We start from the raw sequence: 57,373 nt of genomic DNA on the forward strand, positions 1-57,373 counted from the left end.
CAAAGACTCCTCAACCCACTCCAGGTCCCAGGGAAGATCAACCACAACCCCACCCTACCCCACCCACCCTCATCGGGAAGCGCAGTGCCTCATAAGTGCCACCTCTGACTGGTCTGCGTGCTTGATCCCACGTCCTGCATCCCCATCTCGACTTGCCCTCCTCGAATAAGGGTACAAAGATCTTCGTTAAAGTAGGTGCCCCATCCCTACCGGGATGGGGCGGCCGCGAGCGAGATGACCGGGAGGAGCAGTGATGAGCCAGTTCGACGACGACTCCACGCGCTCCCGCGTCCTGGACCTCATCGTCGAGAAGGGGCCGGTCTCGGCCGCGCAGCTGGCCAAGGTCCTGGGCCTGACCCCGGCCGCCGTCCGGCGCCACCTCACGGTTCTCGAGGAGCGTGACGAGATCCAGGTCCACACGCCCTCGGGCTCCGGCAAGCGGGGCAGGGGCCGCCCGGCCCGCCACTACGTTGCCACCGCCGCGGCCCGCTCGACCTACGCCGACGGCTACGCCGAGCTCGCCGGGCGCGCCCTGGCCTACCTGTCCCAGGTGGCCGGGGAGCGCGCCGTCGACTCCTTCGCCGCCTCGCGCGGCCGCGACCTGGAGCGCCGCTACATGCCGGTGGTCGAGGCCGCGGGCAAGGACCCCTCGGACCGCGCCCGGGCCCTGGCCGACGCCCTGACGATGGACGGCTACGCGGCGACCGTGCGCGATGTCGGAGACGGCACCTACGCGGTCCAGCTGTGCCAGGGCCACTGCCCGGTGCGCGACGTCGCCGGCCAGTTCAACGAGCTGTGTGAGGCCGAGACCCAGGCCTTCTCGCGGCTGCTCGGCGTGCCGGTGCAGCGTCTGGCCACCCTGGCCGGAGGCGAGCATGTGTGCACCACCCACGTCCCCATCGCCATGCCCGCCCTGCGCAAGCGCGCCGCGCGGGCCGTGGCCCACACGCGGGGCCGCAGGCCCCAGCCACCGGAAGGAACCCGATGACTTCACCAGCCACCGACACGGTGCGCAGCGACGACGAGATCATCGACTCGATCCCGACGACCTACGGCTTCGGCTGGCACGACTCCGACGAGGCCGGCGCCCAAGCCAAGCGCGGACTCGATGAGCAGGTCGTGCGGGAGATCTCCGCGATCAAGGGCGAGCCGGAGTGGATGCTGGCCAAGCGCCTCAAGGCCTACGACATCTTCGAGCGCAAGCCCATGCCCACCTGGGGCGTGGATCTGTCGAGCCTTGACATGGACGCCGTCAAGTACTACGTGCGCTCCACCGACCGCCCGGCCACCTCCTGGGACGACCTGCCCGAGGACATCAGGAACACCTACGACCGCATCGGCATCCCCGTGGCCGAGCGCGAGCGGCTCGTGGCCGGTGTGGCCGCCCAGTACGAGTCCGAGGTCGTCTACCACCAGATCCGCGGCGACCTGGAGGAGCAGGGCGTCATCTTCGTGGACACCGACACCGCGGTGCGCGAGTACCCCGAGCTCGTCCAGGAGTACTTCGGCACGGTTGTGCCCGCCGGGGACAACAAGTTCGCCGCGCTCAACACCGCCGTGTGGTCGGGGGGCTCCTTCATCTACGTGCCCAAGGGGGTCCACGTCGAGATCCCGCTTCAGGCCTACTTCCGGATCAACACCGAGAACATGGGCCAGTTCGAGCGCACCCTCATCATCGCCGACGAGGACTCCTACGTCCATTACGTCGAGGGCTGCACCGCCCCGATCTACTCGACCGACTCGCTGCACTCGGCGATCGTGGAGATCATCGTCAAGAAGAACGCCCGGGTGCGCTACACCACGATCCAGAACTGGTCGAACAACGTCTACAACCTCGTCACCCAGCGCGCCACCTGCGCCGAGGGCGCGACGATGGAGTGGATCGACGGCAACATCGGCTCCAAGCGCAACATGAAGTACCCGGCGGTCTACCTCATGGGACCCCACGCCCGCGGCGAGGCCCTGTCCATCGCCTTTGCGGGGGAGGGCCAGCACCAGGACACCGGGGCGAAGATGGTCCACATGGCCCCGCGCACCTCGAGCCACATCGTCTCGAAGTCCATCGCCCGCGACGGCGGACGCTCGGCCTACCGCGGACTGGTCCAGGTCATGCGCAACGCCCGCCACTCCAAGTCCAACGTCCTGTGCGACGCGCTGCTGGTCGACGAGACCTCCCGCTCGGACACCTACCCCTACGTCGACGTGCGCACCGACGACGTCGAGATGGGCCACGAGGCCACCGTCTCGAAGGTGAGCGCCGACCAGCTGTTCTACCTCATGCAGCGCGGCCTGAGCGAGACCGAGGCAATGGCCACGATCGTGCGGGGCTTCGTCGAGCCCATCGCCCGCGAGCTGCCCATGGAGTACGCCTTGGAGCTCAACCGCCTCATCGAGCTGCAGATGGAGAACTCGGTGGGCTGACCGGCACAGCCCCGCCCCTCGACCCGACGACGCCGGCACCCCCGGCACAGGAGCACCACATGCCTGACCTGTCCACCGACCACTCGCGCGCGAGGCTGGAGTCCGACCACTCCCACGGCCCCGCGCCGCGGTACGTCTCCTCGCGCGCCGAGCGCCCCACCTCCTTCGACCCCGTCGACATCCCCGTGCCGCGGGGCCGGGAGGAGGAGTGGCGCTTCACCCCGGTGCGGCGCTTCGCCCCCCTGTTCGACCTCGACGCCGTGTCCGCGGGCACGGGAGCCGGCGTCGTCACCGCCTCGGTCGACGCCCCGGCGGGCGTCGCGGTCGAGACGGTCGACCGCGAGGACGCCCGCGTGGGGGCCGTCGGCGCACCGGTGGACCGCACCGGAGTCGTGGCCTGGGCGGCGGCACGGCAGGCCACCGTCCTCACCCTGCCCGCCGGCGCCCACCCCGAGCGCGCCGTGCGGGTGCAGGTCCACGGGGCCGACCCCGACGGGGCCCACCCGTCGGCCCAGCACCTGGTCATCCTGGCCGCCGAGCGCGCGGCGGGCACGGTCGTCATCGACCACACCGGCGCCGCCGCGCTGACCCAGACCGTGGAGATCCAGGTGGCCCCCGGCGCCGAGCTGACCGTCGTGTCGATCCAGGGCTGGGACGATGGGGCCATCCACGCCTCCAACCACCGGGCGGCCGTGTCGGCCGGCGGGGCCCTCAAGCACGTCGTCGTGTCCCTGGGCGGTGACGTGCGCATCTGCCCCGACCTCGGATTCACCGGGGAGGGCGGGCGCATCGACGCCTACGGGGTCTACTTCACCGACGCCGGCCAGCACCAGGAGCACCGGCCCTACGTGGCGCACACCGAGCCGCGCTGCTACTCGCGGGTGACCTACAAGGGCGCCCTCCAGGGGGAGCGGGCCCACGCGGTGTGGGTGGGCGACTGCCTCATCGACTCCGGCGCCCGCGGCACCGACACCTACGAGCTCAACCGGAACCTCGTGCTCACCGAGGGCGCCAAGGCCGACTCGGTGCCCAACCTGGAGATCAAGAACGGTGAGATCGAGGGCGCCGGGCACGCCAGCGCCACCGGGCGGTTCGACGACGAGCAGCTGTTCTACCTGCGCTCACGGGGCATCACCGAGACCGAGGCCCGCCGCCTGGTAGTCCTCGGCTTCTTCAACGAGATCGTCGCCGAGATCGACGTCCCCGAGGTCGAGCAGCGCCTCATGTCCGCCATCGAGGCCGAGCTCGAGGTCACCGGGCTCCTCCAGCCCGGCGCGACCCCCGACCCGGAGTCGAGCGCTGCCGACCCGCGCGACGGGTCCTGACCGACCCGGCTCGAACCCACTACTGGAACCACCACTGACAGACCTTCGCCGAAAGAGCATCGATGAGCACGCTGAGCATCACCAACCTCCACGTCCAGGTGGCCACCAACGAGGGCCCCAAGCCGATCCTCAAGGGCGTCGACCTCACGGTCGGCTCCGGGCAGGTCCACGCCATCATGGGGCCCAACGGCTCGGGCAAGTCCACCCTGGCCTACGCCATCGCCGGGCACCCGGACTACGAGATCACCGACGGCCAGGTCCTGCTCGACGGCGTCGACCTGCTCGAGCTGAGCGTCGACGAGCGCGCCCGGGCCGGCCTGTTCCTTGCGATGCAGTACCCGGTGGAGGTCCCCGGGGTCAGCGTCGCCAGCTTCCTGCGCACCGCCAAGACCGCGCTGGACGGCCAGGCCCCCAAGGTCCGCCAGTGGGTCGGCCAGGTCGACGAGGCGATGGCGCGCCTGCGCATGGACCCCTCCTTCGCCCAGAGGGACGTCAACACCGGCTTCTCAGGTGGTGAGAAGAAGCGCTTCGAGATCCTCCAGATGGAGCTCCTCCGGCCCCGCTTCGCGGTGCTCGACGAGACCGACTCCGGGCTGGACGTCGACGCCCTGCGCATCGTCTCCGAGGGCGTCAACCGCCTCCACGAGGAGTCCGACGCCGGCTTCGTCGTCATCACCCACTACACGCGCATCCTGCGTTACATCACCCCGGACTTCGTCCACGTCCTTGTCGACGGCCGCGTGGCCGAGGAGGGCGGCCCCGACCTCGCCGAGCGCCTGGAGAACGAGGGCTACGACCGGTTCCTGGGCTGAGGCGCGACGCCGGCCGGCACCCACCACCCGCACCCGCCCAGGGAGGCACACCGATGACCGCACCGCTGCACGCCCACCCGCTGTCGGCCGCCGAGGTCGACGCGTTGCGGGGCGCCTTCCCCTACCTGGAGCGGCCCGCCCGCAACGGAGAGCCGCTGGCCTACCTCGACTGGGCGGCGACCTCCCAGAAGCCCGAGGCGGTCATCGCCCGGGAGGCCGAGTTCTACCACCGCTCCAACGGGGCGGCGGGACGCTCGACCTACCAGCTCGCCGACGAGGCCACCGCCGCCTGGCAGGACGCCCGCACGGCGGTGGCCGGCTTCGTCGGGGCCGGCCCTGACCAGCTCGTCTTCACCAAGAACGCCACCGAGGCGCTCAACCTCCTGGCGCTGTCGATCGGGCACGCCAGCCTCGGCCGCCCGGCCGACCGGGGCACGGGGGAGCCGGGGGACAGTCGCCGGCTGCACCTGGCCCCCGGCGACGAGATCGTCGTCTCCCGCGCCGAGCACCACGCCAACCTCGTGCCCTGGCAGGAGCTGTGCGCCCGCACCGGGGCACGTCTGCGCTGGCTCGACCTGACCCCCGAGGGGCGCATCGACCCGGCCACCGCCGGCGTCATCACCGAGCGCAGCCGCGTGGTCGCCCTGACCCACGCCTCCAACGTGACCGGGGCGATCACCCCGCTTGACCAGATCCTGCCGGCGGCCAGGGCTGTCGGGGCACTCGTCGTGCTCGACACCTGCCAGTCCGCCGCGCACCTTCCCCTGGACTTCGCTGCCCTGCACGCCGCCGGCGTCGACGCCATCGTCCTGTCGAGCCACAAGATGCTCGGGCCTACCGGCGTCGGGGCGCTCGTGGCCCACGAGGAGCTGCTGGCCCCCATGCCCCCGGTGCTGACCGGCGGCTCCATGATCGAGGTCGTCACCATGGAGTCCTCGACCTACATGGCGGGCCCCTCCCGCTTCGAGGCGGGCAGCCAGCCCCTGGCCCAGGCGGCCGGCTGGCAGGTCGCCGTCGAGCTCCTGGCGGGCATCGGGCTCGACCGCCTCCACGCCACCGAGCGCGCCCTGGCCGCCCACCTCCTCACCGGGATGGAGCAGGTCAGTGGCCTGAGGGTCCTGGGCCCCCTCGACCTCGAGGACCGGCTGGGCGTGGTGTCCTTCGCCCTGGAGGGCGTTCACCCCCATGACGTGGGCCAGTTCCTCGACTCCGTCGGCGTGGCGGTGCGCACCGGCCACCACTGCGCCCAACCGGTCCACGCCCACTTCGGGACCGCGTCGTCGTCTCGCGTATCCTTCGGTCCGACCACGACCCTGGAGGAGGTCGACCGCTTCCTGACCGCCGTGGCCGACGTCCGCGCCTACTTCGGGAGATGAGCATGAACGAGCTCGACCGGCTCTACCAGCAGGTGATCCTCGACCATTCCCGCGAGCGGCACGGCGCCGGTGCCCTCGAGGCCCCCGACGGCCTGTCGCACCAGGTCAACCCCACCTGTGGTGACGAGGTGACCCTGGGGGTGCGGGTCGTCGACGACCACCTCGAGGCCGTGGGCTGGGAGGGCCAGGGCTGCTCGATCTCCCAGGCCTCGATCTCGGTCATGCACGACCTCGTCGACGGGGCCGACCTGGCCAGGGTGGCCCGCCTGGAGGAGGACTTCCACCTCCTCATGCACTCCCGCGGCAAGGGCGTGGCCGACGAGGTCCTCGACGAGCTCGAGGACGCGGCCGCCTTCGAGGGCGTCTCGAAGTACCCCAACCGCGTCAAGTGCGCGCTGCTGGGCTGGATGGCGCTCAAGGACGCACTGGCCCAGTCCGGGCGGGCCCTGCCCGCCGTCGACCGGGACTGACCCGGCGCCCGCTGACACCCGCCCACCGCTGTCGCACGACAGTCGCACCACCGCACCACCGTCCCACTGCCCCGACAGCAGCCCCGCTGCTCGCCCACCAAGGAGGAGCCATGAGCACCAACCCCGAGGACCTCGACAACCCGATGGCGGCCCGGCACGCCGTGGCCGCGCCCGGCGAGGTCGACGCCGCCGAGGTCGAGGAGGCGCTGCGCGACGTCATCGACCCCGAGCTGGGGATCAACGTCGTCGACCTCGGCCTGCTCTACGGGGTCTCCATCGAGCCAGACAGCACGGTCGTGCTCGACATGACGCTGACAACCGCTGCATGCCCCTTGACCGACGTCATCGAGGAGCAGGCCCAGCAGGCCCTGGCCCACCTGACCGACTCGGTGCGCATCCAGTGGGTGTGGCTGCCGCCGTGGGGGCCGGACAAGATCACCCCCCAGGGGCGCGAGCAGCTGCGGGCGCTGGGCTTCAACGTCTGAGCCGCGCCGGCCGTCTGGGCAGACCTGCCCGGCGCCGGGGTTGCCCCGCATTCGTGCCCCTTACTACAGTTGCCCTATGCAGTCCGGGGGAATCTGGTCGGTGACCTGGAGGGTCGAGGGCGCCGCCCCGGCGCAGCTCGACGACCCGTCGGCGATCGCCTCCTTCCTCGACGCAACCGCATGCCTGTCCGGGCTCACCGCGGTCGCCTCCGTCGAGCACCGTTTCGAGCCCCAGGGGGTCAGCGCGGTGCTCGTCCTGTCAGAGTCTCACGTGGCCATTCACTCCTGGCCGGAGACCGGTACCGCCTACATCACCCTGACTAGCTGCCGTGAGATCGGTGCCGGGACCATCGAGGCCGTCGGGGATCTGGCGCGCAGCACTTTGGGCGCCAGTGCCGTCAGCCATGCGGCGGTCGAGCTGTGAGCGCCACTCGCGCCCGGCTCCAGGTCGGTGAGGTCCTGGGCGGCGGTGAACGGCTCCTGCGCGTCGAAGGCTGCCTGCTGTTCAAGCAGTGGGACCACGAGGACCAGAAGTACTACTTCTGGGAGGAGTGGCAGCTGTCGGGCATGAGCAGCTACGACACGTGGGTCGAGGTCGATCACGACGGCGGCGCTGTCTTCCTGTACGAGCCCATGCCCTTCGTCGAAGTCCTCGATCCCCTCTCCATGGTCGCCGGGCAGCACTTACGGCTGACCAACGGGCTGACGGTCTACGAGGCGCGGGTCACCGAGACCGGCGCCGGCACCCTCGACCAGGTCCTGGGACGCACCACCTGCCCGCTGGCGGTGGGTGAGGACATGGCCTACGTCGAGCTTGAGCTGACTGACCCCTCCGGTGGCAGGACGGCCGTCACTGTGGACAGCCACGGCATGCGCGACCTCGTGTCCTACCGCAAGCGGCCCCTGGACGCCGCCGCCCAGAAGGCCATGTTCGGCAGGGTCATCTCGGCCGGCGGCGTGCCGCGTGCCCTCGTGCTGGGAGCGCTGGTCATCGCCCCGCTCGTGGCGACCGCCGTCCTGCTCCAGGGCTGCGAGCACAAGCAGCGCTGCGACGAGGACGAGGCGGACTGCACCGGGACGACTCGTCCGGTGCACGGCGGTGGCGGTGGCGGAATCGGCAAGTAGCCGGCCGACAAGGAGAAGGATCAATGATGACAATGATGGTTGCGGCGCAGGAGACGGCGAGCGCCTCGGGGCTGGACTGGCAGACGCTGCTGGCCACCGTGGTCTATGCGCTCCTGGGGTTTGCGCTGCTCATGCTCTTCGCCTGGGTGGTCAACGCGGTGTTCCGGCTCGACCTGCGCCGTGAGCTCATCGAGGACCAGAACACCGGCCTTGGCCTGGCCATCGCCGGGGCGGCCGTGGCCATCGCCATCATCATCGCGGCCACCATCGTCGGCTGACAGCGCGCGCCGGGAGCGCTGAGGCCGCCTCCCGCCCTGCGTCACGACGCCGAAAGGGGGAGGCGATGACCGGCCGGAGCAAGCAGCGCCAGACCGTCGTCCTGTTCGCCGCGGCGATGCTCGTCGCCGTCGGCGGGCTCATCTACGAGCTCATCCTGGGCACCGCTGCCTCCTACCTCATCGGCGACTCGGTCCTCAGCTTCAGCCTGGCCACGGGGCTGACCCTGTTCGGCATGGGGTTGGGCTCGCTGCTGGTGGTCCGTATCCGTCACGACCCCGCGGTCGTCTTCGCCGTCAACGAGATCCTGCTCGGGCTCGTGGGCGGCAACTCGGTCCTCCTCCTCTACGCGGCCTTCGGCCTGACCGATCTGCACTGGTGGGTCTTCGGGATCATCAGCCTGGTCATCGGCGTGCTCATCGGCTTGGAGATCCCGCTGCTGGTGCGGACCTTCCACCAGTTCGGACGGCGTTCATCGGTCGAGCTGATCAGCAAGGTCCTGGCCCTGGACTACTTCGGCGCCCTGGTGGCCTCACTCGTCTTCCCCCTGGTCCTGCTACCCCAGCTCGGACTCATGCGCGGGGCCTACCTGGTGGGAGCCCTCAACGTCCTGGTCGCCATGATCGTGCTCCTCCAGGTGCGCACGCCCCGCAGGATCCTCTACGGAGGCTTCGCCGTGGCGTTGCTGCTGCTGGGCCTGTTCGCCGGGGCGAGCCACCTCGAGCGCAGCATCGAGACCCAGACCTACGGCGATCCGGTGGTCTACTACGAGCAGACCCAGTACCAGAAGATCGTCCTGACCAACTATGGCGATGACCTGCGGCTCTATCTCAACGGGCAGCTGCAGTTCTCCAGCCTGGACGAGGCCCGCTACCACGAGACCCTGGCGGCGGCGGCGATGACCTCGGTGACTGATTGCGGGCAGGTCCTCATCCTCGGGGGCGGCGACGGCCTGCTCGCCCGGGAGGTCCTGCGCTACCCGGGGGTCGAAAGCGTCACCATCGTCGACATCGACCCGCGGATGACCGAGCTCGCCCGCACCAACCCGCTGCTGACCGAGCACAACAAGGGCTCGCTGTCCGACCCGCGGGTCGAGGTGGTCAACGAGGACGCCTTCAGCTACACCGCCGAGCCCGACCAGCAGGGCTACGATGTGGTCCTGGCCGACCTGGTCGACCCCTCGAACGAGCGGCTGGCCAAGCTCTACTCGGTGGAGTTCTACCGGCAGGTCGACGCCCTGTTGGCCGAGGACGGCGTCATGGTCACCCAGGCCACCTCCTCCTTCTTCTCCCCGAACGCCTTCTCGATGGTGGCCTCGACCGTGGCCGCGGGGCACCCGGACCGCCAGGTCTACCCCTTCAGCGTCAACGTCCCCTCCTTCGGGGAGTGGGGCTTCGTGCTGAGCACCGCCCGACCCCAGTCGGTGCTGTCCGGCGACCTGCCCCCAGGGCTGGTCTACCAGAGCGCCGAGCTCATGCGTTTCATCGTCCTGGAGCACCCGGCGGCGACCACGGCGACCGAGCCCTCGACCCTGCTCCACCCCAGGATCGTGGCCACCTACAACGAGGACATGTCCCAGTGGAGGTACTACTGAGGATGGCTCAGGCAGGTCTGTGCCCCCGTGCGTCCCCAGGCGCGGGCCGCCGCCTCCTCGCCGTCGGCCAGGGGTCCCTGGGCCGAGCCACGAGGAAGCTCTTGCAGACGGCATCGGGGCGATGACCGGCGCGTTAGAGTCTTGGCGACGTCCTTGGCAGCGGAGCCGCTCAACCAGCCCCGTCCGGTGACAGTGTCGGCAGCCGCCACAGGCAGCCCCGCCGGGATGATGGTGGCCTCCAACCACTCGCGAATACCGGTGGAGGGTGTGGAGGGCGCCCCGGGAGAGACGGCCTGGGCCCGGCTCGCGGCGGTGGGCAGGCCCCGGCTGTGCGTGGGGGCGGCGAGCACCAGCAGCCCGAGAGCCGCCGGCAGCATGCCGGGGGCGTCGTCGGTGGAGGTGACGTGCACCGACACCCCGGCGTCGGCCAGTCCGGCGGCGAGCGCGTGCGCGACGGCGCGAGTGCATCCGAAAAAAGACTCGACGACGACAAGCGCCCCGGTCGGTGTCCTGGGGTCTGAGGCCCCGGACTGCGGTGGGTCGGGGCGGGGGTTGTCTGTGCTCATGGCGCTGATGGCGCTCATGGCCTCAAGGAAAGAGGCCCGAGACGGGGCCCTGCGCGTGGGCGACCGCGACATCACCGTCCCGTCCGAGCCCGACCCCGCGAGCATCCCGTGGGGTAGCGTCGGCGCCGACATCGTCATCGAGTCGACCGGCCGGTTCACCGACGCCGCTTCCGCCTCGGCACACCTGGCCGGGGGAGCGCCGCCGCCGAGTCGATCATCCCGACCTCCTCCGGGGCGGCGCGTGTCAACGGCGGGCCCCTGGGCAAGACTGAGCGCTGCCTGGCTGCCGTCGTCGCCGCCGCGGTGCCCGCCCACCTGGACGTCATCGCCTGGGTCCTCATCGGCGGCTCCCTGCTCACCGCCGCCGTGCGGTTCCGGCGCACCGCCGTCGCCCTGAGCGGGGCGGGCGCCGACCCAGCCGCGGCCTCCTGTGGGGCGAGCATGCAGCTGCTGGAGAACCTGCTGACCGTGCCCGTCGAGGCCAGGGCGCCTGCGGGCGTCGACTGGCTGCTGGAAGGGGACCGCTCCTGGAGCCTGGCCGTCCCGTGGACAGGTTGGGTCCTGACGGGGAGCGCCGTCTTCCTGGCCGTCGCCGTCGTTGGTCGTCCTCCTGGTCGCGGGCATCGGTGTGGCCGCCTCGGGCAAGACCGAGCTGCGGCGCCGTTGGACCACGTGGGCGATCATCATCCCGGTGGTCGGCATCCCGATCTGGGCCGCGCATGGCGGCCTCCACCGGCGTCGTGGCCCTCGCCCGCAAGCCGCTGGCACCGCTGGTGCGTCGGGACTACGAGGCCCACCTCCTGGCCACCGGGGTCGTCTACGGCGTGCTGCTGCGGCGGGTGGTGCGCCACTGGGAGGACTGACGGGCCCGCCGGCGGCGCCTCACAGCTCGGAGTCGGCCACCGCGAAGGTGTCGCAGGCCTGGACCGAGCCGGTGTTCATCCCCTCGGTGAACCAGCGCACCCGCTGCTCGGAGGAGCCGTGGGTCCAGGTGTCGGAGTCCACCGAGGCGCCCGAGCGCTCCTGGATGTGGTCGTCGCCCACGGCCTCGGCGGCGTCGATGGCGGTGGCGATCTCGGCCTGGGTCGGGGTGACGAGGAAGGGCGTCCCGGTCTCCGGGTCGGGTGTGGTCGAGGCGTAGTGCACCCACAGGCCGGCGTAGCAGTCGGCCTGGAGCTCCAGGCGCACCGAGTCGGAGGTGGCGCCCGCCCCCGAGCGGTCGGCGGCGGCCATCGTGCCCAGCTGGTTCTGGATGTGGTGGCCGAACTCGTGGGCGACGATGTACTCCTCGGCCAGCGGGGTGTCGGTGGCGCCCAGGGAGGACTCCATGTCGGAGAAGAAACGCATATCGAGGTAGACCGTTGAGTCACCCGGGCAGTAGAAGGGGCCCACCGAGGACGACGCGGTGCCGCAGGCGGTCGACACCGAGGTGCCGTCCCACAGGTGGAAGTCCGGGGCGACGTAGGAGGTCCCCGCCTGGGCGGGCAGCTGGGCGCCCCACACCGCGTCGAGAGACTCGGCGGTGGCCGCCATCCGGCACTGGGTGTAAGTATTGGCCGCGTCCCCGTTGACCTCCTCGCCGGTGCCGCACACCGACATGTCGATGCTCGAGGTCCCGGCGGAGGAGGCCTGGTCCTGCCCGGAGACCAGTCCGGTCAGGTCCACGCCGGTGATCTGGCTGAGCATGACGACGGCCAGGACCACGAGGACCGAGCCCCCGCCGAGCACGGCCCCCCGGCGCCCGCCCCCGGTCGAGACGCGGTTGGGGTTGAACTTGATGTCGCGGTTGAAGCTCATGGTGACCTCACGGTGGGGGACGGCTGCGTCGTCGGGGCGGGGCGGCGGCGCCCGCAAAGCGACGGCGCGACCAGGCTAGCGGGTGGGCCGGGCCCCGCGCTGCGCCGCCGGTGTACCGACGGCGTGCTCGTCGGGCCGGGAGGGCCGGTCCTATCCCGCGTGGCGCGAGTACCCTAAGTGTGTGCTCTACGACCTGCTGTACAGAACCGTCCTGACCCGCATCGACCCGGAAGTCATCCACGACGTGTGCCTGGACGCGATCGACGTCACCAGCAGGGTGCCCTTCCTGCGCGACGTCGTGCGCCAGGCCTGGGGCAGGCGCCCGGTCTTCCCGGTGCCCAGCGCCAACCAGGGGGGACCCCTGGCCCGGCCGGTGCCCGGCATCCTGGGCCTGGCCGCGGGGATGGACAAGGAGGGGCAGGCCGTTGAGGGCCTGGACATGCTGGGCTTCGGTTTCATCGAGGTGGGCACGGTCACCGCCCGGCCCCAGCCCGGCAACGACAGGCCCCGCCTGTGGCGCTACCCGCAGATGCGTGCGGTGCGCAACCGGATGGGCTTCAACAACTCCGGTGCCGACGAGGCGGCCAGGAGGCTGCGGGAGCTGCGCTCGACCAGGCGGGGGCGGTCGATCGTCGTGGGCGCCAACATCGGCAAGACCAAGGCGACACCGCTGGAGCACGCCGTCGAGGACTACCGGTACTCGGCGGCCGCGCTGGCCCGGTGGGTGGACTACCTCGTCGTCAACGTCTCGAGCCCCAACACCCCCGGGCTGCGCGAGCTGCAGCACGTCGAGTCGCTGCGCCCCATCCTCCAGGCCGTCCGCGAGGCCGCGGACGGCGCCGCGGGCCGTCACGTGCCCCTCCTGGTCAAGATCGCCCCGGACCTGGCCGACGCGGACATCGATGCCGTGGCGGACCTCGTCACCGGCATGGGACTGGACGGTGTCGTGGCCACGAACACGACCATCGACCACGACCTGGGTGAGGGCGGGCTGTCGGGCTCCCCGTTGCTGCCGCGCTCCCTGGAGGTCGTGCGCCGCCTGCGCTCCCGCCTCGGGGAGGGGCCCACCATCATCGGGGTGGGCGGCATCTCCTCGATCATGGACGCCGAGCTCATGCTCGACGCGGGGGCCGACCTGCTTGAGGCCTATACCGCATTCATCTACAACGGCCCCGCGTGGCCCGGGCGCATCAACCGCGCCCTGGCCACGACCCGTCGCGCCCGCGCGTGAGCGCCGGACGGGCCGCGCGCGAGGACGGGGAGGAGCGCTCCGGTTCGGCGGCAGGCAGCGGGCGTGGTGCCCGGTGGTCGGTGCCGGTCCTGGCCGTCGGCATCGTGCTCGTCGCCCTCATCCTGCGTCCCGGCGCCACGAGCACCGGACCGGTCCTGGAGGAGATCCGTTCCGGCCTGGGCCTGGGATCGACCGGGGCGGCCCTTCTCGCGTCACTGCCCGGGGCGTGCTTCGCCGTGGCAGGTGCGGTGGCAGCGCGCCTGGGCCACCGGATGGGGGCCGCCGGCGGGCTCGTCATCGGCGGCGTGCTGGCGGGTGCGGGTATGACGGCGCGGGCCGTGACCGGTTCAGGCTCCTGGTTCCTGGCGCTCAGCGCCCTGGCGCTGGTGGGCGCGGGCCTGGGCAACGTCCTGCTGCCCATGGCCATCAAGGAACGCTTCCCGACCAACCCGGGGGCGTGGACGGCGGTGTACGTCACCGTCCTGTCGGTCGGGGCGGTCCTGCCCCAGCTGCTCGCTCCGACCGTGATCGAGGCGGGCGGCTCGTGGAGGACGACACTGGCGGTGTGGGGCCCGGTGGGAATTCTGGCGGCCGTGCCGTGGCTGGTCCTGGCCCTGGTGCGCCGGCGGGCCGCGTTGCTGGCAGGCCCACGGGCGCGCCGGCGGCCTGCTGAGGACCGGGACCGCACGCCGTCGCCGCCGGAGGGCGGGGCGGCCCGGACCATCGGCCTGCGGGAGATCGCGAGAAGCCCTCGGGCGCGGGCGATGGCCCTGTTCTTCGGTTTGCAGTCGATGCAGGCCTACGTCATTTTCGGCTGGTTCGCCCAGATCCTGCGCGACGCCGGCTTGGGCCTGGCCACCGCCTCCCACCTGCTGGCGGCCTTCAGTGCCTGGGGCCTGCTGGGCGGACTCATCATCCCGGCGCTCGTCGCCCGCTCACGGCACCTGCGCGCCTGGGTGGTGTTGTTCGCCGGGCTGCTGGTGCTCGGTTTCGGCGGGCTGCTCCTGGCGCCCCGGACGGTCAGCTGGCTGTGGCCCTGCGCGCTGGGGATCTCCGGCTTCTGCTTCCAGGTGGCGCTGGTCCTGGTCACCGCGCGTACCCGCGACTACCGGGTGACGGCGGCGCTGTCGGGCTTCACCCAGGCGATCGGCTACACCCTGGCCAGTGCCGGGCCCTTCGTCGTCGGCTGGGTCCACGCGCTCAGCGGCGGGTGGACCGTGCCCCTCGTCCTGCTCATCGCCTCGGCCGTGCCCATGGGGTGGGCCGGTTGGCACGCCTGCGCGCCGGGCATGGTCGACGACGAGCTGCCCGCCCGCTGACTTCACTGGCCGGGGAGCCGGTGGGCCTCATGAGGCGGGGCCCGGCGCGCAGGCTCCGGTCAGGCGGGGCGCTTGTCGGGGGAGCGGGTCAGGGCGGGGTCGCGCTGGACGACGTCGCCCAGTGCCGTGTCGACGGCGGACATGACCTCGTCGTCGAGGACGACCCCCGAGGCCTTGACGTTCTCGACCAGCTGCTCGGGCCGGGAGGCCCCGATGATCGCCGCGGAGACGAAGTCGTGCTGGAGGACCCAGGCCAGGGCGAGCTGCGCCATGGTCAGCCCGGCCCCCTCCGCCATCGGCCGGAGACGCTGGACGGCGGTGAGCACGTCCTGGCGCATCCAGGCCTCGATCATCTGCTTGCCGCCCTTGGCGTCGGTGGCCCGCGAGCCGGCGGGCGGCTCCTGCCCGGGCAGGTACTTGCCGGTCAGCACCCCCTCGGCCATCGGGGACCACACGATCTGACCGAGTCCCAGCGCCGTGGAGGTCGGCACGACCTTGTCCTCGATGACCCGGTACAGCGCCGAGTACTGCGGCTGGTTGGACACGAGGCGGAAGCCCATCTGGGAGGCCAGCGACTGGCCGGCGTCGATCTGCTCGGCGGTCCACTCCGATACGCCGATGTACAGCGCCTTGCCGGAGCGCACGACGTCGGCGAAGGCCTGCATCGTCTCCTCCAGCGGAGTGGCGTAGTCGTAGCGGTGTGCCTGGTAGAGGTCGACGTAGTCCATGCCCAGGCGTCGCAGGGAGCCGTTGATGCCCTCCATGATGTGTTTGCGCGACAGCCCCACGTCGTTGGGCCCCTGGGGGCCGACAGGCCAGTAGACCTTGGTGAAGACCTCGAGGGACTCACGGCGCTGGCCCCGCAGTGCCGCGCCGAGCACCTCCTCGGCCACCGTGTTGGCGTAGACGTCGGCGGTGTCGAAGCTCGTGATGCCCAGGTCGAGGGCGGTGTGCACGCAGGCGACAGCCGTGTCGGCCTCGACCTGTGAGCCGTGGGTGAGCCAGTTGCCGTAGGTGATCTCGGTGACCTTGAGCCCCGAGCTGCCCAGATGACGGTATGCGACCATGGCCCCCAGCCTAGATGAACCGACGAGCGGGCGGGTCACGGGCCGAGCCCACCAGTGCGGTGCCGGCGGCACCGGAGTCACCCCCTCCGCGAGATCGGGACATATGACACCTCGAGATCGGTACATATGACACGGCCGGGCGCCGGCCCGCCGGTCAGGTCCCTGGTTCTGGTGTGGACAGCGGCTGTCTGTGAGGACCACCATTGGCGGTCCTCACGCGATCCCGGTGGGGAAGAAACCGCGTGATTCTGCTGCTTGTCGTCGTCGGACGAGCGGTGGGGCCGGGTGCCTGGTCCGGCAGCGCCTGGGCACGGCCACCGGCCTGGGGGGCGTGCTCGTCGTGGCCGGTGAGTGCCGGCTGGCCGACGGCGATGAAGACCGCCTGCTCGTGCTCGACCTCGAGGGCTGTGCGAGCAAGTCAAGGCCACCCAGCCCCACACTGCCCCCGGAGCCCCGACCCGCCACACAGCACCCACCCCACAACGGCCCTGCACCCCGCCGTGTCATATCTCCCGATCTCGAGGTGTCATATGTCCCGATCTCGAGGTGTCATATGTCCCGATCTCGGTGAGGGGGAGGATTCTGGAGTCGTGACGTCGGCCCCGGGCCCGACTCACCTAGCAGACCCGCTTGGAATCAGTGATTCAGCGCCACGCCCGTTGACCTCGTACGCTCCGAGACCCGCCTCTCAGGAGGGGTACTGGCGGCGGCGGACCTGCGGGCTGGGACGACGCAGGCGGCGCAGGTTGAAGCAGCGGCTGAAGACATACCAGAACAGCACGCCCTGGCCCTTGACCTCCTCGACCCCGAACTTCGCGTACAGCCTGCGGCGCACGAGCCACCAGCACACGACCGCGTCGATGATGGCCAGGAAGAAGACGGCGTAGAGCCCCAGCAGGAGCATGAGACTGAGCTCGGAGGAGGAGCCGCTGGCCGAGGAGAAACCGAAGACGATGATCATGAGCACGATGCTCAGCGGCAGGAACAGCTCGCCCAGGGAGTAGCGCGCGTCGACGTAGTCGCGGACATAGCGCTTGACCGGGCCCTTGTCCCTGGGGGGCAGGTAGCGCTCGTTGCCGGTGCGCATCGCCTCGTCCTGGAGCCGCCAGGCCTCGTCCCGTCGGGCGCGGGCCTCGGCCTTGGCCGCCTTGCGGTCGGTGGGCACCACCGGATGCAGGCGCCGCGCCTCGGCCTCCTTGCGCTTGGGGGTGGCGCGGCCCTTGCCGCCGACCTTGACGGGGGACTCGGGTTCCGGTGCCTCCTGGGCGGCGGCGTCGCGCTTCTTGAACAGCTTCACGGGTGACAGGGTAGCGGCTCGGAAGGGCTACCCTCTGTCCATGATCACCGTCGACGCCGTGCGCAACGCCGTCCAGGACTCCGTCGAGGACATCGTCTCGGACCTGGAGGCACTGGTCGCCCTCCCCTCCGTGTCCGCCGCCAGCCACGACCAGGAGCATGTGCGCGCCAGCGCCGAGCACGTGGCCGGGCTCCTGCGCGCCCAGGGCTTGACCACCCAGATCCTCAGCGTCACCGGGACGGACGGAACGGCAGGGCGCCCCGCCGTCGTCGGGCACGCCGACGGGCCCGAGGGCGCCCCACGCGTCCTGCTCTACGCCCACCACGACGTCCAGCCCGTGGGCGACCCGGCCGCCTGGCTCCAGGACGACCCCTTCACCGCCGAGCCCCGCGGTGAGCGCCTGTTCGGCCGGGGAACGGCCGACGACGGTGCCGGGATCGTCGCCCATGTCCACGCCCTGCGGCTGCTGCGAGGGCTCACCGGCGGCCTGCCGTGCTCCGTAACCGTGTTCATCGAGGGGGAGGAGGAGGTCGGGTCGCCGACCTTCGCCGAGTTCCTCACGGCGCACCACGAGCTACTGGCGGCCGACGTCATCATCGTGGCGGACTCCTCGAACTGGCAGGTCGGCGTGCCCGCGCTGACGACCTCACTGCGCGGCCTGGTCCAGGTCGACGTGCGTCTCGACGTGCTCGACCACGCCCTGCACTCGGGCCAGTACGGCGGCCCGGTCCTCGACGCCGTGACCTCCATGTGCCGCCTCGTGGCCTGCCTGCACGACGAGCTGGGCGACGTGGCCGTCCCGGGCCTGCTCTCCCGGCCCGAGGCGGCCCCCAGCTTCCCGGACTACTCCGCATCGCAGTTCCGTGCCGACGCCGGAGTCCTCGACGGCGTCGGTCTCATCGGCACCGGTGACCTCACCGCCCGGCTGTGGACCAAGCCGGCGCTGACCGTCATCGGTATGGACGTCACGCCGCTGGAGGTGGCGGGCAATGTGCTCGCCCCGAGCTGCACGGCCCGCCTGTCGATGCGCATCGCGCCCGGTCAGGACCCGGCCCGGGCGCTCGAGGCGCTGACGGCCCACCTGGAGTCGCACGCCCCCTTCGGCGCGCGGGTGAGCGTGGGGGCCACCGAGACCGGGCCCGCCTTCGACGGCTCGACCGACACCTCGGCCGGTCGGGCGGCCTCCTGGGCGCTGGCCACGGCCTTCGGCACCGAGGCGGTCGAGATCGGTCAGGGCGGGTCGATCCCCTTCATCGCCACCCTGCAGGAGGCCTATCCGCAGGCGCAGGTCCTGGTCACCGGGGTCGAGGACCCCGACTCCCGCGCCCACTCCGAGAACGAGTCGATGCACCTGGGCGACCTCGAGCGCGTCGTGCTCGCCGAGGCCCTGCTCCTGGCCCGCCTGGGCGGAGCGGTCGAGGCCGGCTGAGCCAGCGTCGTGAGGATCCTGCTCGCCCCGGGGGACATGCGCCCCCAGCCCCACGGCGTCCCCCTGGCTGAGGCGGGCCTGGAGGCCGGCGCGGCGGCCGTGGCCCTGGGGCACGGCTGGGCCCGGGCCCGACCCGGGGACGACCTGCGCCTGCTGCCGCTGCCCGACGGCGGGGCGGGCAGCGCCGCCCAGATCCCCGCGGCGATGGTCGACCACGGCATCGAGCTGGAAGGCGCAGGACCCACCGGCCAGCAGCGCCCGGCGCTGCTGGTGCACCTGGGGCCCGCTAGCGCCGCGCCGGGCACCTGGGTCCTCGACGCCGCCGCGATCGGCCCCGTGCCCTCCGACCCCGGCCAGGCGCGCCGGGAGGCCGAGGAGGGAAGCACGGCGGGCTACGGCCAGGTCCTGCGGGCCGCCCTCGAGGTGGTCAGTCCCGGCGAGGAGCTGGTCATCGGCCTGGCGCGCACCGCGGCCCATGACGGCGGCGCCGGCCTCATCGATGCCATGGGCGGGGCCGGGCGGGCCGCTCGGGCCGTCGGCGGGCGCCGGCTCACCCTGGCCCTGGCCGACACCTCACCCCTGGGCGGGCTGGGCGGGACGGGACGGGCGTTGAGCTCCCTGGCCGGCCTGAGCCCCGAGGCCGCCCAGGAGGCCGACCGGCGAGCCTGCGCTGCGGCCACCGCCCTGGCCGCCCGGCTCGGCGGCCCAGGCGGAGTGGCCCGGGAACCGCTGCTGGCAACGACCCCACCCCTGACTGCCAGCACCTGGGGGACAGGAGCCGGTGGGGGCTCGGCCCTCGTGCTGCGCGCCCTGGGCGCCCGGGCGCTGCCCGGTGCCCGCGTCCTGGCGGGACTGCTCGGCCTGGACCGGGCTGTGGAGGACCGGGAGCTCGTGCTGACCGCCGTCGGGGAGGCCTTCGACGTCCTGGAGGACTCCGTGCCCCAGGTCGTCGGCCGGGCGGCCGAGGCACTGGCCCTGCCCGCCGTGCTCGTGGCGGGCAGGGCGGCGGCTCCGCGCGGGGAGCTCGCTGCGGCCGGGATATGCGCCTCCTACGGGCTGGAAGACCCCCGGTCCGACGAGCCGTGGGCCGGCGGAGGCACCCCGGCGCTGACCGCCCGCCTGGAGGCGATGGGGGAGCGCCTGGCGCGGACCTGGTCGAGGTGAACGGCGTCGAGGTGGGCGGGGCTCACCGGGCGGGAGCCGTCGAGCCGCGCACGATGAGGTCGGGGGTGAACATCATCTCGGTGTCGGCGGGCTGCTCGCCGGCGATCGAGGCCAGCAGCGTGGTCACCGCGGCACGGCAGATCGCCTCGACCGGCTGGCGCACGGTGGTCAACGGCGGGTCGGTCATGGGGATGAGCGGGGAGTCGTCGTAGCCAATGACCGACAGGTCGTCGGGGACGACCCGGCCCGCGGCGCGGGCCCCCGAGATGACCCCCAGCGCCATGATGTCCGAGGAGCACACGATCCCCGTGCAGCCCTGCGCCAACAGCTGGTGGGCGGCACTGGCCCCGCCCTCGTAGGTGTAAAGCGTCTCGACGATGCGCAGCGGCTCGTCGGGCAGGCCGGCGGTCACCGCGTCCTCATAGCCCGCTCGCTTGCGCTGGGCCGGGACCATGCGGCCCGGCCCCGTGGCCAGCCCGATGCGCCGGTGCCCGAGACTGAGGAGATGGTCGACGGCCATGCGGGCCGCCGCCCGGTCATCGGTGGTGAAGCCCGGCGCCTTGATGGTCGGTGCGTTGCCGTTGATGGTCACCAGCGGCACGCCCCGCTCACGCAGCCGCTGGTAGCGGGTCACGTCCCCGCCGGTGTCGGAGTGGCGCCCCGACACGAAGATGATGCCGGCCACGCCCCGGTCGACAAGCATCTCGACGTACTCGTCCTCGCTGGTCCCCCCGGGCGTCTGGGTGCACAGCAGGGGGGTGTGCCCGCCCGATGCGAGGAGCTGCTCGATCTCCTGGGCGTACAGGGGGAAGATGGGGTTGCTCAGCTCAGGGACGATGAGGCCGACCAGCCCCTTGGACGCCCGGTGCAGGGTCTCGGGGCGCTCATAGCCCAGGACGTCCAGGGCGATGAGCACCTGCCTGCGGGTCACCTCGGCGACGTTGGACTTGCCGTTGAGTACCCGCGAGACAGTGGCCGTCGACACCCCTGCCTGCTCGGCGATGTCGGACAAGGTGATGCGCTCGTGCACGGTCGTCACTCCTCGATGAGTCGGCGTCGGTGGGTGCGGGTTCGTGTGGGTCGGTGCCGGTCTGCGCGGGTGGGCCCTGGTCGGCTCTCGTGGGCACCGGTCAGGATAGCGGCTCGCCGGTGGACGGTTGCGGGGCCGGCTCCCCCGGGGCGGGCTCGGGCCGCAGGACGGCAACCAGCGCGCCGCAGCCCGCGGGGGTGACCACGAGCCGGCCGGCGCCCGGCCCCGCCTCCTCGGGGGAGCCGGGCAGGAGAGCGGCACTCACCGCGTCGAAGCACTCCAGGCGTGCCACGCCGCCGGCCCCCAGGGCCGTCAGGGGCAGGTCCAGGGCGTCGGCGGCGCTCCGGGCCAGGACGACCAGGACGTCGCCGTCGGGGTGGGTGCGCAGCCAGGCGACGACGTCCCCCTCGGCGTGGACCCACCGCAGTCCTCCATGGCGCAGTGCCGCGGTGCTGGCGCGCAGGCCCGCCAGGTGGCGATAGCGCTCGAGGACGACCCGGTCGACCGGGCCCCAGGCCCCGGTGTCGGCGACCTCATCGGCCCGGGGCGCGCCGTCCTCGCCCACCGCCCAGGGCATGGTGGTGCGCGAGTGCTCGCCGGTGATGCCGGTGGCGCCCAGCTCGTCTCCGGCGAAGACCGTGGGGACACCGGGGGCGGTGAACAGCGCGGTGGCAGCCAGCAGCTGGCGCTCGCGGGAGCGCACGACGGTGCGCACACGCGGTGTGTCGTGGGAGCACAGCAGGTTCATCGAGGCCGCGACGGCGGAGGGGGGCAGGTGCGCCGTGTACTGGCGCACCCCTGCGACGACCTGGGCGGCGCCCAGGCGCGGGACGGGCATGGGGATGCCCAGCCAGGTGAGCCCGTCGGCGGGGTCGGGGTCGGCCAGCCAGGCCCACAGCGGCCGGGTGAAGCCGACGTAGTTCATCGTGCCGTGCCAGCCGGGGCCGGTCAGGTCACCCGAGGCGTCGTGCCCGTGCTCGGCCACGAGCCACAGCCGGCGCCCGGTGCCCTCCTCCACCTGGCGCATCGTTGCGCGCATGTCGGCGGCCACCTGGTGGGCCAGGTCGACCTGGCTGTGGCGGCCGGTCATGTTGGCCACGTCGGTGCGCCAGCCGTCGGCGCCCACCGGCGGGGCGAGCCAGCGCGCCGTCACCGACGACGGGCCGCGCACGAGCCGGTCGCGCAGCTCGGGGCTGCGGTGGTCGAGCTTGGGCAGCTCGGGGACGTCGAACCAGGAGGCGTAGTGGTCGGGGTGGCGCTCGAAGTGGTAGAAGCCCGCCTCCTCGCACTGGGCGTCGGCGCAGGCGGCGGTGAACCACTCGTGGGTGACGCCGGTGTGGTTGGTCGTCAGGTCGAGCACGAGCCGCATGCCGCGGGCGTGCAGCGCTTGGGCGAGCCGGGCCAGGGCGGCGGTCCCGCCCAGGAGCGGGTCGACCCTGTCGAAGGAGGTGGCGTCGTAGCGGTGGACCGAGGCCGCCGGGAACACCGGGGTGAGGTAGACGACCGTGACGTGGAGGCGCTCGAGCCAGTCCAGGTGGTCGATGATCCCCTCCAGGTCGCCGCCGTACCAGGAGGTGGAGGTCTGCCGGCCCCTGACCGGGGGCTCATCGAGCCAGTCCCGGCGCACGGCCCACGGCGGGGCGTGCCGCTGGGCGGCAGGCTCCCGGTAGGCGAAACGGTCGGGGAAGATCTGGTAGCACACGGCGTCGTGCACCCACTCCGGTGCCGGGTCCTCGGCCAGGACCTGGAAGTCGGTGGCATCGGGCACGTCGTGGTCGGACAGGCCGGCGGCGTGGTACCACAGGTAGGGCTCGGGGCCGTCGGGGGACAGGAGCAGGAAGCGGTAGCGGTTGACCGGGTTGACCAGGCGCACCGTCCCGTGCCACCAGGCACCCGCCGGGGTGAGGGCGACCCGCTCCATCATCGTGATGGCGGGCTCGCCGTCGACCACCTGGCGCAGCACGACCCGCTGCGGGTCGTGGGCGGCGGGCACCCACAGCCGGGCGGTCAGCTCCGCCCCCGGGGCGCGCTCGCCCCGCAGGTAGGAGGGGCCGGTGTCGTGGTGCGGCTCGGCCAGGTGGTCGACGGCGTTCGTGGTCACGGGTGGGCCCCGTCCCTCAGCCCTTGACGGCGCCGGCGGTGGCACCGCCGACGATGTAGCGCTGGAGGTACTGGAACAGCACGATGATGGGCACCATCGTCATGACCGAGCCCGCGGCGAAGACCCCCAGGTTGTTCGACTTGTCCCCCGACAGCATGCCGTAGAGGCCCACGGCCAGCGTCTTCTTGGAGTCCTCGGTCAGGAAGATCGACCCCAGGAGGAACTCCGAGATGATGCCGACGAAGGCCAGGAGGAAGGTCGTGGCCAGGATCGGCTTGAGGGCGGGCAGCAGGATCCGGGTGAAGACCTGCCAGTGGGTGCAGCCGTCGAGGATGGCCGCCTCGTCGAGCTCCTTGGGGATCGTGTCGAAGGTGCCCTTGATGAGCCAGACCTGACCCAGGGCCCCGCCCAGGAGGGCCAGGCAGTAGCCGGTCAGGGTGTTGAGCCCCAGCACCGGCACGACGTCGCCGATCTCGGAGATCATCGTGTAGATGGCGATCATCGACAGGGTGGCCGGGAACATCATGATGAGCAGCAGGGCGAGCAGCCCGCCGCGCCGGCCCTTGAAGCGGAAGCGGCTGAAGGCGTAGGCCGCCAGCGACGACAGGAACACCTGGACCCCGGCGACGATGAGGCACACGAGGATCGTGTTGAGGTACCAGCCGGTGAAATCACCCTTGGCCCCCGACAGCAGCGTCTGGTAGTTGACGAGGCTGACCCGGGTGGGCAGGAGGCTGGTCGAGGCCACCGTGCCCAGCGGGTTGAGGGAGGCCGAGATGACGTAGAGGACCGGGAAGGCGGCAAAGACGAGGGCCAGGACCGCCACGACGTGGCGCCAGCCGATCTCGCGGAACCAGCGTCCGAAGGGCATCTTGTTCTGGGCGGCGGGGCCGGCCGGGGCGGTGGACGGGGATGAAGCGGTCATGATGCGTGTCTCCTGGTGACCATCAGTGGATGTCCTCGAGGCGACGGGTCGCACGGAACTGGAGTGCGGCCATCGCGCCGGTGATGGCGAACAGGACGACCGACACCGCCGAGGCGAAGCCATAGTCCGCTCCCGAGCCGCCGAAGGCGATGCGGTAGACCATCGAGATGAGGATGTCGGTGCCGCCACGGGTGTACTCCCCGGCGGCGAAGGGGCCGCCCTCGGTGAGCAGCTGGATGGCGTTGAAGTTGTTGAAGTTGAAGGCGAAGGTGCTCACGAGCAGCGGTGCGACGGACACGAGCAGCAGGGGGGTGGTCACGCGGGTGGTCGTCTGCCAGGCGCTGGCGCCGTCGATGGTGGCCGCCTCGCGCACGTCACCCGGAATCGACTGGAGGGCACCGGTGCACACGATGAACATGTACGGGAAGCCCATCCACGTGTTGGTCAGGAGCACCGCCACCTTGGCCCACGTGGGGTCGCCCAGCCAGTTGATCGACAGGTGGAGCATCTCGTTGATGAGCCCGAAGTCCCGGTTGTAGAAGTTGGACCACACGAGCAGGGAGATGAACCCGGGGACGGCGTAGGGCAGGAGCATGAAGGAGCGGTAGAGGCGCCTGCCCCGCACACGGTCGTCATTGAGGGTCAGGGCCAGGAAGTAGCCTAGGCCGAAGGTCAGGAGCACCGAGCCGAAGGCGAACACGAGGGTCCACACGAAGGCCTTGAAGAACTGCGACCCGATGGAGGAGTCGGTGAACAGCCTCTCGAAGTTTGCCAGGCCCACGTTCTGCTTCCAGGACTGGGTCAGCTTCTCACCGGCGGCATTGACGAAGTAGTCGGAGTCGCCCACCTTCTGGACGGTGTAGACGTCCCCGGTCTCGGTGTTGGTGATCGAGTCGCTGGCCTCGTCGTAGACGAGCCGCTTGGTGCCCTCGAAGGCGTTGCGCACGCCCTGGACCTTGATGGCGGTCGACTCCGAGACCGTCAGGGACAGGGTGGAGACCGCGTCGTAGGCGGTGTTGACCTCCTTGGCGGTCAGGATCGTGTAGCCGTCGGCGGCGGTGACGTAGCCGTCGGTGACGCTCACCGTCGAGGGGTCGGCCTCCTGGACGGTCTCGCCGTCGGCCCCGTAGAGCACCTCATCGGTGTCGGGGTCGACGAGGAACAGGGAGAAGGGGCCGTCGGTGGCCGTGCCGGTCGTGGCCACCGTCAGGTTGTAGATGGGGGAGTCGGCGGCCTGGACTACCGAGTTGTTCGTGATGGTCGTAATCGCCTCCTCCTTGGTGCCGCGGAAGCCGTCACCGAAGTTGGTGAAGGCCGTCTGGACCGTCAGCACGATCGGCACGATGAGGAAGACCGCCAGGAAGAAGGAGCCGGGGAAGAGGTACTTGGCGGGCACGAAGCGCTTGGTGGAGTACAGGACGAACAGGGCGGCCGTTGCTGCCAGGACGACGATGAGCCACATCCACATCTGGAAGGACACGAGCAGTGGCACGAGGTAGACGGCGGCGGACAGGGCGGCGCCCAGGACGAGGACGCGCAGGAGGACGGACCGGATCGTCGTCGTCCTCTCCCGGGGGGAGGCGGAGGGTTCGGAGTCCAATGGATGAGCCTTTCAGGGGGACGGTGGGGCGCGACGGTGGCCGCCGCGGTGGGGCAGGACGGGCGGGCGGGTACGCCGAGGGCCGGCAGGACGGTCGTCCCGCCGGCCCTCAGCAGTGGTCGAGGCGGTCAGGCCAGGGCGGACTTGATCTCGTCACCGGCGCTCGTGATCGTCGAGGTCGGGTCGGCCCCGCCGACGATGTTGGCGTAGGCCTTGCCCAGCGGTCCCCAGATCGCGGCCATCTCGGGGATGGAGGGCATCGGGTCGGCGTTGTTGGTCGCCAGCTCGCTGAAGGTGACCATGTCGGGGTCGGAGGCCTTGAGCTTGGTCGCCAGGTCCTTGTGGACGGGGGGCAGGGGGTTGGAGGCGTACATCGCCTCGGCGATCGTGGAGTCCTTGGCGACGTCGGCCACGAAGGTCTCGGCGAAGGCCTTGTTCTTGCCGTCCGCGGCCACGTAGAAGGCGTTGACGCCGGCGAAGGCACGGGCTTCGCCCATGCCCTGGAAGCCGGGGATCTTGACGACGCCGTAGTCGATGCCCGCCTCCTTGACGTCGGCCAGGGCCCATGGGCCGGAGACGAGGTAGGGCGCCTTGCCCTCGGTGAACAGGGAGATGGCGTTGTCACCGGTGATCGAGGTCTTGAGGACACCCTGGTTGCCCAGTTCGCCGATCTTGCCCGCGGCCGCCACCGAGCCCTCGCCGCCCACACCGATGTCCTCGGGGTTGAGGCTGCCGTCGGCGTTCTTGCCGAAGAGGTAACCGCCCCCGGAGGTGTACAGCGGCTGCATGTGGTAGGCGTCGCCCTCCTCGCCCACGGGCAGGGACAGAATGGCCTCGGTGCCCGCCGCCTGGCCGGCGGTGACGAGCTCCTCGATGGAGGCGGGCTCGGCCACGGTGGTCAGGCCCTTGTTGACGTACAGGGCGAGGGTCTCCACGCAGTAGGGCACGCCATAGGTCTGGCCGTCGTAGGTGACGGCGTCCAGGCCCACCTGGTTGTAGTTCTCCGTGGCCGCCGCGTCGAGGGTGACCGGTGAGATCGAGCCGTTCTGGACGAGGTTGCCGATCCAGTCGTGCGCCGCCACGAGGATGTCGGGGCCGTTGCCCGCCTGGTTGGCCGAGATGAAGTTGGCCTGGAGCTCATTGGCCACGGCCTGGACGGCAACCGTGATGCCCTGCTCCTCACCCCACTTCTGGGCGACCTCCTTGAGAGAGGCCGCCTTGACGTCGTCGGTCCAGATGACGAGGTCGGCCGCGGCGTCGCGCACGGGCGCGCCGTCGGTGGAGGAGGCGGAGGCGCTCGCCGAGGCGCCGGAGCCCGAGTCCGAGGACCCGCAGGCGGTGGCGGCGGCCAGGGTGGTTGCGATGGCTGTCATGGACAGGAACGACCTGCGGTTGAGTGGCACCGTGATTCTCCTTCGAATCGGATGGGGAGCTGAGCCGTTGCACGAAAAAATGTAATGCGCCCGTGCAAGGTTTGCAAGCGGTTCTACACCGTTGCACAAACGTGGCTCACATCACGAGGCTCGGGGCGGTGGTCAGGCGACAGTGCTGGCCGTCAGCCACACGGTCGTCGTCGGCGGGACGGCAAGACGGCCCCCCTCCTGGTGGAGCACGCCCGAGGACAGCAGGATCTCGGCGTGCGCGGGCAGGTCGATGGCCTGCTCGGAGGTGTTGACCAGGACGAGCACATCACGGGCCAGCAGCACGACCGCCTCCGGCGGGCACCACTCCAGACCGCTGACGAAGGCCACCGGGGCAGTGGCCAGCTCGTGCGCCTGGCGCATCCGCGCCGCGTGCCTGACCGTGGCCAGCGGTGAGCCGAACACCGAGTCCTGGGTGGCCGAGCTGCGCATGATGACTGCCGCCAGGTCCAGGGGGTCGGAGGGCTTGTCCTGATCGAGCAGGTCGATCTCGTCGCCCTGGCGCAGGTAGACCGCGCCGGGCAGGGCAAGCATGAGCGTGAGCAGCGCGCTCGAGCGGCGCTGGCGCAGACCCTCGTCGACCTCGAACCAGCGCCGGCCGTCACCGGGGTCGTCGGCGCCGACCAGCCCCGAGCTCGGCAGGTGGCGCCAGACCGGTGCCGCACCGAAGCGGTCGTGCTCGGACAGTGAGTGCGTGATGTGCCGGGTCAGGGACTCGCGGTCCCAGCGCGCCAGCATGAGACGGTCGTCGCGCAGGTGGTGCAGCCAGTCGTCCTGGAGGTGGTGGCGCAGCGTCTGCGGGTAGTCGGCCGAGACGTCGGCGCCGACGATGCCGTCCTCGACGTGCTCGGCGACCATGGCGTGCAGGATCGTGAAGTACTCGCTCAGCCGCTCCAGGTTGGTCTGGTCGGTGATGTCCGGCGGGACGATCGTGCCCAGGTCGATGCCGTCGGCTCCCGCGGCCAGGAAGGCCGCCGCGCGCTCCAGCAGCCCCTCGCCCTCGCGCTCGCGGCCCACGACGATGGGGTTGTCGGAGCGCACATGGGCGCCGGTGACCGGGCCCATCGCCCCCGAGATGCGCACGATGACCCTAAGGCCCAGCCCGTGGGCGCGGTCGGCGAAGCCGCGGAAGGCCTCGAGCTCGGTGTCGGGCCCGAGCAGGGAGGGCCGTACGAGGACCACACCGGAGCCCAGGGAGCGCACGTGCTCGAGCATCGAGTGGAGTCCGTTGAGCCCATCGGCGCCGAGCTCGGGCGAGCCGAGCTCGTAGACCATCCCCTCACGCCACCACTCCCGGGGGCCGTTGTAGACGCGGTGGACGAGCGTCGTCGTGGTCATCACGGCAAACGGCTCCCTTCAGCCGGGCGGGCCCGGCGCAGTCGGACGCTCAGGTGAGCATCGGCGCCGCCGGACCGCCACCGGTGTGGCGTGGCCCGACATGACCTGCTGAACGTCGTTGCGTCCCTCATGGTAACCCGCGCCTTGAGATACCTTGGGCACTATGTCCAAGCGTGAGACGGCGCCCGCCGCCCCCCGGGCCGAGAGCCCCGCCGGGCTGGTGGGCTACGGGCGCCATGACGTCTCCCGATTCGTCCCCGAGGCGGCCAAGAACCCCCAGCGCACGCCCTTCGAGCGAGACCGGGCCCGCATCCTGCACTCCTCGGCCCTGCGGCGCCTGGGCGCCAAGACGCAGGTCCTGGGTCCCTCCAGCGACGACTTCGTGCGCACCCGCCTGACCCACTCCCTCGAGGTCGCCCAGGTCGGACGCGCCCTGGGACAGGCCCTGGGCTGCGACCCCGACGTCGTCGACGCCGCCTGCCTGTCCCACGACCTGGGGCACCCTCCCTATGGGCACAACGGGGAGAAGGCCCTCGACATCGTGGCCGCCTCCATCGGCGGCTTCGAGGGCAACGCCCAGACGATGCGGATCCTCACCCGCCTGGAGCCCAAGACCCTCGACGCCCAGGGGCGCCCGGTCGGGGTCAACCTCACCCGGGCCGGCCTGGACGCCGTCGCCAAGTACCCCTGGGCCAAGGGCGAGGGGCCCGGCGGGCCGCAGGGCAGAAGCGCCCGCAAGTACTCCTGCTACGAGGAGGACCGCGAGATCTTCGAGTGGATGCGGCTGGGCGCCCCGGGCCACCGGCGCTGCCTGGAGGCCCAGATCATGGACTTCTCCGACGACGTGGCCTACTCCGTCCACGACGTCGAGGACGCCGTCGCCCTGGGCCGTCTCGACCCCGCCCGCCTCGCCTGGGCCGGGGAGGTCGAGGCGGTCATCGAGGCGACCCGTGCCTGGTACGGCCCGGCCACCAGCGCCCAGGAGCTGGGTGCAGCCTGGGAGCGGCTCATGGGGCGCACGAGCTGGATCAGGTCCTACGACGGCTCCCCGGCCGATGCAGCACGGCTGAAGAACCTGACGAGCGAGCTGACCGGCAGGTTCGTCTCCGAGGTCGCCGGGGCCACCCGCGCCGCCTACGGGCAGGGGCCGCTGACCCGCTACTCCGCCGAGCTCGTCGTGCCGCCGGCCACCGCTGCCGAGATCCTCGTGCTCAAGGGCGCCGCCGTCCACTACGTCATGGCCCCCCGGGAGCATGAGCCGGTCTACCTGCGCCAGCGCACGGAGATCTTCGACCTGGCCGATGCCCTGCTGGCCTCGGGGCCCCGCCACCTCGAGCCGGTCTTCGCCGCCTCCTGGCGCCAGGCCGAGGACGAGGCCGGACGCACCCGGGCGGTGGTCGACCAGATCGCCTCCCTGACCGACACCTCGGCCCGCGCCTGGCACGCGCGCCTGTGCGGGCTGCTGTCCGAGGTCTGAGCCGACGGGTCGGGGACCATGGGTCCACAGGGGCCGGCGGCAGGTGGGCGGCCGCGCACCTCGGCCCCCTAGGATGCCCCCATGGCGGGACTGATCAAGCGCGAGGACATCGACGCCGTGCGCGAGCACGCCAGGATCGAGGACGTCGTCGGCGAGCACGTCACCCTCAAGCCCGCCGGAGTCGGCTCGATGAAGGGACTGTGCCCCTTCCACGACGAGCGCACCCCGTCCTTCAACGTCCGCCCCCAGCTGGGTCTGTTCCACTGCTTCGGCTGCGGCGAGGGCGGGGACGTCATCGCCTTCGTCCAGAAGATCAACCACCTGTCCTTCACCGAGGCCGTCGAGCACCTCGCGGCCCGGATCGGGGTCCAGCTGCGCTACGAGGACGGCGGGTCGGTGGTCCGCCGCGCCATCGAGCCGGGCACCCGCCAGCGCCTGCTCGAGGCCAACCGGGTCGCCGAGGCCTGGTTCATCGAGCAGCTGGCGAGCCCGGGCGCCCGGGCCGGCCGGCGCTTCCTGGCCGAGCGGGGCTTCGACAGGCGGGCCGCCGCCGACTTCTCGGTGGGCTACGCCCCCGCCGGCTGGGACAACCTGGCCAACCACCTGCGCTCGACCGGCTTCACCGAGCGCGAGCTCGTCGACTCCGGCCTGTGCGGCCGGGGCGGCTCCGGCGGTACCCGGATCTACGACCGGTTCCGCGACCGGCTCATGTGGCCGATCCGCGACGTGACCGGCGCGACCGTGGGCTTCGGCGGCCGGCGCCTGTCGGATGAGGACGCGACCGTCCCCAAGTACCTCAACACCCCCGAGACCGCGATCTACCACAAGGCCCAGGTCCTCTACGGCCTCGACCTGGCCAAGTCCGAGATCGCCCGCAGCCACCGCATCGTCGTCGTCGAGGGCTACACCGACGTCATGGCCGCCCACCTGTCGGGCGTGCGCACGGCCGTGGCCACCTGCGGCACCGCCTTCGGCACCGAGCACGTCAGGATCGTGCGGCGCCTGCTGGGCGACGTCGCCGACCCCTCGGCCGGGGTCATGGCCGGCAACCGCACCCGCGGGGGCGAGGTCGTCTTCACCTTCGACGGCGACGCCGCGGGCCGCGCCGCCGCCCTGCGCGCCTACGGGGAGGACCAGCACTTCGCGGCGCAGACCTTCGTGGCTGTCGACCCCCACGGGCTGGACCCCTGCGACCTGCGCATGGAGGAGGGGCCCGAGGGCATCCCCCGCCTGCTCGAGCGCCGCCTGCCCCTGTTCGAGTTCGTCATCCGGACCTCCCTGTCCGACCTCGACCTCGACACCGCCGAGGGGAGGGTACGCGGGCTGCGCGCCGCCGCCCCCGTGGTCGCCGGCATCCGGGACCGCGCCCTGCGACGGGAGTACACCCGCCGGCTGGCCGGGTGGCTGGGCTTGCCCGAGGCCGAGGCAGTCGGCGCCGTGCGGGCGGCCGAGCGGCGCGGGCCGGTCGTCCCCGGGGCTGACGGCCCCCCGCCGGATGAGGCCGATCGCCCCCGCCCCGGCCTGCCCCGCCTCGAGGATCCGGTGGCCAGGCTGGAGCGTCAGGCCCTGGCGGTCATCGTCCAGCTCCCCCAGGTCGCCGTGGAGGCCGGCGCTCAGGACATCAGCGCCGAGGCCTTCACGATGCCAGTCCACCGCGCGGTCTTCGAGACGATCGAGGCCGCCGGAGGGCCCGAGGAGGTCTCCGGCCTCCTGTCCCGCGCCCAGGAGGCCGGGATCGGGGCCGACCAGGCCCTGCAGCGGGCGACCGTGCACTGGATCGAACAGGTGCGCGCCGGTGCCATCGGGGTGGTCGACGCCGCCATCACCGAGCTGGCGGTCAGCCCCCTGCCCCTGCCCGCCGCTCGCGGCGGGCGCCCCGGTGAGCCCGACCCCGAGCATGTCAGTCGTTACGCCACAGGTGTCCTGTCGGCCCTGGCGCGCACCGGCATCACGCGCAGGCTGGCCGAGCTGCGTGCCCGCCAGCGGCGTATGAGCCCCGATGACCCCGCCTACCGGGAGATCTTCGAGGAGATCGTCGGCCTGGAGAACCGCCGCCAGCAGATCGCGCAGCGGGGTTGAGGCCGCCGTGACTCAAGCCCTCGACAGCCGGCCCGCCCTCATCCTGGTCAACCTCGGCACACCTGCCACCCCGACCCCCGGGGACGTGCGCCGCTTCCTGCGCGCCTTCCTGACCGACCGGCGCGTGGTGGAGACCAGCCCTCTGCTGTGGCGGCCCGTGCTCGAGGGCGCCGTCCTGCGCCTGCGCCCGCGCTCCTCGGCCGCCAAGTACGCCTCGATCTGGAGGGCCGGACACGAGCACGAGCACATCGGCTCGCCCCTCATGCACGCCTCAGTCGCGCAGGGCAGGCTCCTCCAGCAGGTCCTGGGCCAGGACGTCGAGGTGGCCGTCGCCATGCGGTACGGGCCGCCGTCCCTGCGCGAGGTCATGGCCGGGCTGCTCGAGGCCGGGCACCGCCGGATCGCCGTCCTGCCCGTCTACCCGCAGTACGCCGCCTCCTGCCAGGCCTCGGTCCTCGACGAGGTCGCCCGCCTCCTGCTGCGGGTGCGCGACCAGCCCGAGCTGCGCACGGTGCGCTCCTTCCCGACGGCACCGGCCTACATTGAGGCGCTGGCCACCGCGGTCGAGAACCACTGGGCCGCCGTCGGGCGCCCCGACCCGCGCGCCGGGGCGCGTCTCATCCTGTCCTTCCACTCCATCCCCCGGGCGATGCACGACGCCGGGGACCCCTACCGCTCGGAGTGCCGGGCGACCGCCCGGGCCCTGGCCCGCCGGCTCGACCTGCCCGAGGGGCTCATGGAGGTGGGCTACCAGTCCGTCTTCGGTCCCGCCCACTGGATCGGCCCGGCCACCATCGACATCGCCAGCGAGCTGGGCCGGCAGGGCTGCCCGCGCCTCGACGTCGTGTGCCCCGGTTTCATGGCCGACTGCCTCGAGACCCTCGAGGAGATCGACCAGCTCAACCGGGAGGCCTTCGTCTCGCGCGGCGGCGGGGCCTTCCACTACGTGCCCTGGGGCAACGACTCCCAGGGCGCGGTCGCGACACTGGCCGAGCAGGCGCGCACGGCGCTGGCCGGCTGGGTGAGTCCCTGAGCGCGGCGAGGCGCGTCACACCCCTGTCACCATCGGTCGGTAAGGTACGGCATCCTAGTGAGACCATGTCCTCCGTCGTCCTCCATCGTCCCCCGTCGTACTCGGACGTCCTTCGGCGTCCTGCGACGTTCTCCGACCTCGTCCTTCGACGCCGTCGAAGGACGCCACGACACCAACCCGAGGAGTCCTCGATGCACCTGCAGTGGTGGTCCGTCCTGCCCTTCGCCACGATGCTCGCCTGCATCGCCGTCCTGCCCCTTGTGCCGGCCGCGGCCCACCTGTGGGAGAGGCGCTCCACCCAGCTGGCGATCTCCCTGGTGCTGGGGCTGCCGGTCGCGGTGTGGATGTGGGTGGTCGGCGGCTGGCAGGTGGTCTTCCACACCGCCGTCGAGTACGGCCAGTTCATCTGCCTGCTCCTGGCGCTGTTCGTCGTGTCCGGCGGCATCTTCCTGTCCGGAGACATCGAGGCCAGCCCGCGCAACAACACGGTCTTCCTGGCCGTGGGCGCCGTCCTGGCCAGTTTCGTGGGCACCACCGGGGCGGCCATGCTCCTCATCCGGCCGCTGCTCAACACCAACCGGGAACGGCGCTACCGGGTGCACACCGTCGTGTTCACCATCCTCATCGTGGCCAACTGCGGCGGTCTGCTCACGCCGCTGGGCGACCCGCCCCTGTTCCTGGGCTTCCTGCGCGGCGTGCCCTTCACCTGGACCTTCCACCTCTTCCCGGAGTGGCTGTTCGTCAATGCCATGCTGCTCGTGGCCTACTTCGCCCTCGACACGTGGTTCTACTCCCAGGAGCCCGCCTCGGCCGTCCTGGAGGACCGCACCGAGATCCAGCCCCTGGGCCTGCGGGGCGCCTCCAACTTCCTGTGGTTCACCGTCATCATCGCCGCCGTCGCCTTCGCCCCCTCGGTCGACGTCCACGCCATCGAGGAGGGCCAGGCAGGCCCGACCGACTGGATCCCGCTGCGCGAGCTCATCATGCTCGGCGCCGCCTGGGCCTCCTACCGCACGGGGGACAAGAAGGCCCGGTTCGAGGACAACCAGTTCCAGTGGGGCCCCATCGCCGAGGTCGCCACCCTGTTCATCGGCATCTTCCTGACGATGATCCCCGCCCTGCACTACCTCGACGAGGTCGCCCCGCGCCTGCCCCTCAACGAGATCACCTTCTTCATCTTCACCGGCGGCCTGTCCTCGGTGCTCGACAACGCCCCGACCTACGTGACCTTCTTCGAGATGGCCGGGCAGCTCGACAACCCGGGTGGCGCCGTCGTGGCCGGGGTGCCCGAGGCCTATCTCGTGCCGATCTCCCTGGGGGCCGTGTTCTGCGGCGCGATCACCTACATCGGCAACGGCCCGAACTTCATGGTCAAGTCGGTCGCCGACGCCGCGGGCGTCCAGATGCCGACCTTCGGCGGCTATGTCGGCAAGACCTTCACCTACCTGGTGCCGGTGCTCGTGTCCATGGTCTGCCTGTTCATCGCCCAGCCGCTCTGGGCCAAGGCGCTGGGGGCGGTCCTCACGGTCGTCCTACTGGCCAACAGCGGCCGGCTCATCGCCAGGAGCCGGCGCTCGGCGCTGGCCGATCCCGCGCCGGCGGGCGACTGAGAGCCCTGGTCCAGCAGGTCCCTCCAGCAGCGCTGGGCCGGACCCGGCCGCCCTGCTGCATGTCGGTGCGGATGCGCCAGCTCGGGGCCACCGTCGAGGTACCCGAGCTCTCGAAGGACGAGGCGATATGGAACATCGGGTCGTACATCTGCTGGCGGGTCAGGACGTCGGTGCCCACCGGGTCAGTGGCAACTGTGCGTCGAATGCGGTCCTGCCATCTCTGCCGATCTCGGGGTGTCATATGTCCCGATCTCGCGGTGTCATATGTCCCGATCTCGGGGTCAGTGGGTGCCGGGTGCGGTGACGAAGTCGATGAGTTCCTCCATGCGCCCCAGCAGGCTGGGCTCGAGGTCCTTGTAGCTGCGCACGGTGGCCAGGATCCGTTTCCAACCTCGGGCGACATCGGCCTGGTCGGCGTGCGGCCAGCCCAGGGCGGCCAGAGTCCCGTGCTTGATGTCGGTGCCCCGGGGGACCTCGGGCCAGGCACGCAGCCCCACCCGCTCGGGCTTGACGGCCTGCCAGACATCGACGTACGGGTGCCCCAGCACCAGGACGTTGTCCCCGCCGGGCATGGAGCGCACCCGCTGGGCGATCCGCGACTCCTTCGACCCGGCCACGAGGTGGTCGACGAGCACCCCCGCCCGGCGCTGCGGGGACGGTGCGAACTCGGCCATGACGTCCTCGAGGTGGTCGACGCCGTCGAGCATGAGGACGACCACCCCCTCGTGGCGCAGGTCGTCGCCCCAGACCTTCTCGACCAGCTCGGCGTCGTGGCGCCCCTCCACCCAGATCCGCGAGGCGCGCGCCACCTTGGCCCGCTCACCCTCGACGGCGTAGGAGCCCGAGGCGGTCAGCCGCCTGCCGGCCGCGGACACCGGGCCGGCCTGTCCCCGGGCCCTGGGGGTGGGCGGGTCGAGGACCACAGGCCTGCCCTCCAGCCAGAAGCCCGGCCCCAGGGGGAAGCCGCGGCGCACGCCCCTGCGGTCCTCCAGGACCACGACATGGCGACCGCCTGACTTCTCCACGGCCACCGCCGCCCCGACAAAACCGGTCTCGCGGTCCTCGACCACCATGCCGCGGGTCACGGGCACGTGCACCGACTCGGGGCGCACCGCATGCGGCCCGACCCGGTGGGGGTCGGTGGCCAGGACGTCCGCGCCGTAGCGGTCCGCCCCGGCGGGCGGGCGCCCGCCCGCCGCGGGAGCGCCGGTCCGCCGGCCGGCCCCCTGCTCGGGGGAGGGGCGGCCGTTGGCGGCTTGGCGCTCGCGCAGGGCCAGGCGGCGGGCGGCGGTCGACCCGGGGACCGGGCCCCGGGGGCGCGGAGAGGTGTTCACTCAGGGCACGGTAGGGGAAGGTCACGCACACCTCAGGTCTGACCCGCCGGGACGCGGCGTAGGATGGCACTCGTGCCCGAGGAGTGCTAACCCGCGGGCCGAGGACGGATGAGCAGCGCATGAGCCGGGGCGCAGGAAGGAGGGCCGCCATGGGCGATGACCGACGTCTCCAGGTCCTGTCCGCCATCGTCACCGACTACGTGCGCACCCGTGAGCCCGTGGGCTCCCGGGCCCTGGTCGAGCGCTACCGGCTGGGCGTGTCCCCGGCCACGATCCGCAACGACATGGCCGTCCTGGAGGACGAGGGCTACATCCACCAGCCCCACACGAGCGCGGGGCGCGTGCCCACCGAGAAGGGGTACCGGCGCTTCGTCGACGAGGTGGCGCGGGTCAAGCCCCTGTCGGACCCGGAGCGCCAGGCCATCACCGCCCTGGTGTCCGGCGCGGTCGATCTCGACCAGGTGGTTGTGCGCACCGTGCGGGTCCTGGCCCAGCTGACCGGCCAGCTGGCCGTCGTCGAGTACCCCAGCCTGCGCCTGACCGCGCTGCGCCACATCGAGCTCGTCGCCATGGGGCCCAGGCGGATCCTGCTGGTCATCATCACCGACACCGGGAGGGTCGAGCAGCGCACCGTCCCCCTGGCCCGCGCACCCGGCGCCGGGGAGCCCGTCATCGACCCCGTGGCGCTGGAGGCGCTGCGTACCCGGCTCAACGCCGCCCTGGCCGGGCGCCGCGCCGGTGAGATCCTGCCCGTGCTCACCGCGCTGGCCGAGCAGGCCCCTCAGGCCGAGCGCCTCCTCTTGGCAGCGGTCAGCGGGGAGCTCCTCGAGGCCCTGCGGCCCGACGCCGAGGAGCGGCTGGTCGTGGCGGGCACGGCCAACCTGGCGCGCTCGACCCCCGACTTCTCGGCCATCGGCCCCCTCCTGGACGCCGTCGAGGAGCAGGTCGTCCTCCTGCGGCTGCTGGCCGAGCTGGGCCGGGCCGGTGGCGATGAGTCGGGCATGCGCGTGTCGATCGGCTCGGAGAACCGCGAGGACGCCCTGGCGGAGGCCTCGGTGGTCACCGCCTCCTACGGCCCGGGTGAGGGCAACGCCGTGGCCCACCTGGGCGTCATCGGCCCCACCCGCATGGACTACCCCGCGACGATGGCGGCCGTGCGCGCCGTCGCCCTCTACCTGTCCCGGTTTCTGGCCGGGCCCGAGGGCCAGGACGCCTGAGCGGGCGCCCGGACCACCACCCCACCCACGACGAAGGAACAGCCAACTCCAGTGAGCGACTACTACGAGGTCCTGGGCGTCAGCCGGCAGGCATCGGCCCAGGAGATCAAGAAGGCCTACCACAAGAAGGCCCGCCAGCTGCACCCCGACGTGGCCGGGCCGGGCCACGAGGAGGAGTTCAAGGCGGTCACGGCCGCCTACGACGTCCTGTCCGACGCCGAGAAGCGCCGCATGTACGACCTCGGTGGGGAGGACGCCCTGCGCGGCAACGGCTACGCCGGGGGCTTCGGCGGGGAGTTCACCGACCTGGGAGGCATCTTCAACGCCTTCTTCGGCGGTGGGGCGGCCTCCCGTGGCCCGGCCTCGCGATCGCGCCGCGGCCAGGACTCGATCGTGGCCCTCGAGGTCGAGCTGGCCGACATCGCCTTCGGGGCCACCAAGACGGTGACGGTCGACACCTACGTGACGTGCACGACCTGCGAGGGCACCTGCTGCGCCCCCGGGACCTCCCCGGTGACCTGCTCGGAGTGCAACGGGCAGGGATCGGTCCAGCACATGCAGCGCTCCTTCCTGGGCAATGTCGTCACCTCCTCCCCGTGCCGGGTCTGCCAGGGCTTCGGCACCGTCATCGCCTCCCCGTGCTCCGACTGCGCGGGGGAGGGGCGCCAGCACGTGCGCGCCGACGTCGAGGTCAACGTCCCGGCCGGTGTGTCCACCGGCACCCGCATCCGCATGTCGGGCCGGGGCGCCGCCGGTCCCGCGGGCGGCCCGAAGGGGGACCTGTACGTCGAGATCCACGAGCTGCCCGACGAGGCACTGACCCGGGAGGGGGACGACCTCTACACCGAGCTGCGCGTGCCCATGACGGCCGCGGCCCTCGGTGCAAGCTTCCCGCTGACCACTCTCGACGGGGAGCGCACCATCTCGGTCAAGGCCGGCAGCCAGGGCGGCGACGAGGTCGTCCTGTCGGGCCTGGGAGTGGGACGCCTGCGCCGCTCGGGCCGAGGCGACCTCCATGTCCAGATCGTCGTGGAGACCCCCACCCGTCTCGATGACAGGCAGACGGCCCTGCTCCAGGAGCTGGCGGCCCTGCGCGGTGAGGACGGCTTCGCCCCTGCCAGGGACGAGTCGCTGCTGGGCAGGATCCGGGAGAAGTCGCGTTCCAAGCGCCGCTGAGCGCGGCCCCGCGCGGCGGCTGCCTGCCGGCGCCTCAGGCCCGGGGGGCCGGCCTGGTTCCGAAGATCGCCTGTCCGACGCGCACGCAGGTCGATCCGGCCTCGATCGCGGGCTCGCGGTCCCCGCTCATGCCCATTGACAGCAGGCCGTCCCCGATCGTGCCCGCCTGGCGGCCGGCGTCGCGCAGCGTGCGCAGCAGGTCGAAGCAGGCGCGCACCCGCGCCGTGTCGGTGCTGTGGGCCGCCAGCGTCATGAGCCCGCGCACGCGCAGGGACTGGTAGGCCGCCAGGCGGGTGAGAAATCCGGCGACCTCCTCGGGGGGCAGGCCGAACTTGGTGTCCTCCCCGGAGGTATTGACCTGGACGTAGACGTCCAGGCCACGACCGGCGGCCTGCAGACGCCGGTCGAGGGCCTCGGCCAGGCGCAGGGAGTCCAGGGACTGGAGCTCGTGGGCGACCAGGGCGGCGTCGCGGGCCTTGTTGGTCTGGACGTGGCCGATAAGCACCCAGGGCATTCCCAGGTCGGCCAGGGCCTCGGCCTTGAGACGGGCCTCCTGGACCTTGTTCTCACCCATGCGCTTCACCCCAGCGGCGTGGGCGGCGCGCAGGCGCCCCTCGGGCACCGTCTTGGTCACCACCAGCAGGTCGATGTCGGCGGGGTCGCGTCCGGCGCGCTGGGCGGCGGACGCGATCCGGGCCCGCACGGCGGCCAGGCGCTCGGCGATGCGCGCGACCTCCCCGGGGTCGGGGAGGCGGCCGGGGTCGTGGAGGTCGCGGGCGGCATCGCTCATGGCCCCGGACGCTAGCACTGGGCCGGCGAGCTCGACGTCGGCTGCTCGTAGGCTGGGGGGCGTGACCGCGCCCGTTTTCGTCATGACCCCCCAGACCCTCGAGCCCACCGGTGCCGCGGCCCAGGCGGTCGCCGGGGACCGCCTCACCTTGAGCGGCCCCGAGGCGCGCCACGCCGTGTCGGTGCGGCGCCTGCGCCCGGGGGAGCGGGTCGACCTCGTCGACGGCGAGGGCCTGCGCCTGGTCTGCGAGGTCCTGGAGGCCGGCACGGACCGCCGGGACCGGCTGACGGTGCGGGTGGTCGAGCGGGTGGTCGAGCCCGGCGAGGGGCTGCGGCTGGCCCTGGTCCAGGCGCTGGCCAAGGGGGACCGAGACTCCCAGGCGGTCGAGACGGCCACGGAGGTGGGGGTCGGACTGGTCCTGCCCTGGCAGGCCGAGCGCTGCGTGTCGGTGTGGCGGGGGCCCAAGGCGGCCAAGGGCCGCGAGCGCTGGCAGGCCACCGCCGTGCAGGCGGCCAAGCAGGCCCGCCGGGCCCGCGTGCCGCAGGTCGCCGAGCCCGTGGGCACCCCGGCACTGGTGGACTGGACGCGGGAGGTCGTTCAGGCCGGTGGTCTCGTCCTCGTCCTCCACGAGGAGTCCGACCGCCCCATCAGCCAGGTCCCCCTGCCCGCCGCCGAGCGGCGCCAGGGCGAGCAGGCCCCCGTCCTGGCCGTCGTTGTCGGCCCCGAGGGCGGGATCTCCGAGGCCGAGACCGCCGGGCTGGAGGCGGCCGGGGCGGTGACGGTGCGCCTGGGCCCCCACGTCATGCGCACCTCCTCGGCAGGACCGACCGCCCTGGCCGTGCTCGCCCAGCGCGCCGGCCTGTGGGGGTGAGCGCCGGCCCGTGTCGCCGACCCCTGGGAATCAATCATTGAGGCGCGGCCATCGGGCACAATGCCGTCATGTCCTCCTTGGCGCCCCTTTGGGTCAGACAGGTCCCCTGGGAGCAGGCCCTCGCCTTTCATCCCCTGTCCACTGGGAGCTTCGGTACTGCGAAGAATCTCGTGGCCGTGGAGTGGGCCGACGAGCAGTGGGCCTGGCGGCACATGGGTCAGGTGGCCAGGAGGATGAACCGGGCCAATCGGGCGCTGGGCATCCCACCCGGTGTGCTGAGCGCTGTACGCCTGCCGATGAACGGGGCCCAGCTCGCCGATCTGCTCAACGAGCAGCGCCGCCTGCGCCGGCACGATCTCACCGAGCCGGGGACCATGGCCCCGGGGGGCGCCCCGTCCGCGGACCCGACCGGCGGCCGTCCATGAGCCCTCGCGGCCGCAGGCCGGCAGGGAGCCCCGATGCGCGCGAGGCCATCGTGGCGGCGGCCCGCACCGCCTTCGCCCGGGACGGCTACTCGACCTCCCTGCGCGGCATCGCCCGCGACGCCGGCGTCGACCCCGCCCTCGTCCACCACTACTTCCCCCAGCGCGCCCAGCTCTTCGCCCAGGCCATCGTCGTCGATGCCCAGGGCCGCAGCCTCGACCTCGACGCCGTGCTCGAGCGCCTCGGTTCGATCCCCGCCCCGGGGCTGGGGGAGGGGATCGTCCGCACCTTCCTGACCACCTGGCAGGACGTGGGTCCGGACCGGTTCACCGCCCTGGTGCGCGCGGCGATGGCCGAGGACCTGGCGCGCGCGAGCCTCCACTCCTTTGTCAGCAGCCAGTTCCTCGTGCCACTCATCACGCGCCACACCGATGACCGGCCCGACCTGCGCGCCCAGCTGATCGCCAGCCAGATACTCGGCCTGGGGCTGGCGCGATGGGTGACCGAGGTCTCCGAGATCGCCGCAGCCGACATCGAGCTCCTCGTCGCGCTCTACGGGCCGACGATCCAGCGCTACGCCACCGGCGAGCTGCCCGGCGGCTCCTGATCGCGGTCCTCGACGCCGCGCTGGTGGCCCGTGCGCGCCTTGCGCAGATGCGCAGGCGCGACGCACGGTAGAGCTCGACAGGTGCCGAGGGCTCGGCGGCAGCGGCCGCGTCCGGGGCACCTTGCGACCGAACGCAGCCGTCACTATATTCATCGCATGATGAAATACGATCGGGCGGCCGTCTCTGCCCAGCGCCTGCGGGTGGTGCAAGGCGGCAAGACGATCCTGCACGGCATCGACCTCGAGCTGGCCCCCGGCACGGTCACCGGGCTGCTCGGGCCCTCGGGCTGTGGCAAGACCACCCTCATGCGGGTGCTGGTCGGGGTTCAGCGCTATGAGGGCGATGTCCTCGTCCTCGGCACTGCCCCCGGCGCCCGGGCGGTGCGCGGACGCGTCGGCTACGTGGCCCAGTCCAGCGCGGTCTACCGCGACCTGACGGCCCGGCAGAACCTGCGCTACTTCAGCCGCCTGGCCGGACGGCGGTCCCTCGACGTCGAGGAGGTCCTCGAGCTGGTGGGCCTGGCCGCCATCGCCGACCGCCGGGTCGAGACCTACTCCGGTGGGGAGGCGGGCCGCGTCTCGCTGGGCTGCGCACTTGTCGCGGGACCCGAGGTCCTCGTCCTCGACGAGCCGACCGTCGGGCTGGACCCCGTCACCCGTGAGGAGCTGTGGGAAGCCTTCCGAGGGCTGGCGGCCGGAGGCACCACCCTGCTCGTGTCCAGCCACGTCATGGACGAGGCCTTCCGCTGCGACCAGGTGCTGCTCATGCGCGCCGGCCGGGTCCTGGACGCCACGACCGCGCCGGCGCTCCTGGAGCGCACCGGCGCGAGAACCCTCGACGAGGCCTTCCTGGCCGTCGTCCGCAAGGAGCAGGAATGAACCCTCAGACCTACCTGCCCACCACCGGCCGGATCCTGGTCCAGCTGCGGGCCGACAGGCGCACCGTCGGGCTCATCATGGGCGTGCCCGCCGCCCTGCTCACCCTGCTCTACTTCGTCTACTCCGAGCAGCCCGGCGGCGAGGCGCTGTTCAACCGGGTGGCCATCTCCATGATGGCCATCCTGCCGATGCTCGTCATGTTCCTCGTCACGAGTGTGGCCATGCTGCGGGAGCGCTCCTCGGGCACCCTCGAGCGGCTGTGGACGACCCCGCTCCACCGCGCCGACCTGCTGCTGGGCTACGCCACCGCCTTCACCCTGACGGCGGTGGGACAGTCCCTCATCCTGTGCGCCGTCGCCGCCTGGGCCCTCGATGTCACCATCGCCTCGAGCTGGGGCTGGGTGGTGCTGACCGCCCTGCTCGACGCCTTCGTCGGCGTGGCCACCGGCCTGGTCACCTCCGCCTTCGCCCGCTCGGAGTTCCAGGCGGTCCAGTTCATGCCCGTGGTCATCAGCCCGCAGATCTTCCTGTGCGGCCTCCTGGTCCCCCGCGAGGAGCTGCCGCGGGGTCTGGAGCTGGTGGGCAACGTCCTGCCGATGACCTGGGCCAATGACGCCGTCGGCGAGCTGGCCTCCTCGGCCGACCTGTCGGGCGGCTTCTGGCGCAACCTGCTGTGGCTGACGATCTTGGGGATCGTCGTGCTCCTCCTGGCCTCACGGACCACGCCGCGCCGGTCCCGTTGAGTGCCGTCGGCTGACACGGTCCGGTGGGCACCGCCCAGGGGCGGAGGCGTGCGGCCTATCATGAGTTCGACGGACAGACCGCGCGGAGCACGACGCGCCCGAGGCGCGGGCCGACGCGCAGGAGAGGAGCATCCCGGTGACCGGAGCGGTGCCCTGCCGGCCGCGGCCCGTGGTCGAGGCCAGTGCGGCGCCCGGAGCGCCGGTGGGTCCGGGCGTCGGCGACGGCGTCGGCACCGTTGTCGGCGACGACGGGCTCGCCCGCCCCGCATGGGCCGCGGCCGACCCGCTGCTGCGCGAGTACTACGACACCGAGTGGGGCATGCCGGTGCGCGATGAGCGCGGCGTGTACGAGCGCATCAGCCTCGAGGCCTTCCAGGCCGGCCTGTCCTGGGCGACGATCCTGCGCAAGCGGCCCGCCTTCCGCGCCGCCTTCGATGACTTCGACCCTGATCGGGTCGCCCGCTACGGGCCGGCCGAGACCGACCGGCTCATGGCCGACGCCCGGATCGTGCGCAACCGGGCCAAGATCCGCGCCACCATCACCAATGCCCAGGCCACGATCCGCCTGCGCGACAGGGGCGGGCTGGCCGAGCTCGTCTGGTCCTTCCAGCCCTCCACCACGCCCATGCCGCGCACCCCCGCCGAGGTCCCCACCTCCTCGCCCGAGTCCCGGGCGCTGGCCAAGGCCCTGCGCACGGAGGGCTTCGTCTTCATCGGCCCCACGACGATGTACGCCCTCATGGAGGCAATCGGGATCGTCGACACCCACCTCATGGGCTCCCACCGCCGCGAGTCATCGGGCATCTGGCCCGCATGAGGCCGCCGACCCGACCACCGCGCAGCGGCCTCCGTCTCTCGAGCGCCCCCGGCCCGGAGGCAGTGGTCACAATTCCTTGCACTAGAAGACACTTCTAGGCAGACTTACTGTCTGCTCGGTACGGGGCCGCCAGCGCCACGGGCGCGGGCGGCGCGGGCAGCAGAAAGTAACAGGAGCGACGGGGGCAGGAGGAGCAGTGGGCCAGGCCGAGCACGACACCCGCCTGATGGGCGCCCACCGCGCCACCGAGCAGGCCGGCGAGCTGGCCGACGAGCTCCTCGAGCACATCTGCGGCATCCGCAGGCCCGCCGGCAGCGAGCTCCACGGCTCCTGGCAGGGAGAACGGGCGGTCCTCCACCACCTCGACCACACCGGCTCGAGCTCCTCACCGGGCGAGCTCGCCCAGGCCCTGCGCCTCAGCTCGGCGCGGATCGCCAACATACTCAAGACCCTCGAGCACAAGGGCCTCATCGAACGCCTCCACGACACCCGCGACCGGCGCCGCGTCCTGGTCCAGCTCACCGAGCACGGGGCGCAGACCGTCGCACGTCTCAAGCGCGAGGCCCTGACCGCCCTGGGTGGCCTCATCGAGGCCCTGGGCGAGCCCGACGGCGCCGAGCTGGTCCGCATCGTCGGACGCATCCGCAGCCTCATCGACGCAGGCGCCATCGCCCCGCCCCCGCCCGGCTAGGCGGGGCGCCTGCCCACCTCTGACGGCCGCCCCGACGGCCGGGCCATCGCACCCCCTGCGTCGTCGACCGGCCCCGCACCCGACCCACACCCGCAGCACGCGGCACCACGCACACAGGAAGGAGGACCGCATGATCTCAGCGCTGTCCTACCTCAGCCGCCGAGAGCGGGCCATGGTCGCCCTCGCCCTCCTGTTCATCGTCATCCAGGTCTGGCTCGACCTGCGCCTGCCCGACTACATGTCGGCGATCACGACGCTCGTCCAGACCGAGGGCTCACAGATGAGCGAGATCCTCCGGCAAGGAGGCTGGATGCTCGCCTGCGCCCTGGGGTCGGTGGCCGCCAGCGTCATCGTGGGCTACCTCGCCGCGCACGTGGCCGCGGGCCTGGCCCGTACCCTGCGCACCGCTGTGTTCGAGCACTCCCTGGCCTTCTCCACCGCGGAGGTCTCCCGCTTCACCGCCGCCAGCCTCATCAACCGGGCCACCAACGACATCACCCAGATCCAGAACGTCGTCGCCCAGGGCCTGCAGGCCATCGTCAAGGCCCCGATCCTGGCGACGTGGGCCGTGGTCAAGGTGGCGGGCAAGAGCTGGCAGTGGTCGGCCGCCACCGCCGTGGCGGTGCTTGTCCTGTGCATGATGCTCGGTGTCATCATCACCGTCGCCGTGCCCCGCTTCCGGCGGATCCAGGGCCTGACCGACGTGCTCAACCGCGTCACGCGCGAGCACCTGACCGGCATCCGCGTCGTGCGGGCCTACAACGCCGAGGCCTACCAGGAGGCGGCCTTCGCCCGGGCCAACGACGAGATCACGGGCACCAACCTGACCGCCCACCGCGTCTTGGCCGTCATGAGCCCGGGGATGAGCCTGATCAACGCCGGCCTGGCCCTGGCGGTCTACACCATCGGAGCCCACCTCATCAACGACGCGGCCCGGCCCGCGCGCCTGGGCCTGTTCGCCGACATGGTCGTCTTCTCCAACTACGCCATGCAGGTCATCATGGCCTTCATGCTCCTGACCATGGTCTTCATCCTGCTGCCCCGCGCGCAGGTGGCGGCCACCCGCGTCCGCCAGGTCATCGACACCGTCCCGGCCGTCGTCGACGCCCCCTCGACCACCGCCTCCGCACAGCGCGGAGGCTCGATCGTCCTGGAGGACGTCTCCTTCCGCTACCCCGACGCCGCGGCCGACTGCCTGACCGGGGTGTCTCTGAGCGCCGCCCCCGGCGAGACGGTGGCGATCATCGGCGCCACCGGATCGGGCAAGACGAGCCTGGTCGACCTCGTGCCCCGCTTCCACGACGTGACCGCCGGACGCGTGCTCGTCGACGGCGTCGATGTGCGCGACTACCCGCTCGAGGAGCTGCGCTCGCGGATCGGGTACGTCCCCCAGCGCTCCTACCTTTTCTCCGGCACCATCGCCTCCAACATCGACTACCCCGGCCAGGGCGCCGACCCCGAGGCGCGGCAGCGGGTCGTGCGGGCCGTGGCCACTGCGCAGTCCACCGACTTCGTCACGGCCAAGGAGGGCGGCTACGACGCCGAGGTCACCCAGGGGGGCACGAACCTGTCGGGAGGCCAGCGCCAGCGCCTGTCGATCGCCCGGGCCCTGGCGGCCGAGCCCGAGATCCTCATCTTCGACGACTCCTTCTCGGCGCTGGACTACGCCACCGACCGCGCCCTGCGCCAGGCACTGGCGCAGCGATCGCCGCGCGCCACGACCCTCGTGGTCGCCCAGCGCATCGGCACGATCCGCCACGCCGACCGCATCGTCGTCCTGGAGGCGGGACGGGTCGTGGGACAGGGCACCCACGACGAGCTGCTCGCCACCTGCCCGACCTACCAGGAGATCGCCCGCTCCCAGCTGACCGAGGAGGAGCTGCGCCATGGCTGACCACAGCACCGAGGCCATCGACCTCGACCCCGTCCAGCCGCGCCGCTCGGCCCCCCGGCGGCCCATGGGCGTGCGCGCGGGCTTCACCCACTACCTGCGCCCCCACGCCCCGACCATCGGGGTCGCCACCGTCATGGCGGCCGGGGGAGCGGCCCTCAACCTCGTGGGCCCCTCGACGCTCGCCGACATCACTGACCTCGTCACCGAGGGGCTGGCGACCTCGATCGACCTGGAGGCGATCGGCTCCCTCGCGGCCCTGCTCGCCGCCCTCTACACGGCCGGCTTCCTGCTGTCCTTCGCCCAGGGCTACCTCATGGCCGGGGTCGTGCAGTCCTCGACCCGGGCCATGCGCAACGACATCGCGCGCAAGATCAACCGGCTCCCCCTGTCCTACCTCGACACCCGTTCCACCGGTGACGTCCTGTCGCGCGTGACCAACGACGTCGACACCGTCGCCCAGTCGATGAACCAGAGCCTGACCTCGCTTGTGTCCTCCCTGACCCTCCTGCTGGGCTCGGCGGCCATGATGCTGTGGACCAACTGGATCATGGGGCTGTCGGGCATCGTGACCGTCCTGGCCGGTGCGGCGGTCATGAGCGCGCTCATGCGGCGCTCCCAGCGCTACTACTCCGAGCAGCAGGTCCGCCTGGGCGCCCTCAACGGGCACATCGAGGAGACCTACGGCGGCTTCACCGTGGTCAAGGCCTTCGGGGGAGAGCGGCGCGCCGCCGACCTCCTGCGCGAGCACAACGAGGCCCTGTACTCGGTGGCCTGGAGGAGCCAGTTTCTCTCGGGGCTCATGATGCCGATCATGATCTTCATCGGGAACCTCGCCTATGTCGTCGTGTGCATCGTCGGCGCGGTCCTGGCGCTGCGGGGCACGATCAGCTTCGGGGTCATCGTGGCCTTCATGATCTACGTGCGCCTGTTCACCCAGCCGCTGCAGGCCCTGGCTCAGACGGCCGCCACCCTCCAGCCCATGATCGCCGGGGCGCGGCGCGTCTTCAGCCTCCTGAGCGAGCGCGAGATGGGTCCCGACGGCGAGCTCGTGCCCGACCCGGCACAGGCCTGCGGTGAGATCGTCGTCAGCCACCTGCGCTTCGGCTACAACCCCGAGCGCACGATCCTCACGGACTTCTCGGCGCGGGTCGCCCCCGGCCAGAAGGTCGCCATCGTCGGCCCGACCGGGGCGGGCAAGACCACGATCGTCAACCTCCTCATGCGCTTCTACGAGGCCGACCACGGCACGATCACCATCGACGGCACCTCGGTGCGCCGGATGAGCCGGGCCGGCCTGCGCGAGCTGTTCGCCATGGTGCTCCAGGACACCTGGACCTTCCAAGGCACCCTGCGCGACAACCTCGTCTACAACCGGCAGGGGGTCTCCCAGGAGCGTCTCGACGAGGTCTGCGCGGCCACCGGCCTGACCGACCTTGTGCGCAGGCTGCCCCAGGGCTACGACACGGTCCTGGACGAGGCCACCAGCCTGTCGGCCGGCCAGAAGCAGCTGATCACGATCGCCCGGGCGATGATCAAGGACGCGCCCCTGCTCATCCTCGACGAGGCGACCTCCTCGGTCGACACGCGCACCGAGGCGGTGGTCCAGGAGGCGATGGACCGACTCATGAGCGGACGGACCTCCTTCGTCATCGCCCACCGCCTGTCCACCATCAGGAACTCCGACCTCATCCTCGTGCTCGAGGGCGGCGACGTCGTGGAGTCCGGCACCCACGACGAGCTGATCGCCCTGGGGGGCGCCTACGCCGAGCTCTACAACAGCCAGTTCGAGCCCGCCGCGTGAGCGGCACCCACCGGGCGACCTGGGCCCGGCCTCAAGGCCGGGACGAGGTGCCGGTAGACTCCGAGGCGATGACGACCCCAGCAGCCGCCGCGGCGGCGATCACCTCCTCGACCACCTCCACCACGGTCACGCGCAGCCTCGTTCTCCCGGCGGACCTGGCCCCCGTGGCCCTCCTGGGCGTGCGCGACGAGGTCCTGCGCGCCGTGGAGCGCGGCTTCCCCGACGTCGACCTGTATGTGCGCGGCACGACCCTGACCGCCTCCGGGCCGCCCCAGCGCGTCGACACGGTCATCGTGCTGCTCTCCGAGCTCATCGACGTCGCCCGCGCCGGCACCCCCCTGACGGCCGACGCCGTCGAGCGCGCCATCGGCCTGCTCGACGGCCAGGTGCGCCCGGCCGAGGTCCTCGCCGACGACGTCCTGACCGCCCGCGGCCGGACCATCCGCACCAAGTCGCTGGGGCAGAAGGCCTACACCGACGCCATCGAGGAGTCGACGATCACCTTCGGCATCGGCCCGGCCGGCACCGGCAAGACCTACCTGGCCATGGCCAAGGCGGTCGACGCGCTGGCCCGACGCCGGGTCTCGCGCATCATCCTGACCCGCCCGGCGGTCGAGGCGGGGGAGAACCTGGGCTTCCTGCCCGGATCCCTGACCGACAAGATCGACCCCTACCTGCGCCCGCTGTACGACGCCCTCCACGACATGCTCGAGCCCGACGCCCTGCCCCGGCTCATGGCGGCCGGCACCATCGAGGTCGCGCCCCTGGCCTACATGCGCGGGCGCACCCTCAACGACGCCTTCGTCATCCTGGACGAGGCGCAGAACACGACCCCCGAGCAGATGAAGATGTTCCTCACCCGCCTGGGCTTCGGCTCGACGATGGTCGTCACCGGTGACATCTCACAGATCGACCTGCCGGGGTCGCGCACCTCGGGCCTGCTCGTCGTGCGCAGCGTCCTTCAGGGGGTCGACGGGGTCACCTTCTGCGAGCTCGGCGCCGCCGACGTCGTGCGCCACCGGATCGTGGGCAGGATCATCGAGGCCTACGCCCACTACGAGGCCGAGCGGGCGGCGGAGTCGGCCGTCGAGCGCCCCCCGCGCGCCCGGCGCCGCCCACCGTCCGACCACTGGGACAGGAGCCGCCCATGACCACCGAGGTGCTCAACGAGACCGAGACCCCCATCGACGGGGCCGAGTTCGCCGCACTGGCCGACCACGTCCTGCGCGCGCTGCACGTCAACCCCCTGGCCGAGCTCAACATCCTGTTCATCGACCCCGAGCCGATGGCCGAGCTCCACCTGCGCTGGCTCGACCTGCCCGGCCCCACCGACGTGATGAGCTTCCCCATGGACGAGTTGCGCCCGGGCAGCGCCGAGGAGGAGACCCCGGCCGGGATGCTGGGCGACGTCGTCCTGTGCCCGCAGGTGGCCGCGACCCAGGCGCTCGAGGCGGGGCACTCGGCGGTCGAGGAGATGCTGCTGCTGACCGTCCACGGCATCCTCCATCTGCTCGGCTTCGACCACGCCGAGCCCGAGGAGAAGAAGGAGATGTTCGACCTCCAGCGCAAGCTCCTCCTCACCTTCCTGGCGGAGCGGGGCGCATGAGCGGCACGCCCGTCGTGCTGCTGGTCCTGGCCGCCGTCCTCGTCCTGGCCCTGGGCGCCGCCCTGTCGGCGGGGGAGGCCGCCCTGGTCCGCATGACGCGCGCCGCCGCCGAGGACCTCGTCGAGGACGGCCGCCGCGGAGCCGCTCGGGTGGCGGCCCTGGCCGACCGGCGCCCCCAGGTCCTGGCCGGCCTGGCCGCCGTGCGCGTGGCCATCGACATGCTCGGCGCCGTCCTGCTCACCCTGGCCCTGGCCGGCGTGCTCGACTCCTGGTGGCAGGTGCTGTGCGGCGCGGTCCTCCTCAACGCCGTGGTCCTGGGCGTCCTCGTGGGCCTGTCGCCGCGCTCGGCGGGCCGGCGCAACCCCGCGGGTGTCCTGCTCGTCCTGGCCCCGCTGCTCGAGCGGATCGACTCCCTGGGTACCCCCTGGCGGTGGCTGGAGACGCGCTACGGCCGCGCGGCGACCCTGACCGACGCCGAGGCCCGCGCCGAGGTCACCGAGGACCTGCGCGAGATGATCGACGAGATCGGTGACTCCGAGTCCATTGACCACGAGGACCGCGAGATGATGCGCTCGGTGGTCGAGCTCGGGCAGACCCTCGTGCGCGAGGTCATGGTGCCGCGCACCGACATGGTGACCATCGGCGCCCACAAGCCCGCCTCGGCGGCCATGCGCCTGTTCGTGCGTTCGGGCTACTCCCGGGTGCCCGTGGTGGGGGAGGACGCCGACGACGTGCGCGGCCTGGTCTACCTCAAGGACGTCCTGCGCCGTCTGTCCGAGCACCCCGAGCACGGGGAGCGTCCGGTGTCGTCCTTCGTGCGCGAGCCGGTCTACGTCCCGGAGACCAAGCCGGCCGACGACCTGCTGCGTGAGATGCAGACCGGGCACGTCCACATGGCCCTGGCCGTCGACGAGTACGGCGGCATCGCCGGCCTGGTCACCATGGAGGACCTCCTCGAGGAGGTCGTCGGCGAGCTGACCGACGAGCACGACCCCGCCGAGCCGGAGGTCGAGGACCTGGGCGAGGGCCGCTTCCGGGTGCCCGTGCGCCTGGGCCTGGACGAGCTCGGCGCCCTGTTCGACCTGGAGATCGACGACGACGACGTCGACACCGCCGGCGGGCTGCTGGCCAAGGCCATCGGGCGCGTCCCCCTGCCGGGCGCCGCCGGTCGGGCCCAGGGCGTCCAGCTCCTGGCCGAGGAGGCCGTGGGCCGGCGCCGTCAGGTGGCCACCCTCGTGGCCAGCCGTGCCGCTGCCGCCGACGGCCCCGATGACGGAGGAGACTCAAGTCCATGACGAACGACCCGACCGCGGCAGGGACCGCGGCCCCCGCCCCGCCCCGCTTCCTCAGCGACGAGGAGCTGATGAACGGGCCCAACGCCCTGGAGGACGAGGACCTCGACGCCGAGCCGGCTGCCTCGACCCGCGCCGAGATCATCGTGCCCCCGGTGCCCGAGGGCTTCCGCGCAGGCTTCGCCTGCCTCGTGGGGCGCCCGAATGCCGGCAAGTCCACCCTGACCAACGCCCTGGTCGGCACCAAGGTGGCCATCACCTCGGGGCGTCCCCAGACCACCCGCCACAATGTGCGCGGCGTCGTCCACCGCGAGCACGCCCAGCTCGTCCTGGTCGACACCCCCGGCCTGCACCGGCCCCGCACCCTGCTGGGCAAGCGTCTCAACAACCTCGTGCGCGAGACCCTCACCGATGTCGACGTCATCGCCCTGTGCATCCCGGCCGATGAGAAGGTCGGACCCGGGGACCGCTTCATCGCCCGGGACATCGCCGACCTGGGCACCCCGGTCGTGGCGGTGGTCACCAAGTCCGACACCGTGCCACGCGCCCGCCTGGCCGCACAGCTGCTGGCCGTCGACGAGCTGGGCGACTGGGCCGACATCGTCCCGGTCTCGGCGGTGGCCGGCGAGCAGGTCGACGTCCTGACCGAGGTTCTCATCTCCCACCTGCCGGCCTCCCCGCCGCTGTACCCCACCGGGGAGGTCACCGATGAGCCGCAGGCCGTCATGATCGCCGAGCTCGTGCGCGAGGCGGCTCTTGAGGGCGTGCGCGACGAGCTGCCGCACTCCCTGGCCGTCGTCGTCGACGAGATCGTCGACCCGCAGGCCGCCGACCACGACGGCTCCCAGGTCAAGGGAACCGGCCGCCGCCTGCAGGTGCGTGTCAGTCTCGTGGTCGAGCGCGACTCCCAGAAGGCGATCATCATCGGGCGCGGGGGAGCCCGCCTCAAAGACATCGGGGTCAGGGCCCGCCGGGGCATCGAGGAGCTCGTGGGCCGCAAGGTGTACCTCGACCTGCACGTGCGCACCGCCAAGGACTGGCAGTCCGACCCCAAGGCGCTGGCCCGGCTCGGGTTCTAGGACCGGTACAGGACAGGCGTGCGTCGTCGCCCCAGGCCCCGGGCCCAGCCCGCCCGCCTGAGCGCAGCCGAGCTGCGCTCGGGGTGGCGGTGGCTGCGTGCCTTCCCCCTGCGCTCCTGGCGGCTTCTGCGCACGATGTGGGTCAAGGACCCCCGGCACAGCCTGCTCGTCGTCCTGGCCCTGGCCGCGCTGGCCGGCGTCCTGGCGGTCCTGGGCGCCGGCGGCACGGAGATCAGCGAGATCCTGGCCACCGTCGTCCTGGGCGCCCTCGTCCTGGCCGTCTCCCGGGACCACCGCACCGTGGGCGCGGTCGTCGTCACCGTCCTGTCGCTCAGCCTCGTGGGGACTCTGGCCGGACCGCGCTGGACGCCCGAGCCACTGACCACCGACATGACGCCGGTGACCTCCGATACGCGAATCGGCGGGGACGTGCTGACCACCCCGGTGGGCGCCTACGAGATCGAGACCGTCACGGTCACGGTCACCCAGGCCGACGGGCGCACGGTGCCCGCCCTCCTGCGACGACCGGTGGGGGCGCGCACTCCCACCCCGGGGGTCGTCTTCCTCCACGGCGCGGGCACCCAGAGCATCGAGGGCTTCGCCGAGCAGGCATCCGCCCTGGCCTCGGCCGGGATCACCACGCTCGTGCCGACCAAGCCGATGGAGGACTACTCGACCACGGTCCGGGACTACCCGGCCATGGCCGAGGACTACCAGCGCTCGGTGGACTACCTGCGCTCCCTCGACGGCGTTGCCCCCGGGCGCGTGGGCCTGTACGCCGAGTCCGAGGGCGGCTACCCGGGGGTCGTCCTGGCCGCACGCGACCAGCGGACCGCCTTCCTCGTGCTGGCCTCGGCGCCGGTGGTCGAGCTGCGGCGTCAGGCGACCTTCGCCGCCGGCTCCTATCTCGAGCGCGTGGGGGTGCCCTCGCCCCTGCTCACCATCATCGCCCGGGTGCTGGGCAGCCAGGACATGCCGGGCGGCGGCTTCGACTACGCCGACTTCGACGCCCGTCCCTACGAGGAGCAGGTCAGCGCCCCGGTCCTCATGGTCTACGGCGCCGGCGACGACTCGATGCCCCTGGTCCAAGGGCCCCTGACAATCCGCCAGTCCCTGGCGGTCAACGGCAACACGGCGCTGACGGTGCGCTACTACGAGGGCGCCAACCACGGCCTCAAGCTGGGTGCGAGCACCGAGGGGGCCTTGGCGCCGGGCGTCGCCCGCGACCTGGCCCGCTGGGTCAACGGCCTGCCGATCACCGCCGAGGCCCTGCCCCACGTGGCCGGCGCGGCCCCCGTCCAGGAGTACTGGGCGCGGGCCCCCGGGCCCACCCGCTGGTACGCCTCAGGCGACCTCATGCTGGCGGCCCTGGCCCTGGGCCTGGGCCTCATGGTGCTGTCCACCGCCGTGTGGCTGGCGGGCCAGGGGCCGCGGCTGCGCGGCAGGCGGGGCCTGCACCTGCCCGACCCCCTGGGCCGGTGGACGGCCTCCCTGTGCCTGAGCGTCGTGGCCGCCTGGGTGCTCTACCTCGCCTACATCTGGGCGGTGGTCGCCCTGGCGATGAGCTACCGGACCAACCACTGGCTGTCCTACGGGGGATGGCTGCTGGCCCAGGCCACCGCGCTGGGCTCGGTCGTCCTCCTGGTCAAGCTCGTCCAACGGGCGCTGGCCATGCGCACCGGCCCGCCGGGCGCAACCGTGACGATCACCGCCCCGGGCCGGGTGGTCCTTGCCTCGGCGGTCACCGGCGCCGTCATTTTGCTCATCGCGCTGTCTTACTGGGGGCTGTTCCCCATGCTCGTGTGACCGGGCGCGCCACAGGGCCGGCCGCGATGCGGCATTGCGGGCCGGTGTGCGCGACACTGGTTGCCAACGCACCGGACCGATCAGCGAAGGACACCGCAATGACGACATCTGCCGCCACCGCCGCCGGCACCCGCCCCTGCCCCGAGGACCTGTGGGAGCTCGGCGCCCGTGCCGTGGAGCGCGCCCGCGCCTGGGCCGACGCCTCCGTGGACGAGCCGACCCCGCGCACGGCCAAGCTGTTGTCGACCATCCTGGCCGACCCCGCCGGCCTGGCCTTCACGACCCGTTTCGTCGACGACGTCATCCGTCCCACTGACCTCGACGTCGCCGCCCGGGCCCTGACGCGCCTGGCCGCGGGCCGCAAGGACTTCCTGCCCCCCGCCCTGGCCGCCGCCATGGGCCTGGGCGGGGCAGCCGGGCGCCTGGCCCCGCGCACCGTCGCCCTGGCCGCGCGACGCACCTTCCGCGAGATCGTCGGCGACCTGGTCGTCGACGCCACCGACCGCGGCCTGGGGCCCGCCCTGGCCCGGCTGCGCGCCGGCGGCAACCGGCTCAATGTCAACCTCCTGGGGGAGGCCGTCCTGGGAGAGACCGAGGCGGCGCGGCGCCTGGCCGAGGTCTCCCGGCTCGTGGCCCGCCCCGACGTCGACTACGTGTCGGTCAAGGTCTCGGCCGTCACCGGCCCGCACAACCCCTGGGGCTTCGAGGAGGTCGTCGCCCACGGCGTCGAGGCTCTCACGCCCCTGTACCTCCTGGCCCGCGACCACGGCACCTTCCTCAACCTCGACATGGAGGACTACAAGGACCTGGACCTGACCATCGCGGTGTTCACCGCGGTGCTGGACCAGCCCGAGCTGCGCGGTTACGAGGCCGGCATCGTCCTGCAGGCCTACCTGCCCGACTCCCTGGCGGCCATGGAGCGCCTCCAGCAGTGGGCGGCCGCCCGTGTCGAGGCGGGAGGCGCGCGCATCAAGGTGCGCGTGGTCAAGGGCGCCAACCTGTCGATGGAGACCGTCGACGCCGAGATCCACGGCTGGGAGCTGACCACCTGGCCCACCAAGCAGGACACCGACACCGCCTACAAGCGCATGCTCGCCTGGGCGATGACCCCCGAGCGCTCCCGCGCGGTCCGCCTGGGCGTGGCCGGCCAGAACCTCTTCGACATCGCCTTCGCCTACGAGCTGCGCGCCGCCCGCGGGCTGGCGGAGGGCGACGCCGTCGAGTTCGAGATGCTCTCGGGCATGGCCACCGAGCTCCAGGCGGTTGTGCGCCGCGACACCGGACACCTGCTCCTCTACGTCCCGGTGGTCGACCCCAAGGAGTTCGATGTCGCCATCGCCTACCTCGTGCGACGCCTCGAGGAGAACGCCGCCCCGGCCAATTTCATGTCCGGGGTCTTCGACATCGCCACCGACCCCGAGATCTTCGCCCGCGAGCGGGAACGCTTCCTGGCCTCCCTGGCCCAGGTCGACCCCGCCGCCGCGGTCCCCGGCCCCCGTCGTGTCCAGGACCGCCTGGCCGAGGAGGAGGCCGGCCCCGGCCAGGTCGAGGGCGCGGTGGCCGAGCAGGCGCGACGCCCCTTCGTCTCGACGCCCGACTCCGACCCGGCGCTGGCGGCCAACCGGCAGTGGGCGGCGCGGATCGCCCGGGCCGTGCCCGACTCGCGGCGCGGGGTGGCCGAGGTCGAGGCCTCCGCCCAGCGCCTGGCGCAGACCTCCGACGTCGACCTGCTCGTGGCCGACCTGAGCCGCGCGGCCGCCTCCTGGCATGAGCTGGGAGCCGAGGGCCGTGCCGCCATCCTCCACCGCGCCGGTGACATCCTGGCCGCCCGCCGCGGCCAGCTCATCGAGGTGGCCGCCTCCGAGGCCGGCAAGACGATCGACCAGTCCGACCCTGAGGTCTCCGAGGCCATCGACTTCTGCCACCACTACGCCGCCCAGAGCCTGCTGCTTGAGGACCCCGACTACATGCGCGGCTCGGTCCTGCGCCCCGTGGAGGTCACGGTCGTGGCCTCGCCGTGGAACTTCCCCGTCGCGATCCCGGTGGGCGGTGTGGCCGCGGCCCTGGCCACCGGCAGCACGGTCGTGCTCAAGCCCGCCCCGCCCGCACGGCGCTGCGGGGCCGAGATCGTGCGCGCCTTCCACGACGCGGGCGTGCCCGGCGACGTGCTGGCCCTGGCGGCCCTCGAGGACGGGCAGGTCTCCCAGCACCTGGTCACCCACCCGGGGGTCGGCAGGGTCATCCTGACCGGCTCCTACGACACCGCCCGGCTGTTCCGCTCCTGGCGCCCCGAGATGCACCTGCTGGGGGAGACCAGCGGGAAGAACGCCATCATCGTGACCCCCTCGGCTGACCCGGACCTGGCGGTGCGCGACACGGTGTCCTCCGCCTTCGCCCACGCCGGCCAGAAGTGCTCGGCCAGCTCCCTGCTCATCCTCGTGGGATCGGCGGGACGCTCGGCACGGATCGCCCGCCAGCTCGTCGACGCCACCGCCTCCCTGCGCGTGCGCGGCCCCGAGCACCTGGACTCCCAGGTCGGCCCCGTCGTCCAGCCCGACGACCCCAAGGCGCGCCGTGGCCTGACCCAGCTGGGTGTAGGCGAGCACTGGGTGCTGCGGCCCGAGCACCTCGGCGGCGGGCTGTGGAGGCCCGGGATCCGCGCCGGGGTGGTGCCCGGCAGCGAGTTCCACTACACCGAGTACTTCGCACCCGTGCTGGGGGTCATGCGGGTCGAGACCCTGGCCGAGGCCATCGAGGCCGTCAACGCGGTCGACTACGGGCTGACCTCGGGGCTCCAAACCCTCGACTCCTCCGAGCTCGAGCAGTGGCTGGAGTCGGTGCAGGCCGGCAACCTCTACGTCAACCGCGGCATCACCGGCGCCATCGTGCGCCGTCAGCCCTTCGGAGGGTGGAAGCGCTCGGCGATCGGCTCGACGACGAAGGCCGGCGGGCCGAGCTACCTCCTGGGCCTGGGCGACATCCTCGCCCAGCCGGACAGCCAGGCCGAGGACCCCGAGACGCACCTCGACCTGGCCGCCGCCCTCGACCCGCGGGTGGCTGCCATCTACGACGCCGTGCGCACCGACCTGGACCGCCACGATGTGGCGGGCCTGCGCCGCGCGCTGGAGGCCGACGCCGAGGCCTGGCAGTCCGCCTACGGGCAAGCCGTCGATGTCACCGGCCTGACCTGTGAGCGCAACATCCTGCGTTACAAGCCCACCGGGGTGATCGTGCGCGCCGCCGGCGGCACGGCCGTGGCCGACCTCGCCCGGGTCCTGGCCGCGGGCGTGCTCGCCGTTGGGCCCCTGCGGCTGTCGGTTGAGAGCGAGCCCGCTCCCGCTTTGCGTACCGCCCTGGAGGACGCCGGGGTGGAGGTGCGCGTCGACGCGCCGGCGGTGTGGGAGGCGCGCCTGACCGACCTGGCCGGCTCGGGCGCCCTGGGCGTGCGTGTGCGCGTGCTCGGCCCCAGGGACCAGGACCCGCAGGAGCGGTGGGACCAGGCGTGCCAGGCCACGGGAGGAAGCCCCGACGTCGCCCTCTACACCGGCGCGGTGACCGCCAACCCCCACAGCGAGCTGTTGCCCTTCGTGCGGGAGCAGTCGGTGAGCATCACCGCCCACCGCTTCGGCACGCCCCTGGACCTGGCCGCAGACATCCTGTAGCCCCTGTGGCCCCTGTGGTACTGAGCGGATCGGGGCCGTGGGGGGGCCGCCCCCACCGCGCGGGCGCCCCCCGCCCCCGGCCGCGCCCCCCCCCGGCGGGCCCGGGCCCGCACACCTCGTGTCCCCCGGGGGCCCCGTGTGTCAGTGGGGGGCGGGGGGCGGTGGCCCCCCCGCGTCCCCGGCGGGGCGCCCCACGGCCGCAGGCGGATCCCGCGCGAGGCGGGTGGCGCCCGGCCGGTCCGCGAGACCGGGGCCCGAGCGTGCCGGTGGTCGCTCCGTCGCCGAGATCGGGACATATGACACCCCGAGATCGGTAG

49 protein-coding genes and 1 pseudogene are annotated in these 57,373 nt (G+C 72.3%); 38 read left to right on the top strand and 12 right to left on the bottom strand.

Annotation, left to right across the window (positions count from 1 at the left end; all coding sequences use genetic code 11):
• Positions 1-253: 253 nt before the first annotated feature.
• From Q4C85_RS04360 to Q4C85_RS04410, 11 genes are all read left to right on the top strand, one after another.
• Positions 254-988 carry a transcriptional regulator gene (locus tag Q4C85_RS04360; RefSeq protein ID WP_303139985.1) on the top strand — a complete coding sequence of 245 codons (735 nt, stop codon included), beginning with the start codon at positions 254-256 and terminating at the stop codon, positions 986-988.
• The gene (gene sufB / locus Q4C85_RS04365; protein WP_303139987.1) at positions 985-2,421 is read left to right on the top strand and encodes a Fe-S cluster assembly protein SufB; all 1,437 of its coding nucleotides are present in this window, start codon (positions 985-987) and stop codon (positions 2,419-2,421) included. The genes Q4C85_RS04360 and sufB overlap by 4 nt, the downstream gene beginning before the upstream one ends.
• Positions 2,422-2,480: 59 nt before the next feature.
• Positions 2,481-3,746: a Fe-S cluster assembly protein SufD gene (gene sufD / locus Q4C85_RS04370; RefSeq protein ID WP_303139989.1), complete on the top strand. Its 1,266-nt coding sequence runs from the start codon at positions 2,481-2,483 to the stop codon at positions 3,744-3,746.
• Positions 3,747-3,808: 62 nt separating this feature from the next.
• Complete coding sequence (sufC, locus tag Q4C85_RS04375) at positions 3,809-4,558, top strand: Fe-S cluster assembly ATPase SufC (RefSeq protein WP_303139991.1); 750 nt, start codon at positions 3,809-3,811, stop codon at positions 4,556-4,558.
• A 53-nt stretch (positions 4,559-4,611) separates the two neighbouring features.
• A complete protein-coding gene (locus Q4C85_RS04380; RefSeq protein ID WP_303139994.1) occupies positions 4,612-5,934 on the top strand; it encodes an aminotransferase class V-fold PLP-dependent enzyme in 1,323 nt (440 codons plus the stop codon).
• 2 nt (positions 5,935-5,936) lie between these two features.
• A complete protein-coding gene (gene sufU, locus Q4C85_RS04385; protein ID WP_303140150.1) occupies positions 5,937-6,404 on the top strand; it encodes a Fe-S cluster assembly sulfur transfer protein SufU in 468 nt (155 codons plus the stop codon).
• Positions 6,405-6,514: 110 nt separating this feature from the next.
• Positions 6,515-6,889, top strand: a complete 375-nt coding sequence (locus Q4C85_RS04390) for a metal-sulfur cluster assembly factor (RefSeq protein WP_303139997.1) — start codon at positions 6,515-6,517, stop codon at positions 6,887-6,889.
• Between the two features lie 76 nt (positions 6,890-6,965).
• Positions 6,966-7,313 carry an S-adenosylmethionine decarboxylase gene (locus tag Q4C85_RS04395; RefSeq protein WP_303140000.1) on the top strand — a complete coding sequence of 116 codons (348 nt, stop codon included), beginning with the start codon at positions 6,966-6,968 and terminating at the stop codon, positions 7,311-7,313.
• Entirely contained in the window at positions 7,310-8,014 is a 705-nt protein-coding gene (locus Q4C85_RS04400) for a hypothetical protein (protein ID WP_303140002.1), read from the top strand. The genes Q4C85_RS04395 and Q4C85_RS04400 overlap by 4 nt, the downstream gene beginning before the upstream one ends.
• A 26-nt stretch (positions 8,015-8,040) precedes the next feature.
• Positions 8,041-8,292: a DUF350 domain-containing protein gene (locus Q4C85_RS04405; RefSeq protein WP_303140005.1), complete on the top strand. Its 252-nt coding sequence runs from the start codon at positions 8,041-8,043 to the stop codon at positions 8,290-8,292.
• A gap of 65 nt (positions 8,293-8,357) precedes the next feature.
• A complete protein-coding gene (locus tag Q4C85_RS04410) occupies positions 8,358-9,884 on the top strand; it encodes a polyamine aminopropyltransferase (RefSeq protein WP_303140007.1) in 1,527 nt (508 codons plus the stop codon).
• Here Q4C85_RS04410 and Q4C85_RS04415 read toward each other — a convergent pair.
• A complete protein-coding gene (locus tag Q4C85_RS04415) occupies positions 9,878-10,468 on the bottom strand; it encodes a flavodoxin (protein ID WP_303140008.1) in 591 nt (196 codons plus the stop codon). The two genes, Q4C85_RS04410 and Q4C85_RS04415, sit on opposite strands and share 7 nt — an antisense overlap.
• Between Q4C85_RS04415 and Q4C85_RS11755 the strand changes: the two are divergent.
• Positions 10,458-10,649, top strand: a pseudogene (locus Q4C85_RS11755) (glyceraldehyde 3-phosphate dehydrogenase NAD-binding domain-containing protein); the annotation flags it as partial. The gene Q4C85_RS04415 and the pseudogene Q4C85_RS11755 overlap by 11 nt on opposite strands.
• Positions 10,650-11,169: 520 nt before the next feature.
• Entirely contained in the window at positions 11,170-11,313 is a 144-nt protein-coding gene (locus Q4C85_RS04430) for a hypothetical protein (RefSeq protein ID WP_303140165.1), read from the top strand.
• A gap of 19 nt (positions 11,314-11,332) precedes the next feature.
• On the opposite strand, the gene Q4C85_RS04435 is transcribed toward Q4C85_RS04430, so the two are convergent.
• Positions 11,333-12,247: a neutral zinc metallopeptidase gene (locus Q4C85_RS04435; RefSeq protein WP_303140010.1), complete on the bottom strand. Its 915-nt coding sequence runs from the start codon at positions 12,245-12,247 to the stop codon at positions 11,333-11,335.
• A gap of 181 nt (positions 12,248-12,428) precedes the next feature.
• Here Q4C85_RS04435 and Q4C85_RS04440 point away from each other — a divergent pair, with 181 nt between their 5' ends.
• Positions 12,429-13,478: a quinone-dependent dihydroorotate dehydrogenase gene (locus Q4C85_RS04440; protein ID WP_303140012.1), complete on the top strand. Its 1,050-nt coding sequence runs from the start codon at positions 12,429-12,431 to the stop codon at positions 13,476-13,478.
• Entirely contained in the window at positions 13,475-14,797 is a 1,323-nt protein-coding gene (locus tag Q4C85_RS04445) for an MFS transporter (RefSeq protein WP_303140014.1), read from the top strand. Before Q4C85_RS04440 ends, Q4C85_RS04445 begins: the two co-directional genes overlap by 4 nt.
• A 59-nt stretch (positions 14,798-14,856) precedes the next feature.
• Here Q4C85_RS04445 and Q4C85_RS04450 read toward each other — a convergent pair whose 3' ends face one another.
• Both Q4C85_RS04450 and Q4C85_RS04455 read right to left on the bottom strand, forming a co-directional pair.
• On the bottom strand, positions 14,857-15,864 hold the full coding sequence (locus tag Q4C85_RS04450; RefSeq protein ID WP_303140016.1) for an aldo/keto reductase family protein: 1,008 nt from the start codon (positions 15,862-15,864) through the stop codon (positions 14,857-14,859).
• A gap of 688 nt (positions 15,865-16,552) precedes the next feature.
• On the bottom strand, positions 16,553-17,161 hold the full coding sequence (locus Q4C85_RS04455; RefSeq protein WP_303140018.1) for a DUF3043 domain-containing protein: 609 nt from the start codon (positions 17,159-17,161) through the stop codon (positions 16,553-16,555).
• 40 nt (positions 17,162-17,201) lie between these two features.
• Between Q4C85_RS04455 and Q4C85_RS04460 the strand changes: the two genes are divergently transcribed.
• Together Q4C85_RS04460 and Q4C85_RS04465 are read left to right on the top strand one after the other, a co-directional pair.
• The gene (locus Q4C85_RS04460; RefSeq protein ID WP_303140021.1) at positions 17,202-18,590 is read left to right on the top strand and encodes a M20/M25/M40 family metallo-hydrolase; all 1,389 of its coding nucleotides are present in this window, start codon (positions 17,202-17,204) and stop codon (positions 18,588-18,590) included.
• Between the two features lie 9 nt (positions 18,591-18,599).
• The gene (locus Q4C85_RS04465) at positions 18,600-19,754 is read left to right on the top strand and encodes a glycerate kinase (protein ID WP_303140023.1); all 1,155 of its coding nucleotides are present in this window, start codon (positions 18,600-18,602) and stop codon (positions 19,752-19,754) included.
• A 22-nt stretch (positions 19,755-19,776) separates the two neighbouring features.
• Here Q4C85_RS04465 and Q4C85_RS04470 read toward each other — a convergent pair whose 3' ends face one another.
• From Q4C85_RS04470 to Q4C85_RS04495, 6 genes are all read right to left on the bottom strand, one after another.
• Positions 19,777-20,784: a LacI family DNA-binding transcriptional regulator gene (locus Q4C85_RS04470; RefSeq protein ID WP_303140025.1), complete on the bottom strand. Its 1,008-nt coding sequence runs from the start codon at positions 20,782-20,784 to the stop codon at positions 19,777-19,779.
• 100 nt (positions 20,785-20,884) lie between these two features.
• Entirely contained in the window at positions 20,885-22,885 is a 2,001-nt protein-coding gene (locus tag Q4C85_RS04475) for an alpha-amylase family glycosyl hydrolase (RefSeq protein ID WP_303140028.1), read from the bottom strand.
• Positions 22,886-22,901: 16 nt separating this feature from the next.
• The gene (locus Q4C85_RS04480) at positions 22,902-23,810 is read right to left on the bottom strand and encodes a sugar ABC transporter permease (RefSeq protein ID WP_303140031.1); all 909 of its coding nucleotides are present in this window, start codon (positions 23,808-23,810) and stop codon (positions 22,902-22,904) included.
• Positions 23,811-23,832: 22 nt separating this feature from the next.
• A complete protein-coding gene (locus Q4C85_RS04485; protein WP_303140032.1) occupies positions 23,833-25,410 on the bottom strand; it encodes an ABC transporter permease subunit in 1,578 nt (525 codons plus the stop codon).
• A gap of 128 nt (positions 25,411-25,538) precedes the next feature.
• A complete protein-coding gene (locus tag Q4C85_RS04490; RefSeq protein WP_303140033.1) occupies positions 25,539-26,783 on the bottom strand; it encodes an extracellular solute-binding protein in 1,245 nt (414 codons plus the stop codon).
• 162 nt (positions 26,784-26,945) lie between these two features.
• A complete protein-coding gene (locus tag Q4C85_RS04495) occupies positions 26,946-28,172 on the bottom strand; it encodes a glycosidase (protein ID WP_303140035.1) in 1,227 nt (408 codons plus the stop codon).
• Positions 28,173-28,332: 160 nt separating this feature from the next.
• Here Q4C85_RS04495 and Q4C85_RS04500 point away from each other — a divergent pair, with 160 nt between their 5' ends.
• From Q4C85_RS04500 to Q4C85_RS04515, 4 genes are all read left to right on the top strand, one after another.
• Entirely contained in the window at positions 28,333-29,646 is a 1,314-nt protein-coding gene (locus Q4C85_RS04500) for a deoxyguanosinetriphosphate triphosphohydrolase (protein ID WP_303140037.1), read from the top strand.
• A gap of 81 nt (positions 29,647-29,727) precedes the next feature.
• A complete protein-coding gene (gene dnaG, locus Q4C85_RS04505; protein WP_303140040.1) occupies positions 29,728-31,725 on the top strand; it encodes a DNA primase in 1,998 nt (665 codons plus the stop codon).
• 7 nt (positions 31,726-31,732) lie between these two features.
• The gene (gene hemH / locus Q4C85_RS04510; RefSeq protein ID WP_303140041.1) at positions 31,733-32,758 is read left to right on the top strand and encodes a ferrochelatase; all 1,026 of its coding nucleotides are present in this window, start codon (positions 31,733-31,735) and stop codon (positions 32,756-32,758) included.
• Positions 32,759-32,949: 191 nt separating this feature from the next.
• Complete coding sequence (locus Q4C85_RS04515; RefSeq protein WP_303140043.1) at positions 32,950-34,368, top strand: sodium:proton antiporter; 1,419 nt, start codon at positions 32,950-32,952, stop codon at positions 34,366-34,368.
• 281 nt (positions 34,369-34,649) lie between these two features.
• Here Q4C85_RS04515 and Q4C85_RS04520 read toward each other — a convergent pair whose 3' ends face one another.
• Positions 34,650-35,702, bottom strand: coding sequence for a DUF3097 domain-containing protein (locus Q4C85_RS04520; protein WP_303140045.1), 1,053 nt, complete (start codon positions 35,700-35,702; stop codon positions 34,650-34,652).
• 149 nt (positions 35,703-35,851) lie between these two features.
• Between Q4C85_RS04520 and hrcA the strand changes: the two genes are divergently transcribed.
• Together hrcA and dnaJ are read left to right on the top strand one after the other, a co-directional pair.
• Positions 35,852-36,919 carry a heat-inducible transcriptional repressor HrcA gene (hrcA, locus tag Q4C85_RS04525; protein WP_303140048.1) on the top strand — a complete coding sequence of 356 codons (1,068 nt, stop codon included), beginning with the start codon at positions 35,852-35,854 and terminating at the stop codon, positions 36,917-36,919.
• 51 nt (positions 36,920-36,970) lie between these two features.
• On the top strand, positions 36,971-38,095 hold the full coding sequence (gene dnaJ / locus Q4C85_RS04530; RefSeq protein ID WP_303140051.1) for a molecular chaperone DnaJ: 1,125 nt from the start codon (positions 36,971-36,973) through the stop codon (positions 38,093-38,095).
• 34 nt (positions 38,096-38,129) lie between these two features.
• On the opposite strand, the gene Q4C85_RS04535 is transcribed toward dnaJ, so the two are convergent.
• Positions 38,130-38,885 (bottom strand): YggS family pyridoxal phosphate-dependent enzyme, encoded by a 756-nt coding sequence (locus Q4C85_RS04535; protein ID WP_303140053.1) that lies wholly within the window; start codon positions 38,883-38,885, stop codon positions 38,130-38,132.
• A 61-nt stretch (positions 38,886-38,946) separates the two neighbouring features.
• Between Q4C85_RS04535 and Q4C85_RS04540 the strand changes: the two genes are divergently transcribed.
• From Q4C85_RS04540 to Q4C85_RS04610, 15 genes are all read left to right on the top strand, one after another.
• The gene (locus Q4C85_RS04540; protein ID WP_303140055.1) at positions 38,947-39,756 is read left to right on the top strand and encodes a 16S rRNA (uracil(1498)-N(3))-methyltransferase; all 810 of its coding nucleotides are present in this window, start codon (positions 38,947-38,949) and stop codon (positions 39,754-39,756) included.
• A 170-nt stretch (positions 39,757-39,926) separates the two neighbouring features.
• Positions 39,927-40,181: a hypothetical protein gene (locus Q4C85_RS04545; protein WP_303140058.1), complete on the top strand. Its 255-nt coding sequence runs from the start codon at positions 39,927-39,929 to the stop codon at positions 40,179-40,181.
• Positions 40,178-40,786 carry a TetR/AcrR family transcriptional regulator gene (locus tag Q4C85_RS04550; protein ID WP_303140060.1) on the top strand — a complete coding sequence of 203 codons (609 nt, stop codon included), beginning with the start codon at positions 40,178-40,180 and terminating at the stop codon, positions 40,784-40,786. Before Q4C85_RS04545 ends, Q4C85_RS04550 begins: the two co-directional genes overlap by 4 nt.
• Before the next feature lie 156 nt (positions 40,787-40,942).
• Positions 40,943-41,665, top strand: coding sequence for an ABC transporter ATP-binding protein (locus Q4C85_RS04555; protein WP_303140062.1), 723 nt, complete (start codon positions 40,943-40,945; stop codon positions 41,663-41,665).
• Positions 41,662-42,408 (top strand): ABC transporter permease, encoded by a 747-nt coding sequence (locus tag Q4C85_RS04560; RefSeq protein ID WP_303140063.1) that lies wholly within the window; start codon positions 41,662-41,664, stop codon positions 42,406-42,408. Before Q4C85_RS04555 ends, Q4C85_RS04560 begins: the two co-directional genes overlap by 4 nt.
• 202 nt (positions 42,409-42,610) lie before the next feature.
• Entirely contained in the window at positions 42,611-43,225 is a 615-nt protein-coding gene (locus tag Q4C85_RS04565) for a DNA-3-methyladenine glycosylase I (protein WP_303140154.1), read from the top strand.
• Positions 43,226-43,421: 196 nt separating this feature from the next.
• Positions 43,422-43,916, top strand: coding sequence for a MarR family winged helix-turn-helix transcriptional regulator (locus Q4C85_RS04570; RefSeq protein ID WP_303140064.1), 495 nt, complete (start codon positions 43,422-43,424; stop codon positions 43,914-43,916).
• A 130-nt stretch (positions 43,917-44,046) separates the two neighbouring features.
• Positions 44,047-45,810: an ABC transporter ATP-binding protein gene (locus Q4C85_RS04575; RefSeq protein ID WP_303140066.1), complete on the top strand. Its 1,764-nt coding sequence runs from the start codon at positions 44,047-44,049 to the stop codon at positions 45,808-45,810.
• Positions 45,803-47,611 (top strand): ABC transporter ATP-binding protein, encoded by a 1,809-nt coding sequence (locus tag Q4C85_RS04580; protein ID WP_303140068.1) that lies wholly within the window; start codon positions 45,803-45,805, stop codon positions 47,609-47,611. Before Q4C85_RS04575 ends, Q4C85_RS04580 begins: the two co-directional genes overlap by 8 nt.
• Before the next feature lie 68 nt (positions 47,612-47,679).
• Positions 47,680-48,762: a PhoH family protein gene (locus Q4C85_RS04585; protein ID WP_303140070.1), complete on the top strand. Its 1,083-nt coding sequence runs from the start codon at positions 47,680-47,682 to the stop codon at positions 48,760-48,762.
• On the top strand, positions 48,759-49,217 hold the full coding sequence (gene ybeY, locus Q4C85_RS04590) for an rRNA maturation RNase YbeY (protein ID WP_303140072.1): 459 nt from the start codon (positions 48,759-48,761) through the stop codon (positions 49,215-49,217). The genes Q4C85_RS04585 and ybeY overlap by 4 nt, the downstream gene beginning before the upstream one ends.
• On the top strand, positions 49,214-50,512 hold the full coding sequence (locus Q4C85_RS04595) for a hemolysin family protein (RefSeq protein ID WP_303140074.1): 1,299 nt from the start codon (positions 49,214-49,216) through the stop codon (positions 50,510-50,512). The genes ybeY and Q4C85_RS04595 overlap by 4 nt, the downstream gene beginning before the upstream one ends.
• Positions 50,509-51,588, top strand: coding sequence for a GTPase Era (era, locus tag Q4C85_RS04600; RefSeq protein ID WP_303140076.1), 1,080 nt, complete (start codon positions 50,509-50,511; stop codon positions 51,586-51,588). The genes Q4C85_RS04595 and era overlap by 4 nt, the downstream gene beginning before the upstream one ends.
• Positions 51,589-51,606: 18 nt before the next feature.
• On the top strand, positions 51,607-53,394 hold the full coding sequence (locus Q4C85_RS04605) for a prolyl oligopeptidase family serine peptidase (RefSeq protein ID WP_303140078.1): 1,788 nt from the start codon (positions 51,607-51,609) through the stop codon (positions 53,392-53,394).
• Between the two features lie 98 nt (positions 53,395-53,492).
• On the top strand, positions 53,493-57,056 hold the full coding sequence (locus Q4C85_RS04610; protein ID WP_303140080.1) for a proline dehydrogenase family protein: 3,564 nt from the start codon (positions 53,493-53,495) through the stop codon (positions 57,054-57,056).
• Positions 57,057-57,373 lie beyond the last annotated feature (317 nt).

The sequence above is a fragment of the Actinomyces sp. genome, from assembly GCF_030524025.1.
In the GTDB taxonomy this organism is placed as follows: Bacteria; Actinomycetota; Actinomycetes; order Actinomycetales; family Actinomycetaceae; genus Actinomyces.

Coding starts and splice junctions, on each gene's coding strand:
- Q4C85_RS04360 (WP_303139985.1), top strand. CDS start 254: ATGAGCCAGTTCGACGACGACTCCACGCGCTCCCGCGTCCTGGACCTC.
- sufB (WP_303139987.1), top strand. CDS start 985: ATGACTTCACCAGCCACCGACACGGTGCGCAGCGACGACGAGATCATC.
- sufD (WP_303139989.1), top strand. CDS start 2,481: ATGCCTGACCTGTCCACCGACCACTCGCGCGCGAGGCTGGAGTCCGAC.
- sufC (WP_303139991.1), top strand. CDS start 3,809: ATGAGCACGCTGAGCATCACCAACCTCCACGTCCAGGTGGCCACCAAC.
- Q4C85_RS04380 (WP_303139994.1), top strand. CDS start 4,612: ATGACCGCACCGCTGCACGCCCACCCGCTGTCGGCCGCCGAGGTCGAC.
- sufU (WP_303140150.1), top strand. CDS start 5,937: ATGAACGAGCTCGACCGGCTCTACCAGCAGGTGATCCTCGACCATTCC.
- Q4C85_RS04390 (WP_303139997.1), top strand. CDS start 6,515: ATGAGCACCAACCCCGAGGACCTCGACAACCCGATGGCGGCCCGGCAC.
- Q4C85_RS04395 (WP_303140000.1), top strand. CDS start 6,966: ATGCAGTCCGGGGGAATCTGGTCGGTGACCTGGAGGGTCGAGGGCGCC.
- Q4C85_RS04405 (WP_303140005.1), top strand. CDS start 8,041: ATGACAATGATGGTTGCGGCGCAGGAGACGGCGAGCGCCTCGGGGCTG.
- Q4C85_RS04410 (WP_303140007.1), top strand. CDS start 8,358: ATGACCGGCCGGAGCAAGCAGCGCCAGACCGTCGTCCTGTTCGCCGCG.
- Q4C85_RS04415 (WP_303140008.1), bottom strand. CDS start 10,468: ATGAGCGCCATCAGCGCCATGAGCACAGACAACCCCCGCCCCGACCCA.
- Q4C85_RS04430 (WP_303140165.1), top strand. CDS start 11,170: ATGGCGGCCTCCACCGGCGTCGTGGCCCTCGCCCGCAAGCCGCTGGCA.
- Q4C85_RS04435 (WP_303140010.1), bottom strand. CDS start 12,247: ATGAGCTTCAACCGCGACATCAAGTTCAACCCCAACCGCGTCTCGACC.
- Q4C85_RS04450 (WP_303140016.1), bottom strand. CDS start 15,864: ATGGTCGCATACCGTCATCTGGGCAGCTCGGGGCTCAAGGTCACCGAG.
- Q4C85_RS04460 (WP_303140021.1), top strand. CDS start 17,202: ATGATCACCGTCGACGCCGTGCGCAACGCCGTCCAGGACTCCGTCGAG.
- Q4C85_RS04480 (WP_303140031.1), bottom strand. CDS start 23,810: ATGACCGCTTCATCCCCGTCCACCGCCCCGGCCGGCCCCGCCGCCCAG.
- Q4C85_RS04490 (WP_303140033.1), bottom strand. CDS start 26,783: ATGACAGCCATCGCAACCACCCTGGCCGCCGCCACCGCCTGCGGGTCC.
- Q4C85_RS04500 (WP_303140037.1), top strand. CDS start 28,333: ATGTCCAAGCGTGAGACGGCGCCCGCCGCCCCCCGGGCCGAGAGCCCC.
- dnaG (WP_303140040.1), top strand. CDS start 29,728: ATGGCGGGACTGATCAAGCGCGAGGACATCGACGCCGTGCGCGAGCAC.
- Q4C85_RS04515 (WP_303140043.1), top strand. CDS start 32,950: ATGCACCTGCAGTGGTGGTCCGTCCTGCCCTTCGCCACGATGCTCGCC.
- hrcA (WP_303140048.1), top strand. CDS start 35,852: ATGGGCGATGACCGACGTCTCCAGGTCCTGTCCGCCATCGTCACCGAC.
- Q4C85_RS04535 (WP_303140053.1), bottom strand. CDS start 38,885: ATGAGCGATGCCGCCCGCGACCTCCACGACCCCGGCCGCCTCCCCGAC.
- Q4C85_RS04550 (WP_303140060.1), top strand. CDS start 40,178: ATGAGCCCTCGCGGCCGCAGGCCGGCAGGGAGCCCCGATGCGCGCGAG.
- Q4C85_RS04555 (WP_303140062.1), top strand. CDS start 40,943: ATGATGAAATACGATCGGGCGGCCGTCTCTGCCCAGCGCCTGCGGGTG.
- Q4C85_RS04560 (WP_303140063.1), top strand. CDS start 41,662: ATGAACCCTCAGACCTACCTGCCCACCACCGGCCGGATCCTGGTCCAG.
- Q4C85_RS04575 (WP_303140066.1), top strand. CDS start 44,047: ATGATCTCAGCGCTGTCCTACCTCAGCCGCCGAGAGCGGGCCATGGTC.
- Q4C85_RS04580 (WP_303140068.1), top strand. CDS start 45,803: ATGGCTGACCACAGCACCGAGGCCATCGACCTCGACCCCGTCCAGCCG.
- Q4C85_RS04585 (WP_303140070.1), top strand. CDS start 47,680: ATGACGACCCCAGCAGCCGCCGCGGCGGCGATCACCTCCTCGACCACC.
- ybeY (WP_303140072.1), top strand. CDS start 48,759: ATGACCACCGAGGTGCTCAACGAGACCGAGACCCCCATCGACGGGGCC.
- Q4C85_RS04595 (WP_303140074.1), top strand. CDS start 49,214: ATGAGCGGCACGCCCGTCGTGCTGCTGGTCCTGGCCGCCGTCCTCGTC.
- era (WP_303140076.1), top strand. CDS start 50,509: ATGACGAACGACCCGACCGCGGCAGGGACCGCGGCCCCCGCCCCGCCC.
- Q4C85_RS04610 (WP_303140080.1), top strand. CDS start 53,493: ATGACGACATCTGCCGCCACCGCCGCCGGCACCCGCCCCTGCCCCGAG.